50 protein-coding genes (2 of these 50 only partly in view) are annotated in these 57,671 nt (G+C 39.1%); 29 read left to right on the top strand and 21 right to left on the bottom strand.

Going from position 1 to position 57,671, the window contains the following annotated elements:
* Window positions 1–63, bottom strand: partial view of an NAD(P)-dependent alcohol dehydrogenase gene (locus K2F45_RS21145; protein ID WP_070566904.1) — the 5' end (the start) only. 963 nt of this gene lie to the left of the window's left edge; 63 of the gene's 1,026 nt are visible here — the first part of the coding sequence; the start codon lies at window positions 61–63; its stop codon lies off the left edge, out of view.
* A gap of 218 nt (window positions 64–281) precedes the next feature.
* On the opposite strand from K2F45_RS21145, the gene K2F45_RS21150 reads away from it, so the two are divergent.
* The 5 genes from K2F45_RS21150 (at window position 282) to K2F45_RS21170 (ending at window position 7,075) form a co-directional block, all read left to right on the top strand.
* Window positions 282–506 carry a YdeI/OmpD-associated family protein gene (locus K2F45_RS21150; RefSeq protein WP_075993792.1) on the top strand — a complete coding sequence of 75 codons (225 nt, stop codon included), beginning with the start codon at window positions 282–284 and terminating at the stop codon, window positions 504–506.
* Window positions 507–851: 345 nt separating this feature from the next.
* Window positions 852–1,274, top strand: a complete 423-nt coding sequence (locus K2F45_RS21155) for a hypothetical protein (RefSeq protein ID WP_075993793.1) — start codon at window positions 852–854, stop codon at window positions 1,272–1,274.
* A gap of 111 nt (window positions 1,275–1,385) precedes the next feature.
* Window positions 1,386–2,465, top strand: a complete 1,080-nt coding sequence (locus K2F45_RS21160; RefSeq protein WP_248932389.1) for an efflux RND transporter periplasmic adaptor subunit — start codon at window positions 1,386–1,388, stop codon at window positions 2,463–2,465.
* Window positions 2,466–2,481: 16 nt separating this feature from the next.
* A complete protein-coding gene (locus K2F45_RS21165; protein WP_248932390.1) occupies window positions 2,482–5,643 on the top strand; it encodes an efflux RND transporter permease subunit in 3,162 nt (1,053 codons plus the stop codon).
* Window positions 5,636–7,075, top strand: a complete 1,440-nt coding sequence (locus K2F45_RS21170; RefSeq protein WP_075993795.1) for a TolC family protein — start codon at window positions 5,636–5,638, stop codon at window positions 7,073–7,075. The genes K2F45_RS21165 and K2F45_RS21170 overlap by 8 nt, the downstream gene beginning before the upstream one ends.
* A gap of 72 nt (window positions 7,076–7,147) precedes the next feature.
* On the opposite strand, the gene K2F45_RS21175 is transcribed toward K2F45_RS21170, so the two are convergent.
* Both K2F45_RS21175 and K2F45_RS21180 read right to left on the bottom strand, forming a co-directional pair.
* Window positions 7,148–13,147: an alpha-2-macroglobulin family protein gene (locus K2F45_RS21175; protein ID WP_248932391.1), complete on the bottom strand. Its 6,000-nt coding sequence runs from the start codon at window positions 13,145–13,147 to the stop codon at window positions 7,148–7,150.
* Window positions 13,148–13,283: 136 nt separating this feature from the next.
* Complete coding sequence (locus tag K2F45_RS21180; protein ID WP_075993797.1) at window positions 13,284–13,856, bottom strand: hypothetical protein; 573 nt, start codon at window positions 13,854–13,856, stop codon at window positions 13,284–13,286.
* 368 nt (window positions 13,857–14,224) lie between these two features.
* Between K2F45_RS21180 and K2F45_RS21185 the strand changes: the two genes are divergently transcribed.
* Window positions 14,225–14,722, top strand: a complete 498-nt coding sequence (locus K2F45_RS21185; RefSeq protein WP_075993798.1) for a DinB family protein — start codon at window positions 14,225–14,227, stop codon at window positions 14,720–14,722.
* A gap of 51 nt (window positions 14,723–14,773) precedes the next feature.
* Here K2F45_RS21185 and K2F45_RS21190 read toward each other — a convergent pair whose 3' ends face one another.
* The 3 genes from K2F45_RS21190 to K2F45_RS21200 all read right to left on the bottom strand — a co-directional run bounded on the left by K2F45_RS21190 (window position 14,774) and on the right by K2F45_RS21200 (window position 18,631).
* Window positions 14,774–15,364, bottom strand: coding sequence for a dihydrofolate reductase family protein (locus K2F45_RS21190; protein ID WP_075993799.1), 591 nt, complete (start codon window positions 15,362–15,364; stop codon window positions 14,774–14,776).
* Window positions 15,365–15,482: 118 nt separating this feature from the next.
* Window positions 15,483–17,552 (bottom strand): M48 family metallopeptidase, encoded by a 2,070-nt coding sequence (locus tag K2F45_RS21195; protein ID WP_248932392.1) that lies wholly within the window; start codon window positions 17,550–17,552, stop codon window positions 15,483–15,485.
* Between the two features lie 152 nt (window positions 17,553–17,704).
* Complete coding sequence (locus K2F45_RS21200; RefSeq protein WP_075993801.1) at window positions 17,705–18,631, bottom strand: 2-hydroxyacid dehydrogenase; 927 nt, start codon at window positions 18,629–18,631, stop codon at window positions 17,705–17,707.
* A gap of 233 nt (window positions 18,632–18,864) precedes the next feature.
* Here K2F45_RS21200 and K2F45_RS21205 point away from each other — a divergent pair, with 233 nt between their 5' ends.
* From K2F45_RS21205 to K2F45_RS21220, 4 genes are all read left to right on the top strand, one after another.
* The gene (locus K2F45_RS21205; protein WP_075993802.1) at window positions 18,865–20,403 is read left to right on the top strand and encodes a glycosyltransferase family 39 protein; all 1,539 of its coding nucleotides are present in this window, start codon (window positions 18,865–18,867) and stop codon (window positions 20,401–20,403) included.
* Window positions 20,404–20,570: 167 nt separating this feature from the next.
* A complete protein-coding gene (locus tag K2F45_RS21210) occupies window positions 20,571–21,128 on the top strand; it encodes a hypothetical protein (RefSeq protein WP_075993803.1) in 558 nt (185 codons plus the stop codon).
* An 8-nt stretch (window positions 21,129–21,136) separates the two neighbouring features.
* Complete coding sequence (locus K2F45_RS21215; RefSeq protein WP_075993804.1) at window positions 21,137–22,003, top strand: AraC family transcriptional regulator; 867 nt, start codon at window positions 21,137–21,139, stop codon at window positions 22,001–22,003.
* A 191-nt stretch (window positions 22,004–22,194) separates the two neighbouring features.
* Window positions 22,195–22,596, top strand: coding sequence for a hypothetical protein (locus tag K2F45_RS21220; protein ID WP_075993805.1), 402 nt, complete (start codon window positions 22,195–22,197; stop codon window positions 22,594–22,596).
* Between the two features lie 14 nt (window positions 22,597–22,610).
* On the opposite strand, the gene K2F45_RS21225 is transcribed toward K2F45_RS21220, so the two are convergent.
* Window positions 22,611–23,402, bottom strand: coding sequence for an NIPSNAP family protein (locus tag K2F45_RS21225; protein ID WP_248932393.1), 792 nt, complete (start codon window positions 23,400–23,402; stop codon window positions 22,611–22,613).
* A gap of 206 nt (window positions 23,403–23,608) precedes the next feature.
* Between K2F45_RS21225 and K2F45_RS21230 the strand changes: the two genes are divergently transcribed.
* From K2F45_RS21230 to K2F45_RS21240, 3 genes are all read left to right on the top strand, one after another.
* Complete coding sequence (locus tag K2F45_RS21230; RefSeq protein WP_075993807.1) at window positions 23,609–23,968, top strand: response regulator; 360 nt, start codon at window positions 23,609–23,611, stop codon at window positions 23,966–23,968.
* 287 nt (window positions 23,969–24,255) lie between these two features.
* Window positions 24,256–24,768, top strand: a complete 513-nt coding sequence (locus tag K2F45_RS21235; RefSeq protein ID WP_075993808.1) for a GNAT family N-acetyltransferase — start codon at window positions 24,256–24,258, stop codon at window positions 24,766–24,768.
* A 130-nt stretch (window positions 24,769–24,898) separates the two neighbouring features.
* Window positions 24,899–25,483 carry a hypothetical protein gene (locus K2F45_RS21240; protein ID WP_075993809.1) on the top strand — a complete coding sequence of 195 codons (585 nt, stop codon included), beginning with the start codon at window positions 24,899–24,901 and terminating at the stop codon, window positions 25,481–25,483.
* A gap of 51 nt (window positions 25,484–25,534) precedes the next feature.
* On the opposite strand, the gene K2F45_RS21245 is transcribed toward K2F45_RS21240, so the two are convergent.
* The 3 genes from K2F45_RS21245 to K2F45_RS21255 form a co-directional block, all read right to left on the bottom strand.
* A complete protein-coding gene (locus tag K2F45_RS21245) occupies window positions 25,535–27,367 on the bottom strand; it encodes a cytochrome-c peroxidase (RefSeq protein WP_083663730.1) in 1,833 nt (610 codons plus the stop codon).
* 34 nt (window positions 27,368–27,401) lie between these two features.
* Window positions 27,402–28,748: an acid phosphatase gene (acpA, locus tag K2F45_RS21250; RefSeq protein WP_075993810.1), complete on the bottom strand. Its 1,347-nt coding sequence runs from the start codon at window positions 28,746–28,748 to the stop codon at window positions 27,402–27,404.
* Window positions 28,749–28,905: 157 nt separating this feature from the next.
* Window positions 28,906–29,289, bottom strand: coding sequence for a winged helix-turn-helix transcriptional regulator (locus tag K2F45_RS21255; protein WP_075993811.1), 384 nt, complete (start codon window positions 29,287–29,289; stop codon window positions 28,906–28,908).
* Window positions 29,290–29,601: 312 nt separating this feature from the next.
* Here K2F45_RS21255 and K2F45_RS21260 point away from each other — a divergent pair, with 312 nt between their 5' ends.
* The gene (locus K2F45_RS21260) at window positions 29,602–30,285 is read left to right on the top strand and encodes a YceI family protein (protein ID WP_075993812.1); all 684 of its coding nucleotides are present in this window, start codon (window positions 29,602–29,604) and stop codon (window positions 30,283–30,285) included.
* A 58-nt stretch (window positions 30,286–30,343) separates the two neighbouring features.
* Here K2F45_RS21260 and K2F45_RS21265 read toward each other — a convergent pair whose 3' ends face one another.
* Window positions 30,344–31,021: an ATP-binding cassette domain-containing protein gene (locus K2F45_RS21265; RefSeq protein WP_075993813.1), complete on the bottom strand. Its 678-nt coding sequence runs from the start codon at window positions 31,019–31,021 to the stop codon at window positions 30,344–30,346.
* A gap of 449 nt (window positions 31,022–31,470) precedes the next feature.
* Window positions 31,471–33,201: a helix-turn-helix transcriptional regulator gene (locus K2F45_RS21270; RefSeq protein ID WP_075993814.1), complete on the bottom strand. Its 1,731-nt coding sequence runs from the start codon at window positions 33,199–33,201 to the stop codon at window positions 31,471–31,473.
* A 279-nt stretch (window positions 33,202–33,480) separates the two neighbouring features.
* Between K2F45_RS21270 and K2F45_RS21275 the strand changes: the two genes are divergently transcribed.
* Entirely contained in the window at window positions 33,481–33,972 is a 492-nt protein-coding gene (locus tag K2F45_RS21275; RefSeq protein ID WP_075993815.1) for a GNAT family N-acetyltransferase, read from the top strand.
* 15 nt (window positions 33,973–33,987) lie between these two features.
* Here K2F45_RS21275 and K2F45_RS21280 read toward each other — a convergent pair whose 3' ends face one another.
* A complete protein-coding gene (locus K2F45_RS21280; RefSeq protein WP_248932394.1) occupies window positions 33,988–35,517 on the bottom strand; it encodes a DUF2931 family protein in 1,530 nt (509 codons plus the stop codon).
* Between the two features lie 363 nt (window positions 35,518–35,880).
* Between K2F45_RS21280 and K2F45_RS21285 the strand changes: the two genes are divergently transcribed.
* The 3 genes from K2F45_RS21285 to K2F45_RS21295 all read left to right on the top strand — a co-directional run bounded on the left by K2F45_RS21285 (window position 35,881) and on the right by K2F45_RS21295 (window position 38,601).
* Entirely contained in the window at window positions 35,881–36,456 is a 576-nt protein-coding gene (locus K2F45_RS21285) for a GNAT family N-acetyltransferase (protein ID WP_216640393.1), read from the top strand.
* A gap of 255 nt (window positions 36,457–36,711) precedes the next feature.
* Window positions 36,712–37,875, top strand: a complete 1,164-nt coding sequence (locus K2F45_RS21290; RefSeq protein ID WP_075993817.1) for a PepSY-associated TM helix domain-containing protein — start codon at window positions 36,712–36,714, stop codon at window positions 37,873–37,875.
* 6 nt (window positions 37,876–37,881) lie between these two features.
* Entirely contained in the window at window positions 37,882–38,601 is a 720-nt protein-coding gene (locus tag K2F45_RS21295; RefSeq protein ID WP_075993818.1) for a hypothetical protein, read from the top strand.
* A gap of 61 nt (window positions 38,602–38,662) precedes the next feature.
* Here K2F45_RS21295 and K2F45_RS21300 read toward each other — a convergent pair whose 3' ends face one another.
* Entirely contained in the window at window positions 38,663–41,047 is a 2,385-nt protein-coding gene (locus K2F45_RS21300) for a TonB-dependent receptor (protein ID WP_075994931.1), read from the bottom strand.
* 207 nt (window positions 41,048–41,254) lie between these two features.
* Here K2F45_RS21300 and K2F45_RS21305 point away from each other — a divergent pair, with 207 nt between their 5' ends.
* Complete coding sequence (locus tag K2F45_RS21305) at window positions 41,255–41,593, top strand: winged helix-turn-helix transcriptional regulator (protein WP_248932395.1); 339 nt, start codon at window positions 41,255–41,257, stop codon at window positions 41,591–41,593.
* Here K2F45_RS21305 and K2F45_RS21310 read toward each other — a convergent pair.
* The gene (locus K2F45_RS21310; protein WP_075993820.1) at window positions 41,590–42,048 is read right to left on the bottom strand and encodes a VOC family protein; all 459 of its coding nucleotides are present in this window, start codon (window positions 42,046–42,048) and stop codon (window positions 41,590–41,592) included. The two genes, K2F45_RS21305 and K2F45_RS21310, sit on opposite strands and share 4 nt — an antisense overlap.
* A 512-nt stretch (window positions 42,049–42,560) precedes the next feature.
* Here K2F45_RS21310 and K2F45_RS21315 point away from each other — a divergent pair.
* The 3 genes from K2F45_RS21315 (at window position 42,561) to K2F45_RS21325 (ending at window position 44,577) form a co-directional block, all read left to right on the top strand.
* Window positions 42,561–43,181, top strand: coding sequence for an HPP family protein (locus tag K2F45_RS21315; protein WP_075993821.1), 621 nt, complete (start codon window positions 42,561–42,563; stop codon window positions 43,179–43,181).
* Between the two features lie 350 nt (window positions 43,182–43,531).
* Window positions 43,532–44,299: a hypothetical protein gene (locus K2F45_RS21320; RefSeq protein ID WP_075993822.1), complete on the top strand. Its 768-nt coding sequence runs from the start codon at window positions 43,532–43,534 to the stop codon at window positions 44,297–44,299.
* Complete coding sequence (locus K2F45_RS21325; protein ID WP_248932396.1) at window positions 44,293–44,577, top strand: hypothetical protein; 285 nt, start codon at window positions 44,293–44,295, stop codon at window positions 44,575–44,577. Before K2F45_RS21320 ends, K2F45_RS21325 begins: the two co-directional genes overlap by 7 nt.
* Window positions 44,578–44,620: 43 nt before the next feature.
* Here the strand turns inward: K2F45_RS21325 and K2F45_RS21330 are convergent, their stop codons facing one another.
* The 4 genes from K2F45_RS21330 to K2F45_RS21345 form a co-directional block, all read right to left on the bottom strand.
* A complete protein-coding gene (locus K2F45_RS21330; RefSeq protein WP_075993824.1) occupies window positions 44,621–44,884 on the bottom strand; it encodes a hypothetical protein in 264 nt (87 codons plus the stop codon).
* A gap of 260 nt (window positions 44,885–45,144) precedes the next feature.
* Window positions 45,145–45,552, bottom strand: coding sequence for a VOC family protein (locus tag K2F45_RS21335; RefSeq protein ID WP_075993825.1), 408 nt, complete (start codon window positions 45,550–45,552; stop codon window positions 45,145–45,147).
* A 148-nt stretch (window positions 45,553–45,700) separates the two neighbouring features.
* Window positions 45,701–46,222, bottom strand: coding sequence for a hypothetical protein (locus K2F45_RS21340; RefSeq protein WP_157626183.1), 522 nt, complete (start codon window positions 46,220–46,222; stop codon window positions 45,701–45,703).
* A gap of 73 nt (window positions 46,223–46,295) precedes the next feature.
* The gene (locus tag K2F45_RS21345) at window positions 46,296–46,949 is read right to left on the bottom strand and encodes a Pr6Pr family membrane protein (RefSeq protein ID WP_075993827.1); all 654 of its coding nucleotides are present in this window, start codon (window positions 46,947–46,949) and stop codon (window positions 46,296–46,298) included.
* Window positions 46,950–47,136: 187 nt separating this feature from the next.
* Here K2F45_RS21345 and K2F45_RS21350 point away from each other — a divergent pair, with 187 nt between their 5' ends.
* The 3 genes from K2F45_RS21350 to K2F45_RS21360 all read left to right on the top strand — a co-directional run bounded on the left by K2F45_RS21350 (window position 47,137) and on the right by K2F45_RS21360 (window position 50,793).
* Window positions 47,137–47,880, top strand: coding sequence for a LytR/AlgR family response regulator transcription factor (locus tag K2F45_RS21350; RefSeq protein ID WP_083663731.1), 744 nt, complete (start codon window positions 47,137–47,139; stop codon window positions 47,878–47,880).
* Window positions 47,877–49,796, top strand: a complete 1,920-nt coding sequence (locus K2F45_RS21355; RefSeq protein WP_248932397.1) for a sensor histidine kinase — start codon at window positions 47,877–47,879, stop codon at window positions 49,794–49,796. Before K2F45_RS21350 ends, K2F45_RS21355 begins: the two co-directional genes overlap by 4 nt.
* Before the next feature lie 499 nt (window positions 49,797–50,295).
* Window positions 50,296–50,793: a DUF1062 domain-containing protein gene (locus tag K2F45_RS21360; RefSeq protein ID WP_248932398.1), complete on the top strand. Its 498-nt coding sequence runs from the start codon at window positions 50,296–50,298 to the stop codon at window positions 50,791–50,793.
* 95 nt (window positions 50,794–50,888) lie between these two features.
* Here K2F45_RS21360 and K2F45_RS21365 read toward each other — a convergent pair whose 3' ends face one another.
* Window positions 50,889–53,357: a glutaminase family protein gene (locus K2F45_RS21365; RefSeq protein ID WP_420833029.1), complete on the bottom strand. Its 2,469-nt coding sequence runs from the start codon at window positions 53,355–53,357 to the stop codon at window positions 50,889–50,891.
* A gap of 272 nt (window positions 53,358–53,629) precedes the next feature.
* Here K2F45_RS21365 and K2F45_RS21370 point away from each other — a divergent pair, with 272 nt between their 5' ends.
* Complete coding sequence (locus K2F45_RS21370) at window positions 53,630–55,444, top strand: mechanosensitive ion channel family protein (RefSeq protein ID WP_248932400.1); 1,815 nt, start codon at window positions 53,630–53,632, stop codon at window positions 55,442–55,444.
* A gap of 102 nt (window positions 55,445–55,546) precedes the next feature.
* On the opposite strand, the gene K2F45_RS21375 is transcribed toward K2F45_RS21370, so the two are convergent.
* Window positions 55,547–56,041 carry a GNAT family N-acetyltransferase gene (locus tag K2F45_RS21375; RefSeq protein ID WP_248932401.1) on the bottom strand — a complete coding sequence of 165 codons (495 nt, stop codon included), beginning with the start codon at window positions 56,039–56,041 and terminating at the stop codon, window positions 55,547–55,549.
* A 152-nt stretch (window positions 56,042–56,193) separates the two neighbouring features.
* Between K2F45_RS21375 and K2F45_RS21380 the strand changes: the two genes are divergently transcribed.
* The 3 genes in view from K2F45_RS21380 to K2F45_RS21390 are tightly spaced (each overlapping or abutting the next) and all read left to right on the top strand, a layout consistent with a single transcriptional unit that may run on beyond the window.
* Window positions 56,194–56,820: an FMN-binding negative transcriptional regulator gene (locus K2F45_RS21380; RefSeq protein WP_248932402.1), complete on the top strand. Its 627-nt coding sequence runs from the start codon at window positions 56,194–56,196 to the stop codon at window positions 56,818–56,820.
* Entirely contained in the window at window positions 56,817–57,359 is a 543-nt protein-coding gene (locus tag K2F45_RS21385) for a GNAT family N-acetyltransferase (protein WP_248932403.1), read from the top strand. Before K2F45_RS21380 ends, K2F45_RS21385 begins: the two co-directional genes overlap by 4 nt.
* On the top strand, window positions 57,352–57,671 hold the beginning of the coding sequence (locus tag K2F45_RS21390) for a YggS family pyridoxal phosphate-dependent enzyme (protein ID WP_248932404.1). The gene runs 412 nt beyond the window's last position; only the first 320 of its 732 coding nucleotides appear in the window; the start codon lies at window positions 57,352–57,354; the stop codon falls past the right edge of the window. The genes K2F45_RS21385 and K2F45_RS21390 overlap by 8 nt, the downstream gene beginning before the upstream one ends.

A 57,671-nucleotide genomic window follows, 5' to 3' on the forward strand; every position in this document is an offset into this window, starting at 1 on the left:
GGGCTTCACAAGATCATTCACAACGCGGACATCTTTGTGCCCAAAAAAACGTACTGCTTTCATATTGAAAATTTTTGTTGACTAATAGAAAAACAAATAAGAACAATATATGTTTCAACGCATATGAAGACAGCGGCAACATGTAAGTCTTATTCCAAGAAAAAGTATTGCAATCTCCTGATCGTATTACCTAACGGGCAAGTCAAAAGTATTCATGCAATAAAGGCCGGCAACTCGAAGATATTTATGTATTTTTATCGGGAATCAAAGGATAAAAATATATGTTAAAAAAAAATGAACATATCGAAAGCGTTCCTATGGAACTCCAACAATTGTTGGATATGGACGAAAAAGCCAATGCTTTTTTTGAAACACTTACCAAATCATACAAACAAGGCTATTGTGATTGGGTTGGATCTGCAAAACAGGAACAAACCCGAAAAACAAGAGCTGAAAAAGCAATACAAATGCTACGAAATAATCAGAAAACGTTAAAAACCGTTTAGAATAGCCCAATTGAATATTAAGGTAGTTACTTATCAAAAAATACTGCAAGCCATTTTTGCTCAATTGAAAGAATAGATTAGGCCAAACAAAAAAACAACGAAAATAAACTCAAAAAAAACCTAAAAACATAACCCATTGAAGAAAACCAAAGCTATTTAGGTCATATTTTTTAAAAATATCACCTAAACGCAATTTCAAAAACGGAATTTGAGCAATTTTTACACAAATAATCACTAAAACACCGTCAGTTTAAATACTTTGTAACAATATTACATAAACTTTAAAAATTCCATACCTAAATCACTTGTATCATTTTTAAAGTTTAATTACATTTGCTTTCAAGGATGCAAGGAAAATTCCATCAATATCTGTTCGGCGTAGTTTGCGCAATACTTATCAGTTTTGGCTGGTATCATGTGCCAACACCAAATAAAATCTCTTCCTGCAATCTTCACGCTGTCAATCATTTCAACAAGCAATTAAAAAGCGAAGATTATGACACCAAAGTTATTCGCAAAACTAAACGTCCTCGACATGAAAAATTAAGGGCTTATTTTTCAGAAAATGATAATGAAAACGACGACACGGGAAATGATTCCAATAGCCCTAACTTATTCGCACTTAAAGGAGAGGGTTTTGGAAATCTAGTCTCTTATATACATCCCGAATTTCACAATACACGCACAGCAGTTTCGCTTGCAAATTCCAACCAGCATACTTTACGAAAAAGCGCCCTATATATCCATTACAGTGTATTCAGGCTGTGATTTTTTAATAATTTCTTAAAAAAAGATCAAAATAACTTTCAAAATCATTTGGAAGCAGGTCAAACTATTGTTCAATTTTTCGAAAATAATTAAAAAACTATTATCATGGTCATGAGAAGCTTTATGTATATAAGCCTGTGCCTTATTATTCTATCGACAAGCTGTCAGTCAGAAAAAAAAGACAAAAAAGAAGCTGCAGTTTTCAATGTCACTACTCCTTTGGTCAAGGATACAATTGTCAATAAAGATTATGTCGCCCAAATCCGTTCGATCAACCATATTGAATTGCGCGCACAGGAAAAAGGCTACATTCAATCGATATTTGTCGATGAAGGTCAATTTGTACAAAAAGGACAACCCCTCTTTAAAATCATGCCCAACCTCTATGAGTCCGATGTTAATCGTGCTAAAGCTGAGGTAAAATATGCTGAAATCGAATATCAGAACACCAAAAATCTGTCCGAAAAAGATATTGTAGCTCCGCAGGAAACTGAAATGGCAAAAGCAAAATATGAAAAAGCCAAAGCTGAGTTAGCCGCTATGAATACCCATCTCAAATTTACTGATATCGTAGCACCGTTTTCCGGAATCGTTGGTAAGCTTCATGTCCGTAAAGGAAGTCTTGTCGATGAAGGCGAGTTGATCACAGAGCTGTCCGATAACAGTAAAATGTGGGTTTACTTCAATGTACCCGAAGTCGAATACCTCAATCAAATGGACGCAAAACAAGACAATAACCCGCTTCATGTACGATTAAACATGGCTAATGGAAAAGAATTCGGTCATGAGGGTATTGTTGAAACAATTGAATCAGACTTCAATAATGAAACTGGAAATATTGCCTACAGAGCGACTTTTCCAAATCCAAAGGGATTATTGCGTTATGGCGAGACAGGTAATATCGTCATTACATCGCCCTATAATAACGCGCTTATGATACCTCAGAAAGCTACATTCGAGGAGCTTGAAAAAAAATATGTTTACGTTATTACAAAAGATAATAAAGTAAAAGCAAGAGAAATAAAAGTTGCTGCCGAACTGCCGCATATCTATGTTGTTTCTTCCGGATTGGGCAAGGACGAAAAGATTCTGCTGAATGGACTTCGCCTGGTACAGGAAAATCAGACTATTGAATCCAAATATCAGACTCCGGAGAAAGTCATGTCAAACTTAGATTTATATGCAGAGTAATTAAAAAAGCAGCATTATGTTTAAAAAAGTAATACATCGACCGGTATTTGCTATTGTCATATCGGTTGTAATCCTATTTATCGGAGGTTTGGCCATAAAGCAACTTCCTACTGAGCAATTTCCAAAAATCGCACCGACTACAGTAGCGGTCTCCATTGCCTATCCTGGTGCAAGTGCCGATGTACTTGTAAAATCCTCACTGATTACACTGGAGAATGCAATCAATGGTGTACAGGGAATGCGCTATATCGCAACCGATGCGACCAGTGCCGGTGAAGCAACCGTAAACGTCGTATTTGATCCGGGAACAGATCCCAACGATGCCGTGGTACTGGTCAAAACCCGGGTGGATCAAGTTATGCCACTATTGCCTGAACTTGTTCAAAAGGAAGGAGTCGTCGTCAATCCAATTCAGCCTAGTATGCTGATGTACGTGAATCTTTACAGTACAAATAAAAGCATGGATGAAAAGTTCTTGTACAACTATGCAACTGTAAATATCATTCCTGAAATCAATCGTATTCATGGTATCGCCAAATCACAAATCTTAGGTAGCCGTAGATATGCCATGCGCGTCTGGTTAAATCCCGATCGTATGCGCGCCTATAGCCTGTCAGTTGATGAAGTGATGAAAGCGATAGGAGAACAAAGTATCATCGGCCGTCCCGGTCGACTAGGACAAAGCTCGGGTATTGCAGCGCAATCCCTCGAATATGTCCTAACCTATAAAGGGCAATACAATACACCTGAAGAATACGACAATATTATCGTTCGCGCAAACGGCGACGGTGAAAATATCAAGTTAAAAGACGTAGCTAAAGTCGAACTGGGTAGTGAATTCTTTGACATCTATTCCAATTTAGACGGGCATCCCTCGGCTTCAATTGTGTTGAAACAGAATTATGGTAGTAATGCCAATGACGTTATTAAAGATGTGAAGGCAAAACTTGCAGAGATGAAAAGTAACTTTCCTCCAGGGATAGACTATAAAATCAGTTATGACGTATCCCAATTTCTGGATGCTTCTATCGAACAGGTGATGCATACTCTACGCGATGCTTTTATTTTAGTTGCCATTGTTGTATTTATTTTCCTTGGCGACTGGCGTTCGACTTTGATTCCGATCATCGCCGTGCCCGTCTCGCTGATAGGTACATTCTTCGTCATCCAATGGTTCGGTATGTCGATCAACTTAGTGACCTTGTTTGCATTGGTGCTTGCCATCGGGATTGTCGTGGACAATGCCATTGTGGTCATTGAAGCAGTACATGCCAAAATGGAAGAAAGTGCCATATCGCCATACAGCGCTGTAAAAGAAGTCATGGGCGAAATCGCAGGTGCTATTATCGCTATTACAGCTGTTATGGTGGCCGTTTTTATCCCCATTTCATTTATGACAGGTCCTGTCGGAACATTTTACCGTCAGTTTTCAATTACCATGGCGAGTTCCATCGTGATATCTGCAGTAGTCGCATTAACCCTTACTCCTGTGCTTGCTGCGATGCTCCTGAAAAACAACCATGGTAAACCAAAAAAATCAAACGTATTCACTAAATCGCTCGACCTTTTTAACCATACTTTTGATAGAATAACGGGCAAGTATGCCTCCTTACTTCGTAAAATTGCCAGCCGAAGAGTGATTACATGGGGTATCTTAATAGCTTTCTGTGTCGGAATTTTCGTCATTAACAAAACGCTTCCAGGAGGTTTTATACCGAGTGAGGACCAAGGTACAATATATGCCATTATTCAGACTCCTCCGGGATCAACATTGGAACAGACCAATAAGCTTTCCAGAGAGCTCCAAAAGATCTGTCAAGGGGTAGATGGGGTAGAATCTGTCTCATCACTGGCAGGTTATGAAATCATGACCGAAGGCCGTGGATCGAATGCCGGAACCTGTCTTATCAACCTCAAAACCTGGGGTGAACGTGAACACTCCGTTAAAGAGATCATGGAAGAACTTGAAGAAAAATCAAAAAATCTTGGTGCAACGGTTGAATTCTTCGAACCTCCCGCTGTTCCAGGGTTTGGTTCTTCAGGAGGTTTCTCCATGCGCCTGCTGGACCTCAATAGAACCACCGATTACCAAGATTTCGATAAAGTAAATAAAGCGTTTATCGCTAATCTAAAGAAACGTAAGGAACTCACCGGAGTCTTTACATTCTTTGCCGCCAATTACCCACAATACGAATTGGTATTTGACAATAACGCCGCAATGCAAAAAGGCGTTTCCATTGGTAAAGCCATGGACAACCTCAATATCCTTATCGGTAGTACCTACGAGCAGGGTTTTATCCGTTTCGGTCAATTCTTCAAGGTCTATGTACAATCTTCACCAGAATTTAGAAGGCTACCTTCCGATATCATGAACCTCTACGTCAAAAATGATCATGACCAGATGGTTCCTTATTCGGCCTTTATGACCTTAAAAAAAACACAGGGACCAAACGAAATCACGCGTTATAACATGTACAATTCGGCCGCCATCCGTGGACTTCCGGCAAATGGATATACAACGGCCGACGCTATTCAGGCAATCAACGAAACTGCACTTCAAACATTACCACATGGCTATAAAGTTGCCTGGGAGGGCTTGTCCTATGATGAGGCCCAACGTGGAAACGAAGCCGTTTATGTCTTTTTAGTCGTCTTAGTCTTCGTATATCTTGTACTTGCTGCGCAGTACGAAAGCTTTATCATTCCGTTTGCGGTATTGTTGTCGCTACCAGTTGGTGTATTTGGATCATTCTTCCTATTAAAAGCTATGGGACTTGAAAATGACATCTATGCACAGGTCGGACTGATCATGATTATTGGTTTATTGGGTAAAAATGCGGTGCTTATCGTAGAATTTGCCGTGAAAAGGCGCCAAGCTGGCGATAGCATATTGGAAGCAGCTATTGAGGGCTCACGAGCACGTTTCAGACCAATCCTCATGACCTCATTTGCATTTATCGCTGGACTTGTACCACTTGTCTTTGCCAGTGGTGCTGGAGCTATCGGTAACCATACCATAGGTGCCTCGGCGCTGGGAGGTATGCTCGTCGGAACTATCTTTGGCGTTATTGTCATTCCCGGACTCTACTACATTTTTGCAAAATTGGCTGATGGAAGAAAAATGATCCAAGCCGAAGACGAATCACCATTAAGTGAAGACATGATACATTATGAATAAGAACAGATTATATCACTATACAGGTTTCGCACTTTTCTTGCTTAGTCTTGCAGCCTGCAAACCACTGGAAATAAAACAACGTACCGAAAATAGAACCGTTCCTGGGAAATATAGCGATGCCGACAGCGACACCGTGAATACAGGAAAAATCAAATGGAACAGCTATTTCAGCGATCCCAATCTACAAGGACTGATCAGTCAGGCACTAGCAAACAACCAGGAGCTACATATTATGCTTCAGGAAATTGAAATAGCCAAGAATGAGGTAAGCGCCAAAAAAGGTGAATATCTACCTTCCGTAGGTGTAAAAGTTGGCGCCGGGGTCGACAAAGTTAGTCGCTACACAAACATTGGAGCGATGGAAAAGAATACGGAAATCGAACCCGGACGCGAAATGCCGGAACCGCTATTTGATTTTGGAGTTGGTGTACAGGCACAATGGGAAACAGATATCTGGGGTAAACTCCACAATGCGACCAAAGCCCAGTTGCAACGGTATTTTGCCAGCGTGGAAGGCAAAAACTTTATGGTAACTCACCTGATCGCTGAAATTGCAGATTCTTATTATGAACTCCTGGCGCTGGACAACGAACTCTTGGTTATCAATGAGAATGTAAAGATTCAAAACGATGCACTGGTCGTGGTAAATGACTTGAAGAAAAACGCGCGATCCAATAAACTTGCCGTCAAAAGATTTGAAGCCCAGATATTGAAAACCCAAGGTATGCAATATGATATCAAGCAGAAAATTACAGAAACAGAAAATAGAATAAACTACCTTGTTGGAAGATTCCCGCAGCCGGTTCAAAGGGATCAACAATCATTTGATAAGCTTGTCCCGCAAACCGTTTATGCCGGCATCCCGGCCGACCTCCTGGAAAACAGACCTGATATAAAGCAGGCTGAATATGAACTTGCAGCGTCCAAACTGGATATCAAATCGGCCAAAGCCCGCTTTTACCCTTCTTTGGACATTGCGGCGGGAGTAGGTTTTCAAGCTTTTGACCCGACTTATCTCATCAAACCGGAAGCCTTTCTCTCTTCCCTCGTTGGTGAACTCACTGCCCCTTTGATCAACAAACGGGCAATTAAAGCCGCGTATTATAGCGCAAATGCACGACAGGTTCAGGCTGTTTACCATTATGAGCAGACCATATTGGCGGCTTATATTGAAGTTGCAAACCAGCTCTCCAAAATTAAAAATCTGGAGAATGGCCTACAAATTAAGACCAAGGAAGTCGATGCATTAAATGAGTCTATCGGTATTTCCAACGACCTCTTTAAATACGCCCGCGCAGATTATATGGAGGTTCTGCTGACACAACGCGATGCCCTAGAATCCAAATTTGAGCTCGTTGAGAAAAAGGTCAACCAACTCAAAGCAAGCGTAGCCATATACAGATCCCTAGGTGGTGGATGGGATCATCAATAGCACAATTTAATTTTAGTTTTTATATGTTGGGGACTTATCATGTGATAAGTCCCTTTTTTTGTAAAAGCATATTTACTCCACCACGATTTCTTTCATTTTCTCGTTTCCATAGTATGTCGGGAAATACATTAATTCAGCCTTCGCGGGATTGACAGTATAAGTCCCGGTATAACGAGGTAAAAGTTCGATCTCAAAGGTATGCGTACCTTTCCCCAGTTTGTTGCAAAAAATGACAACACGATCTTTGAAATGCTCTCGGTGCGCCTCGATTCTATAGTATCCATTGGTTTTGGTTTCATAAGAACATCCCGCCGGTATAGGAACTTCAATCTGCACATACTCAGCTTCACCAGTTAATGTTACGCTTGCTTCAAGTTTTACAGGCTTTCCTTCCTTGAGCGCCGCTACCGTAGCACCATTGTCCTTAAATCGCGTTGCAACAGCAAGGCCCTTTTCTTTTTCTATGACAGGGTTTGGATTCCAAAAATTTTGATAGGCTGTCACAAAAGCCGGCCCCGTCCCTTCTTTCCTCACTTTAATCTGTTCATCCGACTTAAAGCTTTGCGTATACGGAAATGTAGTGACGCGTTTGCCATTGATGACCATAACCGGTACCTGGAAAGACTCACCCTCTTTCAGTAAATCAGGAAGAATACTTCGTATGATACGGGAAGATTCGTAGATATTATACCATTGGTTTTGCTGGCGCTGCGCGAAAAAGTAATTACGGATATTTTCTAAATCCGAATCATGACCGCCAATTGATTTTAAGACACCATAAGCCAACAGTGTATTCTCGGTATTGGTTTCCGTAGGTCGCATAAAAAATCCGCCTTTCTGATCTGTTGTAGCTCCAGAAGTCCAATAAAGCCCACCTAAGACAGCCTTTGAGGAGTATTTAAGAATGGTATCTGCAGCATGTGAATCCTTAAGACCCAGTTTTGAAATCAATAGATATTTCAACAGTTTATCCTTGATGGTTTTACTTTTCAGTTTTGTATCAATTTCGAAGAAATAGTTTTTGTAATCGGTTTTCGGATCTAGCCGGAGCAGATATATCAGGGAGCTAAACAAATTCTCTTTGGCCCCGTGAAGCTTATCTTTATCCAATAGAAGATCCAGCGAAGCCAAGCTGCTTTTCAACATGGTCTTTTCACGTTCTGCATAGATCTCCGTATCGATCTCAACCTGGTATCCTGCTTCTCGGGCATCCAACAGTACCCCGATCACATAGTTGCTGATCCAGCTCACGGTTTCACTCTTGTTCCACCAGCCCCAGCCCTGATTGGAATTTTTGTTTTTCTGTAACTCCTTCAAAAGATCCTTTATTTTCTTATCCTCTGTAAAGGGCTTTCCGATCAATTTTGTAAGCTCTTTTTTAGAAAGTAACGCGCTCAATTTGGAAGCCATCTGTTCATTGCATAGAAATTTGTAACGATCGATCGATTCGATTTCCCGTTGTAAGAATTCCAGCGAATTTGCTTCGGCATGCAAGGTGATTTCGCCTAGCGCAGGAGAAGTTTTTAGCAAATACTCTGCGGTACTGTTGAGTACTTTAAAATCTCCTTCATGTTGTTCAAGCCCCTTTTCAAAAATCGGAATGCTACGTTTTTCACCATCAAAATATCCATTTGACAATCCGATCGAATAAGCAAGTTGGATGCTGTCCCCCTTATCGGCAATAACCGATATAGGATCCCGATAGGACTTCGCAATTTTCAACTTTGCCTCCTGCGTTGTTAGTCCATTATTGATGGTACGCAAGAGCTGTAAGCTGTCGCTAAGATAATTGACAACCCGTCCCATGGCTGTAAACTGATCACCTCTGTTGGCAAATCGGGGACTCGACAAATGTGCCGAAACAGCTTTAAAAGATTTGACATTTAGCTCTTTCATGTCGGCGAAATTTTTATTTCCTTTAGCAATAAAGAATGTTCGCCAATTGGTAATATCATCCGGATAGGTCGCTTCAAAATTAGCTTTTCCCTGAGCATCGGTAGTTAGCTTTGGCTGCCAGAATGCATCATCGCGGAAGCTCACGCGCATCGTATTTCCAGATTCCAAATAGGGCATATCCACAGCACCTGTCGATGCCGCAGAAGCTCCAGCTTTCATCTGAACCATCACCACGCCGTTGGCGGCCCGAGCACCATACAATCCAAGCATAGATTGATCTTTAATCACATTCAATGACGCGATAGTCGATGGATCAAGACTTGAAATATCACCTTCAAAGGGGACTCCGTCTACTAAAATCAATGGTTTTTCATTGGGAGCCGGACTAGCAGCGCCACGAATACGAATCCCTGCTACAGCCCCCTGCAACATAGCCGTAGTCACCCCATCCATCCTAGCATTGATCGATTTCACTGCCGCAGTCAATGATTGCCTTTTTTGGACGCCATACCCCACAACAACAACTTCATCCAATTGATTTTCGCTTGGCTTTAACTCAACGAAATAATCTTTGCCACTGGAGACTTTGACTGTAGCTGTATTGTACCCTAAAGCAGCAATCTCAAGTACCGTATCTTTGTCATCGGAGAGCTCAAGTTCCAAACTACCGTCAAAGCTTGTGAAATATCGTTTTTTTGTATCCGAAACACTCACCTTAGCCCCAATTAATGGCGTATCACCATCGTAAACCAAAATCCTTGCGACCTTATTATTCTTTCTTTTCGCTCTAAAATCTTCTCGGTCTATTTTTAAGAGCTGCGGATCAATCTCTTGCCCATGTCTTATAGAATCCCGCAATGGGTTTTCCACGGTACGTACAATAATTTCATCGCGTACAAGTTTGTAAGCCAATCTTGCCGCTTGGGATGCATTGCTCCATTGAATAGAATCCAGTCTGAGATAATTCATCCCATTGGCTTTGAGTTTGATTGGCAGGCTAAATGAAGTTGAATCATCCTTTACAATATGCAAAGTAACATCGCCGACCGGAAGATCCCCAAAAGTTCGATGTCCACCGTAAAACAGTCGAAAGTACATTCTATCCTCTACATTCGTCGGTTCAATAAAGATCAATGCAGGTCGAATGCCTTTTTGGGCAGCATCATTGCCCAAAATTAAATTCAATTTAAAAATAGCGTCTTTTTTTCCTTTCTTCACCGTAGCAAATTGTGCAGGTCCCGTGCTATTTTGCATCGTCTCTTGGAAAGTATGTTCTACGTTTGCCTTGATATCCTCCAAGGTCCATACCCTCTCCTGAAAATCTAAATTTGGCGTAAAATCATACAGATCAATCCGCAAAGGATTGCCATCCCAGCTTTTTTGCTTTTGGTAATTTTTATAGATACTGTATTGATAGCCTCCCTCAATTTCAAAACGTCCAATTTTCGCTGTGTCAACCATGAGCGTGCCTATTTTGGACACACCGTTATACATTTCTGTCCTTGGAAATGGTCCCACGAGCAGGGGTACGGGAACCTGTGTACGCAACCGGTTATCGTAAACAGTTTTTCTTACGGGATTGAGGTAGTAGAGATCTCCCGCTGTCTGGATATATGCTGGCATCTCAATCAATGCATTATTATTGGGTAATTGCCAGGCTCCAAAATTGTTGGTTACTGTAATCAACTGGCGCTTCAATTCAGTCAATTCGTTAGTGTAGAGCTTACCACGTTCTTCTTTAGGTAAGCGGTAAACCAAAATCTGGCCTTTGCTAAATGCTTTTTCGGGGTAGGTAAAACCAATCGTATCCTGCGAGGCATTAAAAGAAACAATGACCTTTTTCCCCTTTTCAAGATAAAAGCCATTTACACGAATGTCGCGATCCTTGGTCCTAAATCTAAAATCATGCTGCCCCGGAGAAACTTCAAAAATAGTATTGTTATTTTGTTGGTCTTGTTTAGCATAAGTCAGTACACCGTCTATCCAGACTAAATGTATCCCCTGCACCGCACCATTTACTACGACATAAGGGGAAATCTGGCTCTTGACCGCATCCAGAGGAAGAGACTCCTGATAATAATCTTTGGGATATAAAAACCGATAAAAAGCCATCGTATCCAACTGCATGTCTTTAGACCATTTTGCCCAATTTTTAAGAGCTCCCTGATGAACCTTCTCATCATCATCCAAACTAAAATTAAGATTTTGTGAGACTCTTGCCCTTCGCATCAGACCACCCATAGTAATATTTGGAGTGGTTGCTGACCTAAATTTTGAGGTAAAACCATAGGCCGTAATATCAACATCCTTCAACGGTTTACCATGCTTATCCGTAACCGAAAGTTCTACATCAGCCTTCTGCCCCGGATAAACTGTCGTCGCCGTGTTTACTGCCAAATTTAAATTCTTCTCCACATAGGGTAATTCTTCCTGGATAACTTTTGATTTTCCTCCGAAAAGATAGGTGATTTCCATGCTATACCCGTCTTTTCCCCGAGCTAAAAATGTACCATTTAATTTGGTATTATAACCCGAAGCAATCGTACGACCAGCACGATAGACACGATACCAAAATGGAATCATAGCGGGATTATTGACATGCAATATCACCGAATCCGCAGTTCGATAAAACCGATAATTCAGTTGTGCCTGCTCTTGATCCTCCAGATATATGTTTTTACTGAATCCATTCGACTTGACAACAATTTCTTCGGCCTGCCAAGGTATAGAAACCAAATTAGGTAAACTCAAATTTTCAGTCTTCAGCACTTCACGATGTTCACCTAATATCATTAGCTGAGCAGTTGTTGGCATCGCAACACCTTTTTCGAAATACTTCAGTTCTGCATGCCCGTCTTTTACAGCAATACGAATTTCCTTTTCGCTGTTGAGTATATTAAGGTCGAGACTTCGCTCAATTCTTTCATTATCCGAACTTAGGTAGGTGCCAATAACCCGAAATGTAAGACCTATGTCAGCCGGAAAGATTGAATCGGGTAATACAATTTCCTTTTCCGCCACATCTGCAAGCGAAATGCTCGTTTGCCATAATGTATCTGGAATAAAATTGACCTTATTGGATTTTATATCAAGTGTATAAAGTGGACTTGTCACAACACGCACATCTACTTTCCCATCATATATGGGCATTTCATTTTCATTTAAAGCTTTTAGTTTCAGTCGCACACTGTCTCCTTTAGCATATTTCGTCTTTTCGGACGTCATATTAAAGCTTAGGCTTTTTAACTCATAGTCTTCATATCGGAAAGACTGTTGATGCAAGACGTCTTTGGCTTTCGTAGATTCCAAAGAAATCCCATAATCCCTATCAAGGATGAGACCAAGCCCCTTCAAATCAAATGCAAAGTTGTACATTCCTGGACGATAGGGAGCAAGTCGGGCCAAAACGGTATCTTTGGCATATCCATATCCACCTGTCAGACGTACAGCAATAGAATCACGGTAAGGTTTCCATTTTTCTTCCTCAAGATAAGCTTTAAACTTAACCTGCTCATTTGGCTTATACATTGGCTTGTTAAAAACCATAAAGCTTTCTGTCTGTTCAGTTTCTTGTTTATGAAAGAAACTCTTAATCTTAAACTTTGTTCTAAGCCAGCTATTTTTGATTCCTATCCATAATGGAACCCTGTCTTTGTAAGGCCAACTCCGTTCTACACTCAGGTAATGATAGACACCCTTATGTTCAATACTGACGACATCGTCACTATTTGCATTGGCAGCTTTATAATAATGATACTTCTTATCGAATGACATGCGACGTCCCTTCACTTTTACTTGCGCATCTTTTATAATCGTTCCCAGAGAATCGTATAGACAAATCGCAAAAATTTCTGCCGGAATAATCTTGACATATAGGTTATCACTAATCAATTCCTGATAAATGAGATCAGCTCCGCTGGCGCGGACCTGGACATAATTACCAGGAGGTAAATTCGGCTGTGGACTTCCGGCCTTATACTTGAGAAAAAAATCGCTGAGCATAGTTTCATCGAATTTCTTCTCTCCCAAGTGAATTTTTCTTAGAACTTCAGGGCTCAGTTTATAAATATAATAGTCAGAAGATCCACGCGGACTATTGAATAAGGTCGATTGCCCACAAAGGACCACAGAATACAGAACAGCTAAAAAGCAGACAACAATTGATTTCCATTTCATGTTTAAGATACTGGCTAAATTCTTTTAAAAATAGATAAATTTACCTAAAGCCAAGTACTAGATTTTTCCATCCGGCACTTCAACTTTCGTGCAGGGATGCGAAGAGTATCAAAATTCCATAAACGGAGAAAAAAAATTACAATTTCAACCTAACTTTGATTGAATCTATAACTTCAGTGTCCGAGGGAAAGTCACCAGCTCCCGAACCGCTGGAACGATTGACCAAAGGCGGCTCCTCACCATATAGGGTATCGCGGGCGATGACTACCTTCTTGTCGAGATCTACATAGCTAATAATATAATTGCGCTGATAAGCTTTATCTTTTTGACCGATCTTATTGACGTACTCTCCTTTTTCCTGCATGTCCATCGCTATCATAACAATGCCTTTGACAGCATCACCGGGATAATTATCTACTGTTCCCAATGCCTCGTTCCATTTTTCCTTATAAGTTATTCCCAAATCACCGGCACCGCCATTTTCAAGAATTAGACAGTTCTTCCCCCAGTCGACTTCGGACAATTGTACTGGATATTTATAAATAGCGGTATGATCGCCAAAACCAGCTAAAATTCGGGAAGATAATTGTTTTGTTTTTTCCTGATCCGCCTCCATATTTCCCAAAAGACGGTAAGCCCATATACCGATACCAATTACTGCAACCAATACCAGGCCTACAAAAGTGAATATTGCTTTCTTATTTCCCATAGTTCTATTTTATTTAATTAATTACCAATCAAATATACTTAGTCTATATGCTCATTTTCACCCTTTTTACAATTCGCTTGACCTGCTTTATTATTTGCTGCGCTTGCTTAAATAAACGTTATAAAAACAAATATTCGAGCCTTCGCAGCCCTAGTTTTCAACAACATGAAATAACAGGAGCTGCCACTATTTTATTTTTATCATAAATGATGGTTCATCCAATTCATACTGACACATAGCTGTCACATAGTGGTTATATCTTTGTTTAACCTTAGCAGGAAAACAAATACTAAACGAAAAAACAATTCCAGAGCAAAAGCTATTAGTAGGATAACTAATCGAATTTTAAATTATTACAGTAAAAAAACATGGAAACATTACCACAATTAAAAGAAGAATTAGCGAATGAATATCAAATTACAAAAAACTTCATTGCACTTTTCCCTGAAGGCAAGAATGAATATGTCCCACATGAAAAAAGTATGAAAATGATGCGTCTGGCAACCCACTTAGTCGAAGTTTTCGAATGGCCAAGTACCATTTTAAAGACTTCAGAACTTGACTTTGCCAAAAGTGCTTATGTGCCAACAAGTCTATTGACTCGGGATGATCTCTTAAAAAAATTGGACGAAGATTACGAAGCCGGAAAAAATGCTTTAGAAACAGCTAAGGAGGAAGACTTAATTCCAAGCTGGACCATTAAAAATGATGGCCATGAACTGGCAAGCTGGAGCAAATACGGTGCTATTCGTCACTCATTAAACCAGATTACACATCACAGGGCACAATTAGGTGTTTATTATAGACTCAATGATATTCCCCTTCCAGCAAGTTATGGCCCCTCTGCCGATTCACAGAATTTCTAAAAAGCTAGCGGCTGGAATGAAAATACGACATCTATATGTCGTATTTTCATTCTACGCCGGACAATATGTATGTGCGACAACACCACCTGGAAAAACTTGCACATTCACGAGCTTTAGATCGAGAAATCTAGAAAGACCGTCGAATATAGGCAGCCCAGTACCCAATGCAATTGGATGTGTGATCAGATGATATTCATCAATTAATCCGGTTTCAATTAAACTTCGCATAAACTCAGCTCCTCCATGAGCCAATAGTGGCTTCCCTGACTCCGCTTTTAATTCTCTAATTCCTTCAATGAGACCTGCATCAAAAACCCGGGCATTCATCCAAGAGGAATTCGCAGGAAGCTCGGCATTGTGAGCAAAATCTTCTGTTTTGGGATGATAGCCCTTTTTTGTAAAGACAGCTTTAGGGATTTCATTCATTGCTGCCGCAAAAGGATTTGTTGAAGCAGGCCAATAGGAAGCCATTACTTCAAAGGTCTTTCGGCCCATTAGATGAACGCCGGCAGATTCACAAATATTTAAAACCCATGCGCTAGAATGATCATCACCACTTTTAAACATCCAATCAAGTTCACCGTGGATGCCCGCAACAAATCCATCGATGGAAACAGACATTTTCATTATTAATTTCCGCATAACAAAAAGTTCAATATTTAATAAAACAAATCCAATTCAAAACTGGGTTATTGTCTATCAAAAATAAACCATTTCAATCGACGTACAGCGGGGACAAACCGTCAATATACAGGGGCAATTACGACAGTTCTTTTTTCTGTCCTTTACCTTCCTCAAGGGTAAGCATAAAATTCAAATAGTGCTTTTTCTTCGCGAAATGCTGATCATCCAATAACTTTTTGTAGGCCGATATCGCATTAAAAAGGATTTGAAGATTATCCTCGTTATAATGATCTACATTGAAATATATTAAATCCCTGTTGATATAATCGTCCAATGAAGTAAGCAACGTATCATCCAATTCATCCTTGCTTCCGGGAAGTGCCATAAGCGTTGCCAGCTTCTTTTTTAATTCTCCTTCCCAACGTTTGACGTCTTGCAACCTTGTCTCAATATCAGCGAAGGGCAAAGTCTGAAATATAAACCGGGTATTCTCCGTCATGTCAACATAAAGTTTTTGAGCCTCCTCATAATTCTTATCGAAAAAAGCAAAATCATCATATCTCCGTTCAAACTCCTCACTCATCCCCTGCGCATCAGCCAAGCGCGCAAAATAATAATGGATTTGATGGTTATAGTCAGTAATTTTATCCTCCGTAGCTGCAATAGTGTCTTCAATTTTTTTTAGTAATTCGACGGCATCAGCCGCTCGATATTTTGTACCGTCATAGTCAAAGGACTTTAATTTTAATTCGCCTTTACTGATTGCTTCAACGACATATTTGTCATTTTTCAGACTATTAAGTTCATACAGTGTATCGACTCTACAATCGGCAAATAACTCATCAAAAGTCGGCTTTGACTGTCCCTGAAAAATTGGAGTTTCACCTTTTCGCACAGGATGATTGTAGTCATAGAAATCATTGAATCTTGGATCAACAGCATACTTGTTCATTCGACTTTCAAAATCATCACTGAAAGACGTTATTTCTAACAGTGATGGGGGCTGTTGATACTGTACCTGCGCAAACAACTTATCCGAAATTTGGTTTGCTACGGCAGCACGATTAGCTAGTAATTCAATAGCAGGCGCGTTGTTGGCTTCTTGCTTGACAATATTAAGTTTCTGTAATGCTTTTACCCGATCTTCATCCGATGGATGGGACGACCATTGATCTTCAAGATTTAACTTCGATTTATCATATTTTTTTAAAGTCGCCAATTCGATTTGGGGAAAGCCATTTCGCACTTGATATCTATTGCGTTCCGCAATCAAGAGCATGACACAACGATGCTCTGGATAAATATTACGACTACGGATATTTTCAGAAAATTTGGTATCATAGAAAGTAAGTACATTATTTAGTGCATGGTTTGCAAAACCCAAACGTAAGAGCGAGTCAGCCAAAGCCTGGGAACCAGCAACATGTGCCGCAATTTCATCCGCATGAAATTCCATCTCTCTTGATAACGCCAAATAATTGAGATTTACATATTCATAAAGATGCTTCAAAATATGCTGAATCTGTTGAATAATAAACATCGATATACCAATAAAAATAGCAGAGTACCCACTGATGTTACCCCATTTACGAAACATATTATCCAGCGATTCATTCTTATACAGCATATTGTAGATAATCTGATTAACATGGTAAACATAGCTACCCACTTTCATGCTTTTTTGTGAGAAGTGGCCAAACTCGTGTGCAAGAATAGCCTTTAGTTCCTGTTGAGTAACTGCATTCACCATCCCCACACCAATCTGAAGATTTTTCTTAATGGGTAAAAACATGCTCCAAAAACTAGAATCATAGAATACAGATGCATTGACATCATGCGATAGAAAAACTTTCTTTGGAAAGCTTGTGTCAACTTCCTTTACCACCTCATGAGTAAGTGCAAATAACTGTGGTTCGTCGCTCTCATATATCTGTGTAAGATGCCCCGTATCAACTTTTGTTGACGCAAAAACAAATTTTAATAAAAAGAAAAGTATGGTCAAACCTGTAGCGAGTAAGCCCAAACATAATACTGCGGTTAAAAACATAGGCTTGGCAGTGAACATCAATAGTCCCAATAAAGTAAAACCAACAGTAATACCTATTGCCAAGAGTAGCAGAATAACATAAGTAACCGCAAAAACAACAATAGATAAAATTGTTTTACGCGCATGTTTTCTAAAGTTTGTAGATACTTGTACGTTCATAAATTGTTAATAAAGCAAGGATAATTGACTATATAAATCTAAAAAATAAAATCCATTTGCCTATAAGTTTACAGCAAATCAAAATTGTAAACCTATCCGACAAAAGACCAATCAATGCTTTCTACCGCAAAACTTGCGTACATCTTATATTGCTAATAACCTTTTTTTAAAGAAACTTCATGGAGTAAAGATCGCCCCTCAACCATTCTTCGATAATTATCCACCACTTGTAAGACGGAAGATCCAATATTTGTCCTACTAGCAACATGCGGAGTTATCACAATAGGTGGGCAATCCCAAAATGGATGATCTTGCGATAATGGTTCTTGATGAAATACATCAAGATAAGCTTCAGTAATTTTTTTTCCAGCAATTGCATCCAACAAATCATTTTCCACGAGATGTTCTCCTCGACCAACGTTAACGAGTACAGTTTCTTTGGGACACAAATTGAAGAAACCACGATTTAGAATTCCTTTTGTTGCATCGGTCAATGGTAGTATATTAACAATAAAATCTGTGCTTTCAAGGGCAGCACGAAGTCCTTTCATTCCAGTAAACGAACTTACTCCCTTAAGATTTTTAGGTGAATTGGACCATCCATTTACGTTGAATCCCAATTGGACTAAACCTTCAGCCACATAACCACCAATTTCGCCTAACCCTAAAATAGCAACCCTGGTTTCACCAATTGATTTGTATAGCAAGGGTTGCCAATGTTTCTTTTCTTTTTCGTTTATATAAGCCGAAAACTTCTTCATCGAATGCATTAAGCAAGTCAAAACATGTTCAAACATATCGCTTTTCAACATGGGATCGATAATCCTACAAATGCGGAGATGTGATGAAATACTTTTGGGAAAAAGATGATCTATTCCGGCGCCACCAGATTGGATAACTTTTAAGTTTGGAAAATGAGTGTAATAATCTGCTTCAGGTTTCCAGCAAAGCGCAAATTCGACCGCATCATAATTTTCAATCTCAGGGAAGATCTCCACCTTTATTTCAGGTAAATATTTATTGATTTCGACCTTCCACTCCTCGGCTCTTGCTCTATTCAGTATCAATGCTATACTCATACTTTGTTCGTTTACACGAAAATAACATTTTATGCCTATCTATCGTTTGCTTTCTTTGGGTATTCTTAGTCTTAACGTATTTAAAAATATCATGATGATTTCTTTTGTTCAAACAAACCAGCGGGTTAGCTTTCTGTCGAAATTAGCTGAAACAACCGATTCTATTAAAAAACAAAGTTTAAAATCTATTTTAATCGTAAATTCGTAGAGGACATCCATAAATACAAATTCAGATGGCACTCAAAAACCGAATTATCCTAATAAGCCTAATCATTTTCAAATTCATCATGCAATACCAGTTGATTAGCCCAACCTACGAATTGCAGCGCGACGAATTCTTACATGTAGATCAAGCAAACCATTTAGCCTGGGGATACCTTTCCGTTCCGCCAATAACATCGTTGATTTCCTATCTCATCAAAATACTGGGCAATTCTGTCTTTTGGATCAAGTTTTTCCCTGCACTTTTCGGAGCCTTAACGATTCTTATCGTCTGGAAAACAATAGAATCGCTAAAAGGAAATCTGTTTGCACAGCTCTTTGGAAGCTGTTGCATTATGTTTTCTGTGCTATTCCGTTTGAATGGTTTGTATCAACCTAATTCTTTTGATGTCTTATGTTGGACTTCCATATATTATTGTATAATAAAGTATTTAAATAACAAACAATCCAAGTGGTTATTTTATATGGCTATTGTTTTTGCGCTTGGATTTCTGAATAAATACAACATCGTATTTCTGATCTTAGGTTTGATCCCCGCAGTTGCTTTGGTTCCAGAACGAAAAATATTTACAGAAAAAAAATTATATTACGGAATACTCATTGCCCTACTAATTATCCTTCCTAATTTAGTATGGCAGTACCGCAATAACTTCCCTGTATTTGTTCATTTCAAAGAGCTTCAAGATACACAACTTGTTCATGTTAACCGATGGAGTTTCGTACGATCTCAATTTTTGTTTTTTTTCGGAACCTTTCCCGTCCTCATTCTTGGATTATATGCACTGTTGAAATATCCTGCATTTAAAACATATCGCCTATTCTTCTACTCTTTCTTTATCACCCTTGGAATCTTCTTATTTCTAAGAGCGAAAGATTATTATGCAATAGGTCTTTACCCAATATATTTTGCTTTTGGCGCAGTTTATATTTCATCACTTTTGGAAAATAAAACTGGTCAGATTTTAAAACCTATCTTGATCGTGTTAACGGCGATCCTATTTCTTCCAGTCTATAATATTGCATTCCCCAATAGAAATCCAGCATATTTTGTGAACCATCCCGATAAATACAGAAAATATGGTATGTTGACATGGGAAGATGGCAAAGAGCATCCACTCCCACAGGATTTTGCAGATATGTTGGGATGGCAAGAACTTGCTAGAAAAGTCGATAGTCTCTATGACCAAATACCTAGATCGGAAAATACCCTTGTACTTTGCGACAATTATGGGCAGGCCGGCGCCATTAACTATTATTCCAAACGAGGAATTAAAGCTGTTTCATTCAACGCTGACTACATCAATTGGTTTGATTTGAATAAAGCATACAGCAATGTGATTCGAATTAAAAACCGCTGGGAACGAGAACGAGAACTAGCAGCAACAAGTCCCTTCTTCAACAAATCAATGCTGGCCGACTCCATCACAAATACCTACGCAAGAGAATATGGTACAGTGATCTTCACTTTTATTCATGCAAAAATCAATATCAATGAACGTATCTCCGAAGAGATTGCATCAGAAAAAACAGCGAAGAAACTTCCTTTGTAAATAATTCATTTTTTAAGCGATCAGGCCTGCTCCAGTCTATTTTTTTATTAAAAAAATAGTATATTTAATTCAATAGCCAAAAGCTTCCGGCGCGAATGATACTTGTCGTATATCTTCTGGTATCATCACTATGACATGGAACTTAACACCAAATTAACAGGATAATTATGCGCTTTTTGAATTTCTTGAAAGGACAAAGCAATTTGAGACAGATTGACGTTAGTGAGGACGATGATTTTGTAGATTTACAACTGACCGTCACAAAATATTGGAAAGATGACGACGAACATCATATTGTCCAAGCTAAAGGGCTTTGGGGTAGAGAGACCGTTGGTTTGGCAATCGCCTTTCGTCCTGATATGAAATTGGGTATTGTCGATACCGAAGTCGATAAACAAAGGTTTTATCGCGAAGGGATTAATTTCTATTCAATTGGCAAATTAAGTGACAATTTTACCAAAGCGTTAAATAGTCTCTTTAAAATCGATGGTACATCCTTTAAAATGCACGATAACATTGGATCGACCGCGTTTATCGTCAGTGGACACCCGGAATATTTTGATGAGGAATATATTAAAGCTAAAGTTTTCTTTGACGACGCAAATGAAAAACATCATTATGCGGAATGGTATGTCAACATAGATTTAAAACACAATATTCTCGAACTTCGAGAAAAAGACCCCGGATATAGAAAAAACATCATTAGTATCTTGACAAATGTTTAAATTTGAGGGTGAATTCATCAGCCTCAAAAAAAAATAATACCATCCCATTAAATTCATTTCCTAATGAGTTTAGTTTGGGAATAGCTATAAAAAGGAATGCTGTCAGAAATTTAGAGTTAGCCAAAATAAGTCAGGCACATCGTGATGATTTCTATTTATTTTTCATTCTCGAAGAGGGAAATGGAATATTTGAAGTAGATTTTCAGCGGTATCAATTAGGCTCCTCCTCCGTAATGATCATCCAGCCTTATCAAGTACATCGGGGAATAGCCATGGATTACAGCGCTTTTAGTGTCTTAATGATCAGTGTAGAAAATCTAAACTCGGATTACATAAACGCTCTAAAAGATATTACGGGGATTGCTCCCATCGAAATTGATCAGGATACATTAGCGGTCTTATGCCAGACTGTAGACACCTGTTTAAAAATTAACGAAAGAAGACACGAAAAACTATATACTGCGCTAATGAAAGATAGCTGTAATACCATTGCGGCTCTTATTATCTCTCAGTATTTAATACAATCAACTAAAAGTGATGCACAGTCTCGATTTGAAATTATCAGCAAAGAGTTCGCTTCGCTATTAGATAAAGAATTTATTGACATTAAACAGCCTAAGCGATATGCCGAGAAAATGAAAATATCTACCGCCTATCTCAATGAATGTCTAAAAAAGACAACCGGAAAGCCCGTTACTTATCATATTCAGCAACGTGTTGTATTAGAAGCGAAACGTCTGCTCTATCATTCAAAGAAATCTGTAAAAGAAATAGCGGTGGAGCTAGGTTACGATGATCATCCTTATTTTTCCCGTTTATTTTCGAAAGTAACCGGTATGACAGCTCTTACCTTTCGAAATAGAAACCTTGAATAATCCAATACTTACCAGTTTTAATCTCTTTTAAACTACAGCAAATTGATATTTCTTTGTGTTAGAAAGCTTGGTTCAGCCTATCGGTAGCGACAAGTTGAACAGCATATTTAATTGATTACCTAAATCCGACAGAACGGAGATTTTAGTCCATTAAATATCAAGAAGAAAACCACAGGTAAAACAAAACACAAATGAGATATTTCATCACTGAGCCCGTAGGGCATATCAAAAACGATTTATTTTTTGAAGTCGCAAATTTTCTTTGGGACAGTGGAAATGAAGTTGCTTTAGGAAAAAACAGGGTATGCGACTGTGAAAAAATGCAACATGATGACTACGATTATACCATTTCGCTGGTATCCAATAATGAAACTGTTGAATCGTTATTTAAAACACACTACACGATCCTAGGCAAATATTTTGACAAAATTGATAGCAGCAATCCAATGCTAATATTAGCAAATACGGGTATTTATACAAATGCCCTTCCCTATCCCCATAAGATTTACAGTTTTGAAAAATTGGACAGACAGGCTTTAGTCAGTTTTTTTGACTGGTGCAAAAAATTCAATTTGTTTGTTAGGAGAAGATAAACACAGCTCCACCACTAAATATCAGAATATGCGACGGTGTATAGCAACACTTTTATACTCTTTGATACGTTATTCTGATATTGCGGTAAATCCTGCATTGGTTTGTATAAAGGTCCAAAATCTTTCCAATGTGTATTCCTGTCTTCCATATTTTCGAAAGCCGTCAAATACATCAGGTTGGGCATCGTGCTACCTGCAATTACTTGTCCATAGAAAACAGCATTAAAATTTAACTTATTAAAAATATCGATTTCACCGTTGTTAAACATGTCTATCTTATTCATTGACAGTTTCTCGGTTGCAGCCTCATAGCTCCGTAATTCGTAAATCCGCTTATTTTTCTCAGCAGACAATTTAGGCAGCTTTGCTTTAGGCATCGCAGCAAATGCTTTCATCAATATTGTCTCCAACCTCTTGAAAGGAGGATTACTATAACCTGCCTCAATATAAACCTTTCCAGCCTCCAGGTATTTTTGATCTTTGGCTAGCAGCTGATCCAAATTAACTAGCAAACTGAGATCAGCAGCACTGATGAACACATAAACCAATCTATCTTGGCCAACTGCATTTTCTAAGGGTTTAAATACGCCGATTTCTTTAAATCCCAATTTATGCAATGCCGGTAAATAAGCCGACTCAAGATACTGATCAATGGCTTTCTCCTGTTCATCAGTTTCATAATGATACACTTTCAACTGAAAATAGTCCTGATTTACTTTCTCAAACGCAGCTGCATAGCTTCCCACAGCAACAAGCAATAAAACTAAGATGAAAGGTCGATATAGGTTAAAGGCATTCTTTTTCATGAGCAATAAGATGAATTGGTTATTGATTATACCATAAAGATAATATTAATTTTAAAAGTTCAAACTCGGACGATTCATCTCATCACAAAACTATCTTCCGTTAAGCCTAAAAATAGGGATTTCTACTTACTAGAATCGGTATTTTACCCATGCTTCCCCTAAGGCTTTTTAGTTAATTTAGCTCCACCTTTTTTTAAAACGAAAACATGCCAAATAAAACAATACTGATGTTGGACGATGATAAACATGTCCTTGAAATATGCACAATAATCCTTGAAACAAACGGCTATAATATGGCCGTTTCAGAAACCTCTCACGATATCATCGAAAAGGTAGACGAGGTACGTCCAGATTTAATCTTGATGGACAATTGGATTCCAAAAATAGGTGGTGTAGAAGCCACTCGTCTGCTCAAAAAACATCCTTTATATCGAGACATCCCTGTTATCTACCTCTCCGCAAACACCGATATCGAAACACTAGCCCAACAAGCTGGAGCAGACAGCTATCTCGCCAAGCCTTTTGATCTAGAAGATTTAGAAAATAGAATAGCTGAACTACTGTAGTTCTATTCTTATATTTCAGCACCATTACGGAAATGCTACTTGCGAAACTTATATTTTGATACCCTACTTGCGCATAAGGCCACATTGAAACGAATAGGATCATGTGTTGCTTTAATACAATTGTGGCTTACTCAATTGCAGGCATGTATCGTCATAGTTGTCGCGGCATAGTCATCGGGAATCAGCAATTTGGAATGAATGCAATACCACATTTGAAGTATAAATAATAATACATACTTTCGCATTATAGTATTAGAAATAATCATTAAGACAGCATTAATTACGCTATGTCAGAGTCCGTTTTAGCATTTCAATCAGGTTCATTCCATATCCGTCAGCTGAAAGAGAGCGAATCCCCACTTTATAAAGCGATGCGTATCGAGTCAATTCAAACCGAACCTACACTTTTTCGACAGAGCACTCCTCCTGAAATAGAACTATCTGATAGGGATTGGGCAGAACGCATAAGATACCCACGTATTGTTTTTGGTCTTTTCGAAAATGAAAAAATGATTGGGATAACCAGTATGCTGTTGCTGAATAAAGAAGAAGCCTACTTTGGTCAGTCTTTCATACAGCCACAGTATAGAAAATTAGGTCTATCGAGTCTTTTGTATAAAATAAGAATGGTGTGGGCCATCGAGAATCAATTAAGAAAACTGACGATAAGCCATCGTGAAATAAATATGATTTCAAAAGCCGCTATCCGAAAAGCCGGTTTTCACTATAGCCATAAAGAACTTGTACAATGGCTCGACGGAACAAGTGGTTACTCTATGTATTATAGTCTACTCCTATAATCAGTAAGGCGAACTAACTGGACTGTTGATCAATCCAGAGAAACCAAGATAGGGTAAAATAATCGCTTTTCCATCTTGAATGCGTATATTGAATCGATTTATGTCTCATTTAATGCTGTGTTAATACCGGATGAAAAAACTAATCTTGAGCATATTCTTTTTAGCTAGTTTAGCCTTATATGGCCAGCAAAAGGCAACAAAAGACAGTTTTACAGCAAAAATTCAAGAACTAGAAGGCGATATAAATCATGATGGTTATCCGGATAAAATTGTTCTTGCCATAGACACTTCAAATACGACAACACCAATTAGAACGCAGGTATTTCTGTCCAAACCCAACGGAAAGCTACAGTTGGCCCTCTCCTCAACGACGATGATCGAACCCCATTTTCCGCTGCCCAAATTCGCTATCGAAAATGGGCAGCTTCATATATTAGCCGATATCACAGATGGGCATGCCAACTATACATTTCGTTGCAGCAATGGAAATTTTGAATTGATCTACCTAGAAAAAGGAACCTGGGATGGCAAAAATACAACGACTGAAACCCAATTCAACTTGTTGACTGGAATAAAAACTGAACAGGTAAAAGCGCTAGGGTCCGAAGAGAATCTACAAGAAAGAAAAACTACGATAAGAATTAATCCCTTACCGTTACTGCAGGAGCTCAATCAATTTGATGCCCCCTCATTTAGGCTCAATAAAACTCCTTAGCCTACTATAAACAATCGATACGATTCTAAAAGAGATAGCCCACCAGCCATTTTATTGGCTTTCCAGACTTTCCATAAACGCAATAATATCTTTCATTTCCTTTTCGGTCAGATGCAAATTTTCATCTGACAATGTCTGATTGGATAATTTGATCCCCAATCCTGCCCCTCCCCCATTATTATAAAATTCCATGACCTCATCCAAGGTCTGATAGATCCCATTATGCATATAGGGAGCAGTTTTCTTTACATTCCGGACAGAAGGTATTTTAAAGGCATATTTATAAGAATCAACACCAATGATATCATAGTACCCTAAATCTGAATCCAGCACAGAATCTTTCAGGGATTTTGGTACCCCCAGAACTTCGACTTCGCTCTGAATAAATTTGGGCGGTGTAACACCGTTGAATAAAGGCAGGAAATGACAGGTCGCACATTTTCCCTTGCCCATAAATAAATTAAACCCATCCACTTCCGGTTTGGACAATGCGTTCTTATCCCCACGCATATAATCATCAAATCGGCTATTGATTTTGGTCAGGCCACGAATATAAGAAGCAAGTGCATTGCTTACCTGCTCAGCTGAGATCGGGCCATCCGCTGTATTGAATGCTTTATTAAATAATGATCGATAGATTTTATCCGAAGAAACGTATTGAACGATATCAGTTACCGAGCCGTCCATTTCCTGCTTATTACCAATGACATCGTGTATCTGATCTTCCAGCGTCAACGAACGCATATCATAGAAGTAGTTGGACTGTAAGGCCGCATTGAGCAAAGTAGGCGTATTGCGTTTGAGCAAACGTCCCGAACCATGAATGTCCACTTGCAAGTTCAACCCATCCGTAAATGCGCGGTCCGGATGATGGCATGAAGCGCAACTTCTCGTATGTGTTCCTGACAAAGCAACATCATAAAATAATTTCTCGCCCAATACGGCCTTTTCATTGCTGAAGTGAAATTTAGGCCCCGGGCTAAAGGCATCTACATTAAATGCATTCAGATCAAACATCGTATTGACGTCTTGCCGAAGCATCCGATTGTATCTGATTTTAGGGCCTGGAAGATTACGCTCCAACTGTGCTATCTCCGTGCTGATGTTGTTGGCAAATTGGGTAATGAATTGCGCCCTATCGAACGATTCAAATTCCGCGTGTTGTTGCAAATAGCTGATCGCCCCTGTAAGCATCAAAGCTAGCGTTTCTTTTCTACCTTTATATTGCAAAAGAATTTGCTGTAGACTGCCTAACGCAATGGAGGACTCGATCATACTATTTCGAGAAAGCGCATTATCAAAACCAGTAATTCCTAAGGAAATAATCCGAAACACCTCCAATTTTGTTGCATCTAAAATACGCCAGTCTTCCAATTGATGATCTTCAAAATAGGAAATCAAATAATCCGTATTGGTTATCAAATGTTCGATTTCACGAATTAGCTTTTGCCTATTGCTATTATCGTAAGTGGGATAGATAAGCTCTTCAATCACCTGCAATCCAATAGGCTCCACTCCCCTGGCCAAAGAGGGATCCAACAAATCCGCATTTTCAACTTCCTCCACCGGAGGTCCATTTAACCTTCTGGATAGATCTGCAGTAAAATACTCCGAAGCCCATTCAAACTTTTTAAAAAGTAGCCTTGTTTTCAAAAAGGCTCTTCTGAGCCGTAACGTATCCACTGTACCTCTCTGCACTTCGGCATTCAGTGTATCCTTGATATATGTCCTAAAAGAAAGCATCTGACCCAGTACTTCTTTCTGAATCAGATGCTCACGGGCATTGCCCTCTTTTTGTTTTGTATAAACAGGCTGCCCTGTAGTAAATCCGAGGGTAAATACTATTACAACCAATAAGATAAAAACGACAACCTTTGTACACATAGTTCAATTTCCTATCTCTCGATATAAAAACCGTCTATTTGAAAACGAGCGCATTTCTAAAGGGATTTGCCTTTCTATCTCTTTCAGCAAGAGGCTCTATTCCCCAGCGTTTTTCTATAAATGAAAGGATGCTCACTGTTTCATATGGCGTATGATCCACTACACCACGTTTAGCAAATGGTCCAATGACAATTGCCGGGATACGGCTCCCAGGTCCCCAACGGTCAACGACCGGTGGGTTAACGTGATCAAAAAAGCCACCAAATTCATCGTAGGTCAAAATCACCAACGCGTCTTTTGCATTCGGTCCCTCTAATACAGCATTGATTAAGTTAACCGCAAGTTGTTCGGAGGAATAGACCGCCGAACTTCCAGGATGCTCATCATTGCCTCCACCCGGTTTAACAAAAGACACACTTGGAAGCGTCCCTTCTTTTGCGGCTTTAATAAAATCGTTTTGATCCTTCATGTGTTTTCGCCCTTCCTTACCATCCTCATAATTCGCGAAGTATAAAAAGGGCTCATGATTGTAGGCAAAATTATTTTTAAGTTCGGCAACAGCGTCATCCCAGCCTTCTGAATACCAAGCCCAACTTACATTTTTCGCTGTTAGGCGATCGCCAATGGTCGGCATAGTCTGAGAAGGTAATAATTTGGAAGTATCCGATTTCGCGGGATAAGGTTTGTTGCGAGAAAGCACATGATTGATCGCATAACCGTCTGGCGTAACTACACCATCCTTAATCATCTTTCCATTTGCATCGAGTTTAGCAACCATTGAGCTTGGTGCATCAGGCCAAACAGGAATAGCTGCCGAAATCATATAAATATGATTTAAATAGGATCCGCCAAATACACTCTGAAAGAAATTATCACACAATGTATACGCTTTGGCAAACGGATACAAAGGTAGCTTCTCCGTATTGTAATAGCCCATTGCTAAACCTTTGGAATCATTATAGAGGGCAAATTTATCCATTTTCCCACCATTGATCTGCAATTGATTATGATAAAAACGGTGTGTAACATCGGGCGTCGCCTTATCCGAAGGTACATATTGGTCTATATTAAAAAATTGATTGGGTAGATTGGTTGGAAAGGAATTGTTACGTGGAATTTCGGGGAGGTATTGGTAGGCTTTACCATGCTCGTCTACCTGTAAAAAATCCTCCTTCTTGACATTCGCTATGCCATTGGCTCCCTTGAATTCGCCATACAGATTGTCAAAACTATGGTTTTCCATATAAACAACAACCACATGGTTAATTTTTTTGATCCCTTCATCGAAGGGAATCTCTTGGTGTCGGGCGTTTTTGGTAAATCCGCAACTGCTGATACTCAAAACTCCAAGAGACAAATAAAATAAGTGTTGTAACCGCATCCTGTCTTCTTTTAGTAGGTTAGACTGTAATTTCTAGAACAAACTTACAATTATTATCGTTTTCATAACCTATAATCAAAGGGAATTGCGACCTACGTATCAGGTTCTTTACAGGCATCCTCCCTCTTATCATTAAAAACAAAGACCTGTTTACCTATTAGCTTGTAGCTTCCACTTCCTCATTCTTGGTATAAAGCTTACTTCGGTAAGTTATACCCCATTTAGTAATCTCATCGATGATTGGACCCAAAGTTTTTCCGCACTCGGTCAATTCATACTCTACCGTCAGGGGTTTGGTATTTAATACTGTTCTTCTGATCAGCTGGTTCATTTCTAAATCCTGCAGTTCTTTAGACAACATCTTCGCACCTATCCCTTCAACTTCGCGCAGCAGTTCCATAAAACGTAATTTCTCGACCAACAATAAGGTACCTATAATATGAAATTTCCATTTTCCGGCTAAAATCTCCATGGTATCATTAATGGCCAACACACGTGTTTTACATGCACCCGACGACGTTAAAGTTGCTTCCTTTTTCATTTCACTTTTTTTTATTCATGCATTACCCGCCTTCCTAGAGCATCCTATTTCCCTAAACGATCAGCGATAGATGAATACACAAGCAAAGCTTGGCTCCATTGGCACGATTTCTTTATTCTTACAAAAATACGCATTTATAAAGTTTCAGACCACTATCTTTTTGGAAAGTAGTTTCCTTAAGGAAACTGATACCTAAAATAAACTGTCTATCATCTACCTTTGTATTGGCAACATCAGAAGGAATAAATTGGCACAGTTGATGCTGCAAAATGAAAAGTGCAAATAACATATAAAAAATAAAACGATTAAAAAATGAAAAAGCAATTAATCTCGGGTTTAGCCCTTATGCTATTGTTAGCTTCTTGTCAGAACACAAATGGCGACAAAGCAACAACAACAACTGCTCAGGAAGTAACTGAACAAAAAGGACAGACTTACACTGTTGAAGCAGATAAAAGCTCATTAAAATGGACTGGTTACCATAAAGGCGGTTTAAACCCAAGATATGGTGTTTTGAAAAGCGAAGGAACACTTTCAGCTGAAAATAATACCGTTACTGGTGGTACTTTCACAATCGATGTCAATTCTATTCTGACAGATACAGCTTCTGTAGATCCTGCAACATCCGGTGGCAAAAAATCATCAGATTTGGATGCACATTTAAAAAGTGCTGATTTCTTTGACGTAGCAAAATATCCAACTGCAAAATTCGAAATCACCAAAGTTGGTCCATTCGATGCAGCGCAAGGAAAAAGTGTTGTTGCTGATGCGACAAATACGGTCAGTGGTAACTTAACCATCAAAGATAAAACTGTGAATGTAACTTTCCCTGCAAAAATTACGTTCAATGGTGACGAAGTAACATTCTACTCTAAATTTACGATCCAAAGACAAGATTGGGGTCTTACTTACGGTACAGAAGGTAATCCACAAGATTGGATGATTGCACAAAACGTTGACATTGAACTTAATGTCACTGCAAAAAATGCGAAATAGTTTTCAATAGCGTTTAGTCGCTTATAGTAAATAGATTAATCGGGTAGGTTCTACTTGATTAATCTATTTGATTTAAATAACCTCCCAATAAGAGGTCGTCTTCATTCAGGACCTGGGTCAAGTGTGAGTCTTTCAAGAGGTATATGCGGTCACTGATTTCCATTACCTGCCTAAAATAATGATCTGATATCAATATTCCTTTTCGATGTTTTACTAACTGAATCTGTTCTTTAATAAGCTCAATATAAATAGGACTAAGACCGACAAAGGGTTCATCAAGTAAAGCGATGGATTCTTTGGTATAAACGATCAATAGCGTTTCAAACAAACGAATCATTCCCAGTGATAGGCTACTCAATCGCCTATTCAAATTCTCTTGAATCAATGGAAGCTCCAGTAAATTAACATCATCGATTTGAAAAAATTTAAGGGCTTCAGAAAGCAGCAAATTTCTATGCAAAAAACCTTCCTGAGGGAGATAGGTAATCTCTCCTGTCTGGTAGCCTTTTTCAAATTTAACACCTTTGCAATGCATGAAAGCAAAATCCGCTTTAATACGTCCAAATATAACGCTCATCAGGGTAGATTTCCCACTACCATTTCTGCCCAAAATCCCGACTACCTCATGCTGCGCACATGTCAAATAAAGCCCCGAAAGAATGCTCCTGCCACCACGACTAAACGATAAACTATCTATGTATAGCAGCTCGTTAGATAAATTTTCAGACTCCAACATAAAATTACAAATAACAAAAAGTCTATTACACTAAGCCTTATCAGCAGACTTATGGGAGATATATGTAAATTTTTCAGAAACACTTCTTTCTTAGGAAGATGAAAAATATATTCGGCAATAAAAGAAATATTAGAACCAATGACTTTAAACCAAAAAATGAACATATAGAACGACGCTGTTCCAACGGAATTCAGCATAAAACGTGGTGACTGTAAAAGAATACCTCCTGTTACAAATAAATTAAAGAGAATAATGAATCTAAAAAATTTTAAACTTAACCGTATCGTCTTAATGGAATTCAATAAGAAATGTATTAGCTACTTATAATCGGCGTTATCATAATAAACAGGTTTTAAACGCTGAAATGAATATAGCCAAAAGAAATGACCGAACATTATTTTTAACATTCCTTAACTTCAGCGGATGCACCTGATAGCACCTCTATATCCTTACTTTTCGGTTTGTTCTAATTTTTTCTTCAATCGCTGTTTTGCCTTACGAACCGCTTCCACCGAAACACACAGCAGTTCGCTCATACTTGCATTACTTAAATCCAATTTGAGCAGCGCTAATATCTTGAGATCATTCTCGGTAATCTTTGGATAAGTTTGCCGCATTTGTGTCAGATAAGCTGGATACACTTTGTTAAAAACATGTTTGAATTTTTGCCATCGCTCATCCGTCATAATGTGCTGCTGCAAAAGCGCATTCAGATTATCCGTAACTTGTGTCAGGTATGCCGGGTCAGATTCAGAAATCTTTACTACTTCCTGCCTAAGTTGCTGGATGATGACATCGTTTTGCCGGATAGTGTCTGTAAACTCGGTCAAGGAGTTGCGTAAAATCATTAGCTCCTGATCTAACAATTGTTTTTCATAGGCAAGCGCAAGTTGGTCTTTTTCCAGTAAAGTATTCCGCATCTTAATTTTAATTTTCGACTTATTGACTAACAGAACAACTATCGCAAAAATCAACATAAGTACAATGCCTATGAACTGATACATCCGTTTTGTCCGAATCCGTTTTTCTTCCGTGGCTTGGATAGTCCGGTTGTATTTTTCAGATTCCCTTTGCCAGAGCATTTTCTGTATCTCCTTGTCATTCGTTCTCTTTTCCAACGAATCTTTCAGCATTAGATACAAATGCAATTGCTTAAGCTCCTCCCCTTCACGTCCTAAACCCCGCATAATGTTGGACTTGGATTTTGCTAGTTCCATTTTATATTTCAAAAAATAGGGTTTGTCTTCCATCAAATGCTCACAGGCCATCGTATATTGCTCGGCCAACTTCCATTCTTTCAATTCGATATACCAATTGGCTAGATTGAGATTTGCCCGCATTGCATCTGTACGTTCATTGTAATGCATGGAGAGCGCTATATTTTTCTTAACCAACGCAATAGCTTTTTCCCTTTCACCTTTTCGCCATGCATGATCCGCCAGATTACCAGAAATAATACCGATCCACACGGAATCCTTCGCCAATTTAGCCTCATCCATGGCACGATTCAAATAAGAAAAGGCTTGGTGATTGAGCGAGTCCTTTGCCAGATATACAGCAATAGAGTTGATCAGATCGACACGTTCTCGTGAAGCCGGCTTTGTAAAGGGTAAAGCCTCTTCCAAATAAACAACAGCATTTGCCTGATCACCAATATAACTGTAGAAGCTCGCCATAAATTGGTAATGCTTCACCACCAAGGGGATTTTTTTGATATTGACTTTAGATTTTAAATCATTCGCTCGTAGAAAGAACGGAAATGCTTCTTTTACCCGTCTATAGACGAAGTTGTAATACCCTTCACGGGCACAACCTAACATTTCTAATTCAGCATCAGGATGAACACGTAGCAGCTGCTCAGCCAAACGATAATAGCGCTCAGATGACGAATTTATACGATCAAAAGCTATAGAGAAACCATCGGCCATGCGCATATAATAGGCCCATTTTAAAGCAATATTCCTTTTTTTGTCTGCCAATTCAAAAACCGGAGCCAAGGCATTTCTCAACTTGATCGTATCACCGTCAAATCTGATGGGCAACAGCAGGACAGCTTCCAGTTGGACAACAGGATTCTCAATAGCAGATATTTCTGCTACAGATTGCCCATAGACATGATTAAGTTTGCCTGACAATACCAAAGAAACGAGTATAAAAGAATAAAGTAAAATGGTTTTCATGCTTAAAAAAGGTCAATTTCAGCGCGCTGTCTCCCTATTGATATAACCAATAAAATAATTTTCAATAATTCTTTAAAATTAACACGCAAAATCCTTAAAGAAAATGGTTAATACAGACATATTGCTCGCAAATCAATGCGCTCAAATCCGGTTATAAATATAATATTTATAACTTTAACATAATTATACGTTTTTATTAAAATTTCGCCTTCTTTCAACACTATTATGTTCCATTAGATTTGACAGATCAGGTCTTTTATTTAACACTTTTCCAAAAAAATGAACAAAATTCAAACAAAAAGAACAGGATTAACTCTCCGAAAAGGAATATTGAAAGATCTGCAGGAAATATTAATCCTATTTTCCGGAACGGTTGAGACTGTATGCGCAAATGATTATAATAACGAGCAAATTGTAGCATGGATATCATGCGTCAATAACACTGACCGTTGGCATCGGCTAATCGAAGATCAGTATTTTATTGTAGCTGTGCTCAATCAGAAGATTGTTGGTTTTACCTCCTTATATCATGGAGATTATATCGACGTCTTGTATGTGCATAAAGATTTTCAACGACAAGGGATCGCACAACAGCTTTATAATGCACTGGAAGCCGAAGCTACCACACATAAAAACACTATTTTAACCGCAGACGTAAGCAAAACAGCAAAACCTTTTTTTGAAGCTAATGGCTTCAAAGTTATCGCAGAGCAGATACAAATACGAACTGAAGTCGAAATACCAAACTATAACATGAAAAAAGATCTTTAGGTTCTCTTCCGAATTTTAGAAATGCTCTCCATAGTCGATTACTTCAGTTTTCAAAAGCAGCTTACTTTCAGTATTATTCTTTAATGTCGCTGTTGCTATTTTAGTCTTTGTATCGACATTGAACTCCAGTACAGCCCCAATGCCCTTTTTATCATTAAAAAATGAAGCAAAGTTTTTAAATGTCTCAGTTTCATCAAACAAAAATCGCGCAGCACATCGGTTATTATGCTGATCATACCATTTGATATAAACATCTTTGGGAATACCTCGAGATGCCATGTCCATATCCCGAAGACGCTCATCAAAGACAAAACGTTCGGAATTATAAAATTCAAAGTCTGCGTCGAATGTTTTAATGTCGGCAGACATAATAAGTTTTGGCTGTAAAGAATACCGCGTGCGCAATTTATCCCAATAGCCATAGGGAATCGGTTTATTTGCAATAGCTTCTTGAACATCCGAAGGAATAATCGATGTATCGGACAGTACCTGTTCGCGCCATTCTTGATTAAAGATATTACCATACGTTCCATTTTCCTTGGATTGATCCGAAGCCTTGATCGTTACTTTTTCAGCTTGATAACGACCAATTTCGACCTGACGACGTCCCGTTCCCGCGGCCCATATCACAAGTACGCCCCCCGGAGCAAAGCCCAAAATAACCTTATTATAATGTTCATCAACAGTTTTCATCGCCCCTTTTTCTTGGTATGGCGTACTGAACAACGTCCGCAATTTACCATAATCAATCGGACCGTTCATGCGATAAAAAACATCTTCAGCAAATGAATACCAAGTAATGTCCAATGCCTTAGGCAATGACATCACCTGCTCATATGTACCGCCTCCAGCTTGTCCCCAAATGGCGTTATAGTTCACTATATTGCCCTCACTAAATGTAAACTCGTAATCTTCATCTTTCGGAAAGATAAAGCGGCCTTTATACAACTGGACGGGATAAGCTGTTGGATTACTCATCGAACAGAACCATTTATAGCGTCCTTCCCTGATATTATCTTCTTGCGTGAGGCGTTCTTCCCTGAGGTCATTAAACTCACGTATTGTCGTTGAGAACGCGAATATAATCGGTAGCAAAATAAGATATCCAAGCAAAGTCGGAACTAAATATTTCCATGATTTTACAGCCCATGTTATAATCACGCTACTAAAGAATGTCAGGAAAATACTGAGTGTTAAAATCAAGGGAAACATTTCTTTAATCACTCCGCCCAGATCCGCATAAAGTCGATGCTCGTATTCATCACCCAAGGTTGATAAAAAAAGAAGTACCGGAAGCAATAAAGAAAATAAGCAATAAAAAAGAAAACCATAGCCAAGTTCAAAAGCAAATTTTGGTTTCTCTAAGACCTTTAACTTTTTCCGAAAGAAATTAAAATGGAAATAAACCAAGGCGATAACAATAAAATAAGGCGAACAACAACATGCAGCATAAGCCAAATTTAAATCTGCATTCTGTACAAGTAGGGTCGCGATTAGGCTGATGATGGCAACAAAAAAAGCAGAAACCGTAGCTCTTAAAATCATTGTAATTTGTTTTTAATCCAAAAAAATTTGTTGATTTAGCCTAACCGACAACAACACACTTCAAAAATAACAAGAAATGTTTTAGGAATATAAAGCGATCGATATTCAAGTACATTGATCAAATATTCGACCCAAAGTAGACAATATATTCTTTTAACAAGAATGTATTTAATTAACTTTTATCGGTTTTCGCCAGGATCGATATCCTGAGCAATTTCAAACACAGTCAGTAAAGGTCCAGCTTTCCCCCCTCTCCAGCAAGAGATCGCTCGTTATCGTAAATTTTCTTCGAAAACACTCCAATCAAAGGTCCCCTAAGGAAAGTCGATCAAGTTTACTAACTTCGTTTTTATTCTTCAAATCATGGATATACATAATAAAATTAGAAAAGCCAAAGAGAGTGATTCGCATGTTGTACCTGAAATTATGCTCCAGGCGATGGGAGACATTATATTTCGTTTTATTCAAAAAGAAGATCCAACTGAGGCAGTACTTTTTCTAACTCAGCTTTTTAGGCAAAAAGGTAATCTCTATAGTTATGAGAATACATTTGTCGCAATTGACGATAATGAACGTATTGTAGGCTCTTTAACTGGCTACGATGCTGATCAGTTTGTTGAATTAAGACAGCCTATTTTAGATCACATGAAGGATCAGTACAACAATAATTTGATTCCAGAAGCCGAAACAGCTGGTGACGAATTTTATATCGATTCAATTGCTGTTGCTCCCATTGCACGAGGTAAAGGTATCGGAACACAACTTTTACAATATGCGATTACACATGCCAAGCAACATGGTTTTAAACAAATTGGTCTGCTCGTTGACCTAAAGAATCCCAATGCGCAAAAGCTCTATGAAAGGATTGGTTTTAAGCTTGGTAAAAAAACGTCTTTCGCAGGAGGCGAATATTACCATATGTATATTTCCCTTGATTAAATACAGTGTTTAGCTTATTTATCGCCATTCAGGCCTTATCCCGCTAATCAGTACCACCTAAAACAAAATGCTGAATTAGGAAATGCCGCAATCCGTGTGCTCAAAGATCTACCTCTTGACAGAAGACCCGAAGAGTATTACGCTGATAATGAAGATTGGACCGATTAACAACGTGATCAAACTTTTTACGTTTATTTAGAATAATTACTGATAATACTGTATTTTTGCGCTGTTCATCCTATTGACGGCGCATCTATGACAAATAAAAGAGCTAAACAAAATATTCTAAAAAATATACTTGGAAAACTCCACCTTTATTTGGGCTTATTATTTGGTATAATCTTTTTTGCTGTTTGCGTTACAGGAATGTTATTGAGTTTTGAAAAAGAGCTTACCCCACTTTTGTGGCCGAAAGAACAGAAGGTAACCGTACAAACCAATCGTCTTTCTCTTGCACATATTTCCGAAAAAGCCGAATCTATATTTCCGGACAAAAAGTTGTTTCGCATCGAAATTCCAGCAGATCCTTCCCGCAGTGTCCGCATACAGTATGGACAAAAAAAGACCGGATATTGGTATGCATATATGAATCCCTATACTGGAGAACTATTATCCAAAGGTCGGCAGAGTGACCGTTTTTTTCAAAAGACTTTAGATATCCATCGTTTTCTTCTCGTCGAAAAAATCGGAAGTACCCTAACGGGAATCTCAGCTCTAGCGGCTCTCTTTCTTGCCCTAAGTGGCATTTACCTTTGGTGGCCTAAAAATAAATCCATGCTCAGACAACGTGTAACCATGAAAATGGCAGCCTCTCTCAAAAGAAAGGTCTGGGATTTTCACGCAGTCGGCGGTTTCTACGCATCTTTGTTTTTAATTATTTTTACCTTAACTGGATTGACCTGGAGTTTCGATTGGTACAATAAACAATTCTATAAAGTATTGGGCTCAACCCAAAAATCAACAAAAGAGAAGATCAGCAACACCAACAAACTGGCTTTTTCAGATTACCTTGTGCTGGATACGATCTATCAGCAGTTAAACAGCCTATACCCTACCTCGGGAAATATAATTGTCACATTTCCTGAAAAGAAGGATTTAGCTTTTGCGCTAACCAAGGAAAACTTTTCAAATGCAACTTTGCAGATCAACCAGGCATTCTTTGACAGCAAATCCGGACAGTTACTTAAAAATAACCCTTTAGAAAAGTTACCATTGGCACAGCAGGTTCAACGGATGATGAAATCCATCCATATGGGATCGATATTTGGACTACCCTCTAAAATTATTGCATTCTTAGCCGTTACCCTAGCAGCGTCTCTTCCCATCACAGGGATATGGATATGGCTGAACAAAAGAAAGAAGAAGAAACCGTCAAAAAGCCAAAAGAAGAAATCAATTCAACTTCAAACCATAGCATAGCCTACCATGCGTATTGTCCTTATTTTTCTCATCTTTCTGATAAGTCGAGCAGAAAGCCAAGCCAGTGCATTCTGGATGGAGGTGATACCACCTGCTAAAAACAGTTCATTGGTAACAGTCCGCGTGTGTTATGGTTATATTGATGACCTTAGTGTAAGACATCGTACAAGTGGCACCGAATTCGAGTCCATAAAATTGTTTGACTTCAAAACACGAGCAACCTCAGGCCAAGAATCACCATTGTTATTGATAAAAAAAGCGGATTGCTGGGAGGGGACATTTTCCGCCAAAGCAAACACATTTTATCAGGTTATTGGAATCAATACCAAGTTACCCGTCATCGTTAGAAATGCAAAGGATTCCAGTAAAAACATCCGTTCCATTGAATATCTTTACGGTGAATATGGACGCTCCAGCGCGCCGGATACCTTACCTATCATAGCGGAAGGTCCATATATCCAACTTATACCAAAAAAAGATTCTTATCAGATATCACCTTACATCTATGGTAAACGCCCATCGAAAGAGTCTACTATCCGAATCTTTAACCCGGAGAATTGGGAGAAAAATATTCCAGTTGACACCGCTGCAAATATAGTTTTTCGGGCAACTCAAAAAGGCATGTATATGATCCGGCTAGATTGGTATGAAAATAGCCCCGGCGAGGATCAAGGCATTTCCTTTATGAGAATCAGACATCGTTGCAATTATTGTCTCAATCTGTAAATAGATAAAAAAAGAGAAGGCTAAGCCTTCTCTTTTTTTATCTATTCGTTGTGGTCTTCCACTAAAATTTTAGTGTAAAGTTAGCCAAAACACGCGCCGGGCTCTGTGGCGTAAGCCTTACCGACCAAGCTTTCTCACTTGTCAAATTATCTACTTTTATTCCGACCCTAAATTTAGGTTGATCATAATAAACAGTTGCGTCAAATAGCTGATAGGAAGGAATAATAACCTTAGCTGTCTGCGTATTTGTCTGATAAGAGGAACTGCCCATATTTCCTCCAAATCCGGCGCCCAGTCCTTGATATTTTCCAGCTGGTATACGATAACTCAACCAAAAATTCAACATACGCTGTGGCCCCGAAAGTGCAGGTCTCAAACCATTTACCGATGGATCGGCGTTACTATATTTACTCTCATTATAAGCATATCCAGCTACAATATTCATTCCGTTAAAAGGATTCGCAGTCAATTCCACTTCAACACCTTTACTTAACTGTGTACCGTCCTGGATGGAATAATTACTATCCTCTGGATTCGTGCGTAAAACATTATCCACACGGATATCGTAGTAACTTACAGTTCCAGCCAAACGGTGGTTGAATAGATCCCCTTTTACACCAAACTCCATCTGATTGGCATATTCGGGTTTGAAAGGATTGCTATTGATATCCACACCACTGATATTATTAAAACCGTTCATATAGTTTCCAAATACCGATAGCTTATCTTTGAGCGCTTCATATACCACACCAAATTTGGGTGACAATGCTGTTTGCCCAAATGGTCCTTTTTGGATCCCCCCAGCACCTATCCCGCCCGTAGTTTCCCCTGTCGTAATATTGTAGACCCCATGATATTGAAAGCGGTCCACACGCAGACTCGCCATAACCATCAATTGATCCGTCAAATTAAATACATCAGAAACATAGGCCGCATACGTATCGTCACTATTTTTCTCCTTACGATAGGCAGATTTTGCGGTTAAAGAATCAACAATAAAATGATTGATACGATAATCTGCAGGTGGATTTATAAAATTGATTGTCCGGGTGTTGGTATGGTAGCGATCAAAATAATTGGAATTATTATAGTAGTCCAAGCCTATAACCATCCGGTTGCGAAATTTTCCGATATGAAAATCACCGATAAAATTCTGTTGCAGATCCGTCGCAATAAACGACGTAGTTCCCACCATAACCTGTGCATTTAAGGTCGAATCAGATTTACCATTCAGCGCTGAGATATACCCATTGATAGTTGAATTTGCCCTAGAAATGATAGTCTGTGAAGTCCATTCTTCTGAAATTTTATAGTTCATCTGCGCAAAAATATTGAACATCTGCGTTTGATAGGCTAAATCATTGCTTAGAAAAGTCTTCTTGTAAGGGAATTTCATATCACTGATGGACTGCACTTTGTTACTTCCAGTGTATGGGTTGAAACGTACCACAGATGTCCCTTTGGCCTGTCCATACTCAAGATCCAAGAGTAATGAAAGCCGATCTGTAATCTGGTACGAGAAACTTGGTGCCAAGGCAAAGCTATTGGTAAATCCCAGGTCCTGAAAACTTTTTTCTATCGTTCCAGCGGCATTGATTCTGAAAAGAGCTGTCCGGTCCGCATTTATCGGCGTATTGAGATCCAAAGCGACACGGTTATAATTCCAGCTTCCACCTACATAACCAACTTCGCCCCCAAAATCGTTATAAGGCTTTTTGGTAACACGGTTATAAACGCCACCGTAGCTGCTCGATACACTTTTTCCAAACAAGGTAGCTGATGGTCCTTTTATGGCTTCAATGCGCTCCAGATTAACTGGATCGATAAAAGAAAAAGCAGCTCCAGCGACACCATTACGTGCATTTGGCTCAGTTTCAAATCCTCTCGAACGAAACGTTACCCGGCCTTGGTTAGCAATCATTGGTATGCCAGCACCGGGAACATTTTTAGAAATGCTACCGAGGTCCACAGCGATTTGCTCCTGAAAAAGAGTTTTGGGAACTGCATTATACACCTGCGGGTTCTCCAAATTTTTTAAGGGTAAGCGTGCCACGTACACACTTTCTTTTTGAACAAATCTGTTGTTTTTACCGTGCACAACAACTTCCTGCAAAGCAAGTACATTCTCGTCCGACATCTGATAATTCGCTTCCACGTGAATAAGAGGGGCTCCGATATGAACGGGGATCTTGATTTCCTTGGCCCCTAATAATTGTACACGAATGGTATAATTACCTGTATCTAACCCTTTGAAGATGTATTTACCATCCTCATCTGTAAGGGTCGTTCGCTGAAGTTCTAGCAATGAAATAGCCTTGGAAGCCATAGGTTCACCATCCACCATTGTTAAGCGCCCGCGAACGCTGCCCTTGCTCTCCTGCGACAGCAGGCTGTGTGAAAGATGTAAAAGGCTAATGATAAAGACAGTGCGTAAAATTGATCGCATTGAAAAAATGTATGTTTCCATTTAGACAAAAGAATTTGTAGATGATATTGTCTCTTTGTAGGAGCGCAATGAATAATGGCCCAAAGATATGCTATTTTTAATAATTCTAAATAAAAGAATTATTAAAAATAAATCGATGACGGAAGGACACAAATTACTAGGGAAATATCCCTTTCATTCTTCACATTTTTTTCGATATTAGTAGCTATGACAGACCGCAAAGAAAATTCGACGAATGCAATCAATGAAAAAACATTACAACAGTTCTGTAACGCCTCAAAAACGTTGGCATTATTCAGTGGTCGATGGAAACTTTCGATTCTATTCAAACACCTCGAGCAGGACACAAACTATTCGGAATTCAAAATTCTTCTGCCCCAAGTAAGCGATCGTACACTTGCGAAACAATTGAAAGAATTGCAGCTGGATGGACTCATTCAAAAAGACCGAAGTAAAACAGCATCTGTCTATTCACTGACCGACAAAAGTCATCAGCTAAAACCCCTATTGGCAGCCCTTTCTCGGTTCAACAACGACCATCCTTAACTAAAATCAACCCGCTCCAAAAATTCAATCACCTCTCCATTTGGACTATAAACGAGACTGTTGCGTACAAAAACATCTTTTTTACCTTGACTGAGCCTGAGTTCGAAAACACCGGCACTCAGGTCCTCTGCACCATGGGCGATAGCCTGTATTCGGGCATCTTCGGCATCTTCTACCGTAAAACACAGATGAAGTAGCGCATTCTCGACATACTCCTCCCCCTCTATACGCCTTCTTCCCTGCGTTGGAATAGCAGCATTCTTATCACAAATTTCCAAATAATAGCCTATAGAGGCATTAAAAAGCATGGCGCAGCGTTCTAAATTGAACTCGGGTAACGACCATTCATGCACGACAATAAAACCAAGATTTCCATAAAAGCCAATCGTCTTATCAAAATCCTGAGCCTTAATCGACAGGTGGTGAAAACCTACAATATTATCTTTCAATTCCATAGCGTATAATTTTTGAACAAAACTAAAGTGTTTTTCCGGAGACTGGAACAACTTACAAAATTGTAAGTTGCACTGGTCGGATCGAAAACCAACAGGGCCACATTGCGCGCCGCAATGAAACCAATTTCATCAAACTAACATCCACTTAACTATTTGCACAAAATGATACTGAAAGATCGGATAGAAAACCAACAACCAATTCTATTGGACCAGAAAAGAGTATACGTTAAAACTAGCCGTATCAAAAGGGAGATTTTAAATTACAGGAGATAGATCTTATTATTTTAGTGTACTTTTGCCCGGTAAATTTTTCGATCTGAACAAGAGCCAAAAGCGTTGTAACTACCATGAGTCTATAAAAATGGGGCATTCCTTAGACATCATTTCGATGGACTTTGCTGCCAAAGTATCGTGACACCCAGCATAAGAAATCGAATGTTATAAATTCTTCAAAAATCAAGATAGAATGCGCAAAGTTTAAAGCCCTTGGTCTACATATTTTTGCAAATAAAATGAAACAGCATCTCCACAGACAATTACGGATCTATAGATATGTGATCTATAGAGAGACATTAGTCGATCCTTGGGAACATTTTTGGTCATTTATTGGTGCATTTGTTGGGATATTTATTATCGCCTATATCCAATCACTTCATTTACCTTCGCTCGAAAATGTCTTTTTGATAGGTTCTTTCGGAGCTTCCTCGGTTTTGGTTTATGGTGCCATACAAAGTCCACTTGCACAGCCACGCAATTTAATCGGCGGCCATGTTGTTTCTGCAATCGCCGGAGTTACCGTTGCACAGCTCCTTCCCGATATTATCTGGCTGACCGCTCCCTTTGCCGTTGCCCTGTCCATTGTTTGTATGCAACATACACGCACGCTGCATCCTCCTGGTGGAGCAACTGCACTCATTGCAGTCAGCAGCGGAACAAAGATCTCTTCAATGGGATATTGGTACGTATTAAGTCCAGTACTATCAGGTTGCATAATTTTATTCCTGGTGGCTCTAATCTTTAACAATATCACAAAAAAGAGACATTATCCTGTAAAAAAATCACGTTTACGCCGTTCAAGAAGGCAGCATCTAAAAACCCGTTTTGATAGCGCCAAGAACCCGTCAAACCTATAAAGTGCTGGAATCCCTCATTCTATCCAAATCTATCGGATAGAATGGGTACTTGATTCATATCCTGGCAAAATCCGCCGAAGATTAAGCTAGAAAGATCTATTTTGAGACTAGAAAACCACTATAGTCCATAAAATTACCTTTCCTTTAAATTAAGTAAATTCTCAAAATTAACTTGCATAAATTTTAACAATTACCTAATTTCACCAGCAAAACACATATTAATACATAAAAGTATTTCCATAAAAACAATTATTTAACAAATAATCACTTAAATCAAAACCATTATTTAAAAAACACGTTAACTATTTTATTAATTACATTTAATTATATACTAACAACGTAAACCAATCATGACCAGATTTACTCAAACAGTGCTGTTGATTCTGTTAATCTTCACAAGTCAACTTGTCGTTAATTGTTCCTCGGATAAGGATCCAATTGATGAAATCGAAAATTCGACCAGTTGGATGGACGACCTCGAAAAATCTTTAGGAACAGGCACCAAAGCCAAATTAAACAATTGGATAGCAAAAGGTTTGGACCAAACCAAACTCAAAGAGGCATTTTCTAAGTCCAAGGATAAGGCTGCTCTGCTGAATAACCTAGAAACAGCACAAAGTATTTATCATCAAAGAGTATATATTGAAGACTGGAACAATATCCCTGGAATAGAAAAATCTGATTATGTACCGAATGGCTTAGCCAATGGAAAAAACAGCCCATGGAATAACCCCGATTTAGATTTACCTGCTGTTGAAGCAGCCAACTTTGTCGACGCTACAGCGACAGAACTACCCGCAGGCACCAAAATATATCGTGTCACTGGCGGAAATCCTGCTGGCGGCTACTGGACCAAAGAGATTCCAAAATCCGTTGGCGACGTAATCGGCGGTACTGCCGTTCAACCGGCATGGAACAACTTCAGTAAATTCTACCGCTATGAAGTGCCACAAGCCAAAACACTAAAAGTATGGCAAGGGACCACCGCAAGACAACCCATTGCCGCAGGTATAATCAACCCCCATCTGCCAGGTAAAGCAATTCAGCTATTTATCCCTGCAGCTATCAGAGATGATGCCTTTAAACAACTAGTACAAGAAATTCCTTTACCATGGTAACTATTGAATACATCAAAGCGCATTATCTGCAACTTCTGACACTATTGCAACAGGAAGTTTCACTCAACCAGTCAGCTCAACCGTTTTTAGACTATGTTCTTCTTTATGAGAATAAATTTTCAGGCACATCAACTACAGCGGATGTACAACAGCTTCGGGAGTTTTTGAGAGGGGCAAACCGATTTGCAGATGAGTTTTCATTTTCCGATCGGCATGGCGGCCAAATACGGGCCTTGATCAAAAGTCTCTATGACCTATTGGATACCGCTATTTCATAGCTTATACAGGAGCGTTTTTGACTAGTAAGCCAAAAACGCTCTTTTACAAATTATCCTTCACATCCGCTAAAACGGTTGTCATGGCCCGATAGATCCCATACAATAAGAAGAGTAGACTTGTAATTGTAAGCCCCAGATACTCCACCACCCACGCAATAAGGATAGCTAAGAGGTGAATTTTACCATTCTCCGGTTTAAATGCCGCTCCCGAATAAACGTAGTAAGCAATGGAACCAAATAACACCAACCATATCACCGCATAAACATAATGAAGTGGGTTTTTGCTGAGCTTTTTATTTTTAAACATGTGTCAAGTTTTATGATTTGTTAGCCATCCGTTTATCTAAACAGCAAACGGATATGTTGTCAAATGTAATCCCTAGCCCAGCTTTTCCCAAGGCACAACTATAATTCGCATCCGATGGTTTAATATTCGTGGAACCGCTAAAAAAAATCGGCAGCAGCAATCATCGGCATACAGCTACTTCGCTACCTTAACAACAAAAGAAAAAGTCCCTTACATTACTGCAAGGGACTTTACGATAACCGATTATTCCGATATGATTTCTATGCCGCTGGAAATTTGCTCATATCCATATAAAATATCTCCCAGGTATGACCGTCAAAATCTTCAATACTTCGCTGTTGCATAAAACCGTAGTCTTTCATTGGCGTTGGTTCAATTCCTCCGGCTTTCAATCCATTATCAACAATTTCGTTCACACGATCCAAACCAGAAACAGAAAGTGAAAGTAGTGCTGCAATCTGTTTTTTTGTATCTGCAAGCGGTTTTTCTGTAAATGTTTTAAATTTATCCGGAGATAAAAGCATCACAAAAATATGCTCACTCCAAACCATACATTTGCCTTGTTCATCGGAAAACTGAGGATTATTCGTAAAGCCCAATTGTGTATAAAAATCCATTGACTTATTCACATCGGCTACGACGAGATTAATAAATATCTGTTTCATCATTTTAAATTTTAATTGCTATTGATCATGCAAAGTTGAAAATTTTCATCCAAAAAAAACTTGACCTATGCGAAGATTTTTATGCAGCATCAATGAATAAGCAGCGGAATGACCACGCCTTATATGGATAGCTCGTTATATGGATCGCTTGTTACTTAGCGAGCTCATTCAATTCGGCCTGTGAAAACACATGCTCACCTTTGAGATAACTATTTGCTTCTTTCAAATAGATATAGATCACTTCTCGGCCCTTTGGATTGGGTAATTTATGTAAGTTGTGCACCAAATACTCCTTGTCCCGCAATCGATCTTTACTATAGCTTAAAAAAGAGGGCGCATGTGTCTGCACACTCCAACGAATAAAACGTAAATCGATATTATCGGGATATTTCATGATCATTTCCTCCAAAAGCTTTTTCCCTTTCTTGAATTGACCTAATTTTGTAAACGGATTACCCATATGTTTCGCCCATAATATTTCATAAGCAGCCAGGTATCCCTTCTCCGTTGCGGAATTGGCAGCTCCTTCCAATAGTTTCAGATTCGCTTCACAGAGTTTTTTATTTTGAACAGCAGTAGCGTACTCGGCTCGCATTTTATCAACATCAACTTGACCAAAACAACATATCGCACATAATACCAAAGAGACACAGACAAAAAATCGTATAACCATTTTCAATTCAATTAAAGTAAAAAATAGAACGCTGTTCTAGTAATATAACAATATCGACAAGCTTTGAGTTTTCTTATTTTTTAATCCGTTGAGAATGCCGTTTGTTCTGCCATTTTCCCAATACGATCAATAATGCACCAATTGCGACGAAAACCAAGGTCACTCCAAAGCTGTTCAAAAGAACCCTGTCCATCCCCAACTCGGAAACATTGACAAAAGGATACGGATAAAATCCAGAAAACGAACCATGCCACAACGTATAAAAAAGATAGACTAATGGGAAGATCAGCCAATAGAAAAGATGATTCCAACGGATTGTTCCCTTGTCCAAAAAGCGCCACCAAAAAAGGAAAAAACTCAAAGGAGTGACCACATGCAATAATTCGTCAACTACCATTGATAAACCCTGTGGATGCGACAGAAAGCGTAGTAGGGTATTATAGATAATTCCGACAATAAGAATGTATAATGTTACGGCAGTAATTGTTTCGGGTTTAGTAAAAAATAGGCCTATTCGACTTTTTGACCAGCAAACAGTAAAAAAACAGCATAGCAGAACCATTACATTACCTAGAATCGTAAAATAACTAAAAAACTGAACAATATAGTCCATGCGCCCAAGCTTAGAGACGAGAGCGCTTAATACAAATTGCCCAACGACTGCAAACAAGGTAATCAAACCAATGCTACCAGCGAAAACCGATTTTAATGAACTTTGAGTCTCCATATTACGAGTGGTCTATACAATACTAAATATAAAAATTTCAACTGCTATTTGGAATTTTAAATGATCAAATCCAATTCACCGCTGTTCGAACCCGGAATCCAGATTGTAAATAATTGCAACGAATTGTAAATGGATTCAGTTTCCTTACTAACAATTATTATTTTTATACGCTATAAAGTATTGATAAATGATTAGAGTAGCCATTATCGAGGATGAACCCGCCGTACGCAAAGAAATCAGCTATTTGGTCCAACAGGAAACTGACGTTGAACTTGTTGGCTGGAGCGATACGGTGACAAATGCTGTAAAATTGATTGAAGAGAAACAACCAGACGTTATACTTATGGATATTCAGCTCCGTGATGGTACAGCATTTGACATCCTAAAAAAGCTAACCGTTATTCCACAGAATATTATTTTCATTACGGCCTACAATCATTTTGCAATCAAAGCCATCAAATACGGTGCTTTGGATTATCTCTTGAAACCAGTCGATCAAACCGAACTAAACGAAGCCTTAGAACGTTACCGGCGTAAAAGCGAAAACAATCCCCAATGGATGCAACGTTTATCAATGGCACAAGAAGCTTTACATGCCAGTGAACTTCCCGAAAGCATAGCCTTGTCTTCCATACACCAGGTACGTATCGTCCCTGTTCACAACATCGTGTACTGCAAAGGAGACGGTCCCTATACTTTTTTCTTTTTAAATGATGGTACAAAAGAGTTAATCTCTAAACCCCTCAAATATTATGAAGAATTATTGCCACAGCCTTATTTCTTACGCACCCATCAATCGTATCTTGTCAACAGGTCGCATATTTCTGGTGTCAATCGTTCCGAATATATTGTCTTAAAGAACAAAGAGGAAATTCCAATTTCATCACGTAGAAAAAACTCGATCTTAAATCAGCTTTTCCCAGAAAAATGAGCGCACTGAACCGCATTTTCCCTTGGCTACTACTGCCTTTGTTTTTTATCGCTTGCGCTCGAAAGAAAGACACACCCTCGCCCGACTATGATGCTATTGCTGCACAGATTAAAACGCTCGAAGACCGAAAATTAACTGCAGCAAATGGAGATTCCATCAAACAGGCCTGGTTAACGTTAGACCATAATTCCACCGTAAAAAAAGACACGGTACTCGCTGCCCGTGTAAAATATTACCTGGCACGACTCTATGCTATGAGTGGTCAAGATTCGGCTCTTTTTTTTGTTCAACAGGCGCTTGAACTCATTGAACCCACCACTGGAAACGCAAAGTACAAAGCGCTTATTTACAATGGAATAGGAAACATCCGTAGCATAGAAGCAAAACAACGCGAAGCGGGCTATTATTATAACAAAGCCGCCACGATTGTTTTGTCGGATACCGCTGCAGGACTGTCAACCGAAGCAAAATCAGCGATATTATTGTCCGCTGCCCAAAACAACTTGAGCTCCTTCCAGTATAACCTTGCAGAAAAAATGAATCGTTCGGTACTCCCCCTAATTGATTCACTGTCGGAAGGACATATTAACCGACAACGCGTTTTGGTACAAATGATACAGACGCTGAACACCTTACAACGGCCAGCAGAAGATATTGCCCCCTTCCTTCATCAACTCGAAGAATTACACACTAAAAATCCAGACAAATACAACATTAGTTTTCTATACGATTCGAAGATCCAATACTATGAAACGGCTAAGAAACCGGATTCCATTTTACATTATGAATTGCTAAAAATAACAATAGATGAACGTTTGCACCAACAGACAGCATCCTCTATATTGATGAACAATTTATTCGTAGACTACAGTAATGTAGCCGCAATCTATGTTTCATTAAATAAGCCGGTATTGGGCGAAAAATTCATCCAAAAAGCAGGCAAACTTAAAGCGCAGTTTCCCAAATTAATCTTTCCCAACAACGAAATTACATTTCAAAACAGTCTCGCAGCCGTCTATCGCTTGCAAGGAAAAGATAAAGCAGCTATAGACGTATTGAATCACCTTGTGCAATTACAAAGAGGTATTTATCAGTCGGAGAATACACAAGCGATTGCGGAAATGAATGCCCTTTATCAACTCCAGGCGAAAGATCAGTCTATTCGTATACTGAATGAAAATATCAAGATCAATAAGCTTCAGCTACAACAAAATCGTTTAGGACTGATCATTTCCTCCCTGGCGGTTATTTTATTGATCATCATACTTTTCTTCCTATATTACAGTTTTCGTCAGCGACGCTCCAGGCAAGAGAAAGAAAAGGTCTTATTGCAGCAGCAGTTGTTGCGCACACAGATGGAACCGCACTTTATTTTCAATACCCTTTCCGCTGTACAGAGCTTCATGCGCCTGGATAAAAAAGAAAATGCCATCAAATATTTGAACCGTTTCAGCCGACTATTACGTAGCAATCTCGAATTAAGCCGTGAAAACCTCGTTCCATTAAATGAGGAACTTGAAACCCTAGAAAACTATTTGATCTTACAGCAAATGCGTTTTGAAGATGCTTTTCATTACCACATCACACAACCTGAAGATCAAGATTTAAGTGCAGTCATGCTACCGCCAATGCTGATACAACCCTATGTTGAAAATGCAATTCTGCACGGTATAAACCTCGAAACGGGCGATGGTAGTATTGACATCCAGTTTGCGTTGTCTGCAGATATCCTACGGGTGACGATTAAAGATAGCGGTAAAGTCAATCCAGACATTCCTGAAATTACACATCGTTCACTCTCTGGAACAATCAGTCGCGAACGTATGCAATTGTTAGGAAAAAAAGCGAGTCTTCAGACCACCAAAGACCCAACTGCTGGCACTACGGTCACACTTCTTATTCCAATTACCTATTAACGATTTATATTATTTAAACAAACTGCAGCGCATTCAACTTGTCATCTAATATCAAGATAGGATATAAATTGTAGCGCAATTTCATTCGTTATCCATGGAAAATCAATTAAATTAATTAAATTCGTTTATAAACCAACGAAATAGCGTTTTGAACACAATTTTCAAATTTATAGTCGCATAATTTAGCCTCACAAACCACAGGCTAATTATTCTTTTATTCGGGTAACTCCTATCCGAACAGGTTTTCATTTCACCCTATTATTCTCGGTATTGTTAGCTCAGGAGAGTATTTTTATGCTATTTCAGTATTTAAAATACCGTATCCCATCCTTTCCAATATCGTCGATAACATCAAAAATCAAATAAAGAATATTAAGCGCGACTACAACTCATGCGAAAAGAATATATCTGGGAGATCAAAGCACACAACACTCCCCTTCTCAAAAGATCCTGCAGCCATTGTGATAGTGATAGGTTCTACTGCAGTGAAAAGTTCAGAATGAATGCACAGAAAAAAAATATCGACGTTTGGTTGATTTATAGATGTATCAAATGTGATAACACCTACAATATGACCATTATTTCCCGTGCCAGCCCCGAATCCATCAATAAGGAACTGTTTCATAGATTTCAGGAAAACAACAGGGAGCTAGCATGGCAATACGCTTTTTCAACAGAAATCAGAAAAAAGAACAATGTTGAAGCAGATTTCGATACCATCAAATATGAAATACAGTATGAACAGCGGTTCATGGAGAATTTGCACAGCACAAACGAAGACACCTTATCCTTCAAAGTCATCTATGTATTCAGCTTTCAGCTCAAACTAGCCACCGTCATTCGTAACTGTTTAAAACTATCATCCAGGCAGCTTGACCGACTCATCACTATGCAGGCAATTACTGTACATGGAAAATTTCTAGAAAAAAAACATCGCATCAAACATGAGGATATTGTGAAAATATCATGCGAAGCATTGAAACGCATAACCCGATAAACAAACGGCGAGCAATCCTATAATTGCCCGCCGTCTTATTAACTAAACACAAACTAAATTTCATTTCAGGTTCTCCCCCTGCTCATTGACATTATTTATTTTTGTTTCATTATATCCGCTAAAAGTTTCATGTAAAAACCTCCAACAACACTACGCGCCTTAAAGTTTTCACGGATCCCCGTAGTCGAATCATAAAAATCATTTAATGGGACACGGGATTCCGTTTGAATCGCATGATTATAGACAGGTTTCACCAAAGCTTCAAATGCTTCTTTTGACGGAGCAAATGATGCTGTCCAAAGAATCCAGTCATTTTTGGTGTAAGCCTTACGGCTATCCAATGGTATGCCGAATCTATTTTGCTTGGTCAGGTAATACTTAATTTCCGTATCATACACTTTTTGCGGAAACAGATTCAATCCCAACACTTTGTCCCAGATCAAATTATATTTTTGACTCCAGGTATTTTTATCGTCAAATGTCAGCGCGTAATGGTCGCCCGCATCTGCCATTTCCATCCATTTCGGAACCATTTCCTCCGCAATTGCACGGTATTTTTTTGCGATTGCAGTTTCACCAATGGCCTCCGCTAGCTGCGCATAACAGGCAATACCCACAATAGCTTTAACAGATAAATTGGCATTTCGTGCAAGATGACCAGCAAAATCGTCTGTACAGAGCTGCGTTTTAGGGTCAAAGCCATCTTTAACGAGATAATCTACCCAAGTTGTCAATGTTTTCCAATGCTTCCTCGCATAGTCCCCATTCCCTTGCACTTTCGCGATTGCTGCAGTTAAAATAATCATATTGCCCGATTCCTCCACAGGCATAGGCTCGCCATAGGTTTGACCATTGGCCAATGGATACGTACCCAAATCGTGAGCCGCCCAAGGATAGGGGTATTTACCGCTCTCGCTAAAATAAAATATTCCAGTTAACATCCCTTTCAACAGCTCCGGATTATAGATCAAATACAATGGTGCTGAAGGATAAGTGACATCCACCGTATTGATAAAACCACCACTATTATTTTCTTTGGAAAGCCATAGCAGTTCATTTTGTGGACTTTTCACCAAGGTATGTGCTGCTATACTTTGGCGATAAGCTAGCACACTAAGATGTGCATATTCTTTTCCACCCGATTTTAATGCATCTGCATATACAGCTTTGTCGAATGCTACGCACTTATCGAGCACATTACGATACTCATCTGCAGCCAAAGTCAGCTGATTTTCCATTGTTTCTTTGCCAGAATTGTTCCACCATGGTCGCAGGTTATTTTTGAAATACTGAATCGCATAAATTTCATCGTAGCCTACCTCAACAAAACGCTCCTCCGCTTTCGCCCCCACATTGCCAAATGGAATGACCGTGTTCAGCGCAAGTGAGGTACCCTTAACAGTTTTTGCAGCGGTCGTTGTTCCCTTTCTAAAGGCGTCGACGGCTCCGCCCCTCGGACTAATAAACTGTTGCGTTTTATACCGCTTTGGTGAAGCAACATAAAAATACCCCCAGTCTATCCGCATATCATCGGCACCTTTTTGCAAAATAGGCTGTTCGACCGTTCCCGCTTTTAGTACCGACAATTTTGCCGTTTCATATTTATCGGCGGTTACTTCCTGTGAAGGCTTATACACCGCAATATTTGTGGATGCACTTAGAAAAACTTTAACAGCATGTTGCTTGCCATCGTTTGCTTTTACGTTATACGTGATATAGCTTACCGGTCGAGCCAATAAATTCAGATCATCCATAAGCAAAGGCGACGTAAAGCTTAGTTTCAGATCCACCTTACCTGCCTGAAAATTATAGACCGTACGCGTCGCTGTTATTTCCACATCTTTTTGCACGGCTTCCTGAATTTTCGGTCCACGCTCTTTAAGCCTGTCGACCAAGCCAAAATCCAGGTAACGACCGCCAGCACTATTCTTCAAATGGATGGCAATATGATTTTGCCCGGCCTTCAAATTAGCCTTGTCAATCGGTAAATAGTGAAAGCTGTTAGTCCAACCTACCTTTTCGTAAACCTTCTTCCCATTCAAAAATACGTCTATATTATCATCATGATTGAGTTTTAGAAACAGCTCATTGATGCCCTTCGGATCCGCTACGGAAAACTCACGTCTCACCCAGATATCGTCCGATTTCCAAAGCGTCTTTACCTGCTGCGCATCATCACCGATGGGTGCAAGTCCCGATTTCCACGTATTCGTATTATAAGCGGAAGACTCCCAGCTGCCTTGAGGTTTTGATTCAGTATATTGTACCGTATAAGATTTATCTTCCGAAGTCGGTAGAATAACCGCATAACTAGGCTCTTCTTTGCCAAGAAAACGATAAATATTGCCATCAACATTAATTAAGCCCAACAGCGAATGATCAGCGTCTGTCCAGTGTTTCGTTGTCGACGCATGAAGCTGATCAGTCATAGACCATATACTAAAATTCGGGTTGTGTGTAATCAATGGATAAGCCGGAGCTTTGCGTTCTTGAGCTTGTCCATCTAAAACAGTGGAAACACAGGCCACAATAACACAGAGACCTATCTTCCCAAGTTTGTTCATTGCATAAATAGATTTTTGAAAAGGTTTAATCATATTTTTTGGATAAAATTAGCTATACAGTTTTCCCCATTGAGCATATGCACAATCGTTTTAACAAAGAAAGTTGGAATAATTTAAATTCAGCTGTCGCATCGTATCATTTTACCTTCAATTTATATCATATTTGACATGCTGCCATCTAATCAAGATAATTATTATCTTTGAGAACCCGTCCGATCGTTATGTGCAAAATGACCTAATAAACATCGGCATTCAATTTTACCAACAACACAATGAGAAGTATTTACGTTTATTTCTTAATGACCATATCTTGTCTTTTTTCAACGAGCACACGGCTTTATGCACAAGAAACAGATTCGGTCAATAAAAAAGAATTGGATCTGAGTTCCTTACTGAACGGAATTAGACAACAGCAAATTAATGATTCTCTTGAACGGGTAAAGCTTCAGCATGAAATTGCCGATCTTAAAAGTCAAAATAGCCCAAAAAAGGAAAATTTAAAACAGCAGCTGAATCAGTTTGACGAAGAAAACAACCTTCGGAAGCAGCAGCTGAAAGTTAAAGTAGACTCCATCAAAAAAAACACAAAAAGATATGCAGTCGCGCCATTTCAGGATACCCTCTTCTATATCTATAATAAACTTGGATCATCATTGGCCAAAGACCGAGCTTACAATGTGGTCAGCAGAATCCATAATCTATATGAAGACGATTTTGTGAAAGTAGATTCGTTTAAAATCGAAAACAACGAAATCAGTGCTGACATCGTTTATAAAGATCTCGTCATAACTTCCGTCACAGAACTCGACGCACTACTTGAAGGAAAAAGCAAAGAAGAGATTGCGGCAAACTACTTAAAAAGAATTCAGGATTCAATCACAACGGAACGTGCAGATAACAGCATTACAAAACTTCTTACCCGTATTGGACTTGTATTTCTCATTCTCCTTGTCTTTTCCATATTGGTTCTATTGATAAACAAGTTGAAAAAATATGGTACGCAACGAATTTTGAAGGAAAGAACACAGCGGATAAAAGACATTAAGATCAAAAATTATGTCCTTGTCACTTCGGTACAAAAAACACGGATGTTTATTCATGCAATAAATATCTTACGCTGGGGCCTGATCGTCCTCATTGCCTTTATCATGCTGCCGATTGTCTTCAGTGTTTTTCCATTTACACAGAGCTGGGCATCCAATCTCATTGGACTTTTCACAAAACCCCTGAAGACTGCAGTTTTGGCAATTTGGGATTATATCCCCAATCTGATTACCGTATTTGTCATACTCGTTGTCATGCGGTATGCCGTTCGATTCATAAAGTATATCTTTAGCGAAATTGACAAAGGCAAATTAGAGGTTAATGGCTTTCATCGCGATTTTGCCATGCCTACCTTTACGATTGTTCGCTTTCTGCTCCAAGCCTTCACACTGGTGCTGATATTCCCGTATTTACCCGGTGCAAATTCAGATATCTTTAAAGGAATATCCGTATTTATAGGTGTCCTATTTTCTTTAGGATCATCTTCTGCGATTTCCAATATCATAGCGGGACTTGTGATCACTTATATGCGTCCTTTCCGTATCGGAGACCGTATCACTATCGCCGACAAAACAGGCGTTGTTATCGAAAAATCACCACTGGTAACAAGGCTTCGAACGATAAAAAATGAAGAAATTACCATCCCCAATTCGTCCGTACTTTCTGGAAATACCGTCAATTATTCTACATTCTCAGAAGATGGAATCTGCTTTCAGGTGGAATTGACAGTCGGTTATGAAGAACCTTGGCAACGTATACACGAATTGCTCCTGAACATCCCACCCCGAATAAAAAGGGTCAACCTTAACCCCGCGCCATTCGTCTTACAAAAAAAATTAGACGACTTCTATGTCCTCTATGAACTGAATGTATACATCGCTAAATCTAGTGAAATTGAACTGGCAAAGTCTGAAATTTTTCAATCGATCTTAGATGACTTTCTAGCCGCAGGAATTGAAATGAATGGCCCACACATATTTGCTAAAGTTGACCATGTACAACAATATAATCCAAAAATGCCCAACAGCTCGTACAATAACTGATCTGAAAGCACAATTTTTAGCTGATTACTGCAGAGAACATCTGATGCGTTTTGACCGGTATACATATCCTGTTGAATTCATCCACTGTTGTGAGCTTGTCAACTAAAGATGTAAAATATAAATTAGCTCTTCGGCTTCGATTCCGTCAGGCCAAACGACATCCCTGGATTGCGTGTATTTAAAATGAAATGACTGATTCGCTGCTTTCGACGCATCGTTCCCCACCCGATGGGATACCGTAATCTGGCCACAACCGCGCTCACGTGCCCATGCGATACGCGCTTCATAAAACAAACGGGATAACCCCTGGCCTCTATGACTTTCCTGAATGAAAGAAGCGATCAAAATCGCGTTTGATTCATCTGCCCTATCCAATACAACACCAGTCAGCCCGACCAATATTCCTTGGCTATACAAACCGAACATCGCACATTTGGGATTATCAAGCAAAGCCATCCATTCTGCATCACTGTACCCTGCTTCTTTTTGATAGTTGCTACCAAAAACCTCAGGTGTAGAAAATAAGGACTCCAGTCTAATTTTTTTATATTCCTGCCATTCTCCTATTTCTAAACGTCTTAGTTCATATTTCTCCATTTCTGGCACCTTTCTTTGCTTATCTTTCAGCGTAAATATACTTAAGCAAGCGCAATAAATGAACACTGGACCAGCGACATTATTCAAATTGGACTAGCTCAGTTGCATCTATTGGCTGTAATTTTGGATAAAATCAAGAAATAGCTATTTGCATGTATGTACCCAAACATTTCCAGTTCGAAGATTACGCAGAAAAGGTCGAATTTATGCAACAATATAGTTTTGCGACCATTGTATCGATTAAAGAGGGGATTCCAATAGCCACACAGCTCCCCTTTCACGTCCGTACAGATAAAGATCAGCTGCTTTTAACATCACACTTCGCTCGTGCAAACGAACAAGCCAATTATATCGAAAATACGCCGTCATTGGCTATTTTCTCCGAACCACATGCTTATATCTCACCACAACATTATGACAAGGAAGAAAGTGTGCCAACCTGGGATTACATCGCTGTACATGCCTATGGCCTTGCATCCATCCTTACAGACGAAAAAGCAAAAAGTAAAGCCCTAGAACAGATGATCCTGAGTTACGACGAAGCGTATTTAACACAATGGGAAAGCCTTTCCGATCGTTTTAAAAGTGGTATGATGCGGGGTATCGTCGCCTTCGAACTTGTCGTCACAGATTTACAGGGCCAAAAAAAATTAAGTCAAAATAAAAGTGAAACAGAAAAACAGCGTATCCGTGATTTTCTAAAAAATAGCGACAATGAGCTCGAAAGAAATATTGCCGCAGCAATGAAAAATGGATCAATAAGTAACGAAAAAAAATGAACACACACACTGACATAGAAATCACACAGGTAAAACTAACAGATATTGACCTGCTGCAGCAAATAGGAAAAGCAACATTTATTCAGACCTTTTCAGACACGAATACCGAAGAGAATATGAAGACCTATCTATCCGAAGGGTTTTCAAAGGAAAAATTATTGTCCGAGCTCTGCGATAACGAATCTGAATTTTACTTCGCTGTCTTGAAAAATGATGTTATTGGCTACCTAAAAGTAAATACCGGCCAGGCCCAGACCGAACAACAGTGCCCGCAGGCATTAGAAATCGAGCGCATCTATGTATTACAGGAATTTCAGGGTAGAAAAGTGGGACAGTTATTGTTTGAAAAAGCACTAGCCTTAGCCCAAATAAAAGCAGCTTCATTTATCTGGCTTGGTGTTTGGGAAAAAAACTTGCGGGCAATCAATTTCTATCAGAAAAATGGTTTTGTCGCATTCGACCAGCATATTTTTCAACTGGGTGACGATAAACAAATAGATATCATGATGAAAAAAACAGTACAACCGCACCATGCATGAGTTTATAGCAGAAAATATACAGGTCATACAACAACGTATAGACGAAGCCTGCAAAACAAACCGTCGCGATCCCCGCGAGGTAAAATTATTGCTAGCCACTAAAACCGTACCTGCCGAACGTATAGAAATCGCGCTGCAAGCTGGTCAAACCCTAATTGCTGAAAATAAAGTGCAGGAACTGAAAGACAAATTTGAGTATTTAAACACTGTTCCCCATGTCAATCATTTTATTGGCCATCTTCAAACCAATAAGATCAAGGATCTGCTCAAATGCAACGTATCCTGCATCCATTCGATCGATCGTATAGATCT

The organism is Sphingobacterium siyangense (genome assembly GCF_023277505.1).
GTDB lineage: Bacteria > Bacteroidota > Bacteroidia > Sphingobacteriales > Sphingobacteriaceae > Sphingobacterium > Sphingobacterium siyangense.

Excerpts from the sequence above, each read along its gene's own strand:
- acpA (WP_075993810.1), bottom strand. The coding sequence starts at position 28,748 with ATGCGGTTACAACACTTATTTTATTTGTCTCTTGGAGTTTTGAGTATC.
- K2F45_RS21150 (WP_075993792.1), top strand. The coding sequence starts at position 282 with ATGTTAAAAAAAAATGAACATATCGAAAGCGTTCCTATGGAACTCCAA.
- K2F45_RS21285 (WP_216640393.1), top strand. The coding sequence starts at position 35,881 with ATGGATATACATAATAAAATTAGAAAAGCCAAAGAGAGTGATTCGCAT.
- K2F45_RS21275 (WP_075993815.1), top strand. The coding sequence starts at position 33,481 with ATGAACAAAATTCAAACAAAAAGAACAGGATTAACTCTCCGAAAAGGA.
- K2F45_RS21200 (WP_075993801.1), bottom strand. The coding sequence starts at position 18,631 with ATGAGTATAGCATTGATACTGAATAGAGCAAGAGCCGAGGAGTGGAAG.
- K2F45_RS21320 (WP_075993822.1), top strand. The coding sequence starts at position 43,532 with ATGACCAGATTTACTCAAACAGTGCTGTTGATTCTGTTAATCTTCACA.
- K2F45_RS21345 (WP_075993827.1), bottom strand. The coding sequence starts at position 46,949 with ATGGAGACTCAAAGTTCATTAAAATCGGTTTTCGCTGGTAGCATTGGT.
- K2F45_RS21370 (WP_248932400.1), top strand. The coding sequence starts at position 53,630 with ATGAGAAGTATTTACGTTTATTTCTTAATGACCATATCTTGTCTTTTT.
- K2F45_RS21355 (WP_248932397.1), top strand. The coding sequence starts at position 47,877 with ATGAGCGCACTGAACCGCATTTTCCCTTGGCTACTACTGCCTTTGTTT.
- K2F45_RS21270 (WP_075993814.1), bottom strand. The coding sequence starts at position 33,201 with ATGAAAACCATTTTACTTTATTCTTTTATACTCGTTTCTTTGGTATTG.
- K2F45_RS21185 (WP_075993798.1), top strand. The coding sequence starts at position 14,225 with ATGGAAACATTACCACAATTAAAAGAAGAATTAGCGAATGAATATCAA.
- K2F45_RS21380 (WP_248932402.1), top strand. The coding sequence starts at position 56,194 with ATGTATGTACCCAAACATTTCCAGTTCGAAGATTACGCAGAAAAGGTC.
- K2F45_RS21325 (WP_248932396.1), top strand. The coding sequence starts at position 44,293 with ATGGTAACTATTGAATACATCAAAGCGCATTATCTGCAACTTCTGACA.
- K2F45_RS21225 (WP_248932393.1), bottom strand. The coding sequence starts at position 23,402 with ATGAAAAAGAATGCCTTTAACCTATATCGACCTTTCATCTTAGTTTTA.
- K2F45_RS21175 (WP_248932391.1), bottom strand. The coding sequence starts at position 13,147 with ATGAAATGGAAATCAATTGTTGTCTGCTTTTTAGCTGTTCTGTATTCT.
- K2F45_RS21195 (WP_248932392.1), bottom strand. The coding sequence starts at position 17,552 with ATGAACGTACAAGTATCTACAAACTTTAGAAAACATGCGCGTAAAACA.
- K2F45_RS21165 (WP_248932390.1), top strand. The coding sequence starts at position 2,482 with ATGTTTAAAAAAGTAATACATCGACCGGTATTTGCTATTGTCATATCG.
- K2F45_RS21310 (WP_075993820.1), bottom strand. The coding sequence starts at position 42,048 with ATGGAATTGAAAGATAATATTGTAGGTTTTCACCACCTGTCGATTAAG.
- K2F45_RS21265 (WP_075993813.1), bottom strand. The coding sequence starts at position 31,021 with ATGTTGGAGTCTGAAAATTTATCTAACGAGCTGCTATACATAGATAGT.
- K2F45_RS21240 (WP_075993809.1), top strand. The coding sequence starts at position 24,899 with ATGAAAAAACTAATCTTGAGCATATTCTTTTTAGCTAGTTTAGCCTTA.
- K2F45_RS21205 (WP_075993802.1), top strand. The coding sequence starts at position 18,865 with ATGGCACTCAAAAACCGAATTATCCTAATAAGCCTAATCATTTTCAAA.
- K2F45_RS21335 (WP_075993825.1), bottom strand. The coding sequence starts at position 45,552 with ATGATGAAACAGATATTTATTAATCTCGTCGTAGCCGATGTGAATAAG.
- K2F45_RS21295 (WP_075993818.1), top strand. The coding sequence starts at position 37,882 with ATGCGTATTGTCCTTATTTTTCTCATCTTTCTGATAAGTCGAGCAGAA.
- K2F45_RS21220 (WP_075993805.1), top strand. The coding sequence starts at position 22,195 with ATGAGATATTTCATCACTGAGCCCGTAGGGCATATCAAAAACGATTTA.
- K2F45_RS21350 (WP_083663731.1), top strand. The coding sequence starts at position 47,137 with ATGATTAGAGTAGCCATTATCGAGGATGAACCCGCCGTACGCAAAGAA.
- K2F45_RS21375 (WP_248932401.1), bottom strand. The coding sequence starts at position 56,041 with ATGGAGAAATATGAACTAAGACGTTTAGAAATAGGAGAATGGCAGGAA.
- K2F45_RS21160 (WP_248932389.1), top strand. The coding sequence starts at position 1,386 with ATGAGAAGCTTTATGTATATAAGCCTGTGCCTTATTATTCTATCGACA.
- K2F45_RS21340 (WP_157626183.1), bottom strand. The coding sequence starts at position 46,222 with ATGGTTATACGATTTTTTGTCTGTGTCTCTTTGGTATTATGTGCGATA.
- K2F45_RS21245 (WP_083663730.1), bottom strand. The coding sequence starts at position 27,367 with ATGTGTACAAAGGTTGTCGTTTTTATCTTATTGGTTGTAATAGTATTT.
- K2F45_RS21305 (WP_248932395.1), top strand. The coding sequence starts at position 41,255 with ATGACAGACCGCAAAGAAAATTCGACGAATGCAATCAATGAAAAAACA.
- K2F45_RS21190 (WP_075993799.1), bottom strand. The coding sequence starts at position 15,364 with ATGCGGAAATTAATAATGAAAATGTCTGTTTCCATCGATGGATTTGTT.
- K2F45_RS21360 (WP_248932398.1), top strand. The coding sequence starts at position 50,296 with ATGAATGCACAGAAAAAAAATATCGACGTTTGGTTGATTTATAGATGT.
- K2F45_RS21290 (WP_075993817.1), top strand. The coding sequence starts at position 36,712 with ATGACAAATAAAAGAGCTAAACAAAATATTCTAAAAAATATACTTGGA.
- K2F45_RS21280 (WP_248932394.1), bottom strand. The coding sequence starts at position 35,517 with ATGATTTTAAGAGCTACGGTTTCTGCTTTTTTTGTTGCCATCATCAGC.
- K2F45_RS21155 (WP_075993793.1), top strand. The coding sequence starts at position 852 with ATGCAAGGAAAATTCCATCAATATCTGTTCGGCGTAGTTTGCGCAATA.
- K2F45_RS21210 (WP_075993803.1), top strand. The coding sequence starts at position 20,571 with ATGCGCTTTTTGAATTTCTTGAAAGGACAAAGCAATTTGAGACAGATT.
- K2F45_RS21330 (WP_075993824.1), bottom strand. The coding sequence starts at position 44,884 with ATGTTTAAAAATAAAAAGCTCAGCAAAAACCCACTTCATTATGTTTAT.
- K2F45_RS21180 (WP_075993797.1), bottom strand. The coding sequence starts at position 13,856 with ATGGGAAATAAGAAAGCAATATTCACTTTTGTAGGCCTGGTATTGGTT.
- K2F45_RS21255 (WP_075993811.1), bottom strand. The coding sequence starts at position 29,289 with ATGAAAAAGGAAGCAACTTTAACGTCGTCGGGTGCATGTAAAACACGT.
- K2F45_RS21235 (WP_075993808.1), top strand. The coding sequence starts at position 24,256 with ATGTCAGAGTCCGTTTTAGCATTTCAATCAGGTTCATTCCATATCCGT.
- K2F45_RS21170 (WP_075993795.1), top strand. The coding sequence starts at position 5,636 with ATGAATAAGAACAGATTATATCACTATACAGGTTTCGCACTTTTCTTG.
- K2F45_RS21385 (WP_248932403.1), top strand. The coding sequence starts at position 56,817 with ATGAACACACACACTGACATAGAAATCACACAGGTAAAACTAACAGAT.
- K2F45_RS21315 (WP_075993821.1), top strand. The coding sequence starts at position 42,561 with ATGAAACAGCATCTCCACAGACAATTACGGATCTATAGATATGTGATC.
- K2F45_RS21365 (WP_420833029.1), bottom strand. The coding sequence starts at position 53,357 with ATGAACAAACTTGGGAAGATAGGTCTCTGTGTTATTGTGGCCTGTGTT.
- K2F45_RS21260 (WP_075993812.1), top strand. The coding sequence starts at position 29,602 with ATGAAAAAGCAATTAATCTCGGGTTTAGCCCTTATGCTATTGTTAGCT.
- K2F45_RS21300 (WP_075994931.1), bottom strand. The coding sequence starts at position 41,047 with ATGCGATCAATTTTACGCACTGTCTTTATCATTAGCCTTTTACATCTT.
- K2F45_RS21230 (WP_075993807.1), top strand. The coding sequence starts at position 23,609 with ATGCCAAATAAAACAATACTGATGTTGGACGATGATAAACATGTCCTT.